The 55,500-nt window shown below is 67.7% G+C and carries 56 protein-coding genes and 4 tRNA genes (2 of these 60 only partly in view); 21 read left to right on the forward strand and 39 right to left on the reverse strand.

Annotation, left to right across the window (positions count from 1 at the left end; genetic code table 11):
• From MRBLWO12_RS06135 to MRBLWO12_RS06200, 14 genes are all read right to left on the reverse strand, one after another.
• Window positions 1–1,603, reverse strand: the 5' portion of a protein-coding gene (locus tag MRBLWO12_RS06135) for a DEAD/DEAH box helicase (protein WP_363553687.1). The gene continues 1,688 nt to the left of window position 1, outside the view; the window shows 1,603 of its 3,291 coding nt (coding positions 1–1,603); its start codon is at window positions 1,601–1,603; its stop codon lies off the left edge, out of view.
• A 55-nt stretch (window positions 1,604–1,658) separates the two neighbouring features.
• Window positions 1,659–2,069, reverse strand: coding sequence for a transcription antitermination factor NusB (gene nusB / locus MRBLWO12_RS06140; protein ID WP_141871983.1), 411 nt, complete (start codon window positions 2,067–2,069; stop codon window positions 1,659–1,661).
• Between the two features lie 3 nt (window positions 2,070–2,072).
• On the reverse strand, window positions 2,073–2,633 hold the full coding sequence (gene efp, locus MRBLWO12_RS06145) for an elongation factor P (protein WP_363553689.1): 561 nt from the start codon (window positions 2,631–2,633) through the stop codon (window positions 2,073–2,075).
• A gap of 74 nt (window positions 2,634–2,707) precedes the next feature.
• Window positions 2,708–3,145 (reverse strand): type II 3-dehydroquinate dehydratase, encoded by a 438-nt coding sequence (gene aroQ / locus MRBLWO12_RS06150; protein WP_363553691.1) that lies wholly within the window; start codon window positions 3,143–3,145, stop codon window positions 2,708–2,710.
• Window positions 3,142–4,230, reverse strand: coding sequence for a 3-dehydroquinate synthase (gene aroB, locus MRBLWO12_RS06155; protein WP_363553693.1), 1,089 nt, complete (start codon window positions 4,228–4,230; stop codon window positions 3,142–3,144). Before aroB ends, aroQ begins: the two co-directional genes overlap by 4 nt.
• Window positions 4,227–4,745 (reverse strand): shikimate kinase, encoded by a 519-nt coding sequence (locus MRBLWO12_RS06160; protein WP_363553695.1) that lies wholly within the window; start codon window positions 4,743–4,745, stop codon window positions 4,227–4,229. Before MRBLWO12_RS06160 ends, aroB begins: the two co-directional genes overlap by 4 nt.
• Window positions 4,729–5,958 (reverse strand): chorismate synthase, encoded by a 1,230-nt coding sequence (gene aroC, locus MRBLWO12_RS06165; RefSeq protein WP_363553697.1) that lies wholly within the window; start codon window positions 5,956–5,958, stop codon window positions 4,729–4,731. Before aroC ends, MRBLWO12_RS06160 begins: the two co-directional genes overlap by 17 nt.
• An 84-nt stretch (window positions 5,959–6,042) precedes the next feature.
• The gene (locus tag MRBLWO12_RS06170; protein ID WP_363553699.1) at window positions 6,043–6,855 is read right to left on the reverse strand and encodes a shikimate dehydrogenase; all 813 of its coding nucleotides are present in this window, start codon (window positions 6,853–6,855) and stop codon (window positions 6,043–6,045) included.
• 4 nt (window positions 6,856–6,859) lie between these two features.
• Window positions 6,860–8,371, reverse strand: coding sequence for an endolytic transglycosylase MltG (gene mltG / locus MRBLWO12_RS06175; RefSeq protein WP_363553701.1), 1,512 nt, complete (start codon window positions 8,369–8,371; stop codon window positions 6,860–6,862).
• A 2-nt stretch (window positions 8,372–8,373) separates the two neighbouring features.
• Window positions 8,374–8,847: a Holliday junction resolvase RuvX gene (gene ruvX, locus MRBLWO12_RS06180; RefSeq protein ID WP_363553703.1), complete on the reverse strand. Its 474-nt coding sequence runs from the start codon at window positions 8,845–8,847 to the stop codon at window positions 8,374–8,376.
• Entirely contained in the window at window positions 8,844–11,504 is a 2,661-nt protein-coding gene (gene alaS, locus MRBLWO12_RS06185) for an alanine--tRNA ligase (RefSeq protein ID WP_363553705.1), read from the reverse strand. The genes ruvX and alaS overlap by 4 nt, the downstream gene beginning before the upstream one ends.
• A 52-nt stretch (window positions 11,505–11,556) precedes the next feature.
• On the reverse strand, window positions 11,557–11,745 hold the full coding sequence (locus tag MRBLWO12_RS06190) for a hypothetical protein (protein WP_017830547.1): 189 nt from the start codon (window positions 11,743–11,745) through the stop codon (window positions 11,557–11,559).
• A 110-nt stretch (window positions 11,746–11,855) separates the two neighbouring features.
• Window positions 11,856–12,485, reverse strand: a complete 630-nt coding sequence (gene rpsD, locus MRBLWO12_RS06195; protein WP_052677824.1) for a 30S ribosomal protein S4 — start codon at window positions 12,483–12,485, stop codon at window positions 11,856–11,858.
• 171 nt (window positions 12,486–12,656) lie between these two features.
• Window positions 12,657–14,018, reverse strand: coding sequence for a replication-associated recombination protein A (locus MRBLWO12_RS06200; protein WP_363553708.1), 1,362 nt, complete (start codon window positions 14,016–14,018; stop codon window positions 12,657–12,659).
• Between the two features lie 87 nt (window positions 14,019–14,105).
• On the opposite strand from MRBLWO12_RS06200, the gene MRBLWO12_RS06205 reads away from it, so the two are divergent.
• Window positions 14,106–14,402, forward strand: coding sequence for a hypothetical protein (locus MRBLWO12_RS06205; RefSeq protein WP_363553710.1), 297 nt, complete (start codon window positions 14,106–14,108; stop codon window positions 14,400–14,402).
• 42 nt (window positions 14,403–14,444) lie between these two features.
• Here MRBLWO12_RS06205 and MRBLWO12_RS06210 read toward each other — a convergent pair whose 3' ends face one another.
• Together MRBLWO12_RS06210 and MRBLWO12_RS06215 are read right to left on the reverse strand one after the other, a co-directional pair.
• Window positions 14,445–15,140 (reverse strand): winged helix-turn-helix domain-containing protein, encoded by a 696-nt coding sequence (locus tag MRBLWO12_RS06210; protein WP_363553712.1) that lies wholly within the window; start codon window positions 15,138–15,140, stop codon window positions 14,445–14,447.
• Window positions 15,137–16,939: an FAD-dependent oxidoreductase gene (locus MRBLWO12_RS06215; RefSeq protein ID WP_363553714.1), complete on the reverse strand. Its 1,803-nt coding sequence runs from the start codon at window positions 16,937–16,939 to the stop codon at window positions 15,137–15,139. Before MRBLWO12_RS06215 ends, MRBLWO12_RS06210 begins: the two co-directional genes overlap by 4 nt.
• 215 nt (window positions 16,940–17,154) lie before the next feature.
• On the opposite strand from MRBLWO12_RS06215, the gene MRBLWO12_RS06220 reads away from it, so the two are divergent.
• Both MRBLWO12_RS06220 and MRBLWO12_RS06225 read left to right on the forward strand, forming a co-directional pair.
• Window positions 17,155–18,507: a DUF349 domain-containing protein gene (locus tag MRBLWO12_RS06220; RefSeq protein ID WP_363553716.1), complete on the forward strand. Its 1,353-nt coding sequence runs from the start codon at window positions 17,155–17,157 to the stop codon at window positions 18,505–18,507.
• A gap of 63 nt (window positions 18,508–18,570) precedes the next feature.
• Window positions 18,571–19,122 carry a hypothetical protein gene (locus MRBLWO12_RS06225; protein WP_363553718.1) on the forward strand — a complete coding sequence of 184 codons (552 nt, stop codon included), beginning with the start codon at window positions 18,571–18,573 and terminating at the stop codon, window positions 19,120–19,122.
• Here MRBLWO12_RS06225 and MRBLWO12_RS06230 read toward each other — a convergent pair.
• The 9 genes from MRBLWO12_RS06230 to MRBLWO12_RS06270 all read right to left on the reverse strand — a co-directional run bounded on the left by MRBLWO12_RS06230 (window position 19,109) and on the right by MRBLWO12_RS06270 (window position 28,443).
• A complete protein-coding gene (locus tag MRBLWO12_RS06230; protein WP_363553720.1) occupies window positions 19,109–21,361 on the reverse strand; it encodes a RelA/SpoT family protein in 2,253 nt (750 codons plus the stop codon). The genes MRBLWO12_RS06225 and MRBLWO12_RS06230 overlap by 14 nt on opposite strands.
• A 66-nt stretch (window positions 21,362–21,427) precedes the next feature.
• On the reverse strand, window positions 21,428–22,417 hold the full coding sequence (gene secF, locus MRBLWO12_RS06235) for a protein translocase subunit SecF (protein ID WP_363553722.1): 990 nt from the start codon (window positions 22,415–22,417) through the stop codon (window positions 21,428–21,430).
• On the reverse strand, window positions 22,417–24,168 hold the full coding sequence (gene secD, locus MRBLWO12_RS06240; RefSeq protein WP_363553724.1) for a protein translocase subunit SecD: 1,752 nt from the start codon (window positions 24,166–24,168) through the stop codon (window positions 22,417–22,419). Before secD ends, secF begins: the two co-directional genes overlap by 1 nt.
• Window positions 24,169–24,224: 56 nt before the next feature.
• Window positions 24,225–24,620 carry a preprotein translocase subunit YajC gene (locus MRBLWO12_RS06245; protein WP_414685449.1) on the reverse strand — a complete coding sequence of 132 codons (396 nt, stop codon included), beginning with the start codon at window positions 24,618–24,620 and terminating at the stop codon, window positions 24,225–24,227.
• Between the two features lie 72 nt (window positions 24,621–24,692).
• Window positions 24,693–25,718, reverse strand: a complete 1,026-nt coding sequence (gene ruvB / locus MRBLWO12_RS06250; protein WP_363553726.1) for a Holliday junction branch migration DNA helicase RuvB — start codon at window positions 25,716–25,718, stop codon at window positions 24,693–24,695.
• A complete protein-coding gene (ruvA, locus tag MRBLWO12_RS06255; protein WP_363553728.1) occupies window positions 25,711–26,331 on the reverse strand; it encodes a Holliday junction branch migration protein RuvA in 621 nt (206 codons plus the stop codon). Before ruvA ends, ruvB begins: the two co-directional genes overlap by 8 nt.
• Before the next feature lie 9 nt (window positions 26,332–26,340).
• Window positions 26,341–26,922: a crossover junction endodeoxyribonuclease RuvC gene (ruvC, locus tag MRBLWO12_RS06260; RefSeq protein ID WP_363553730.1), complete on the reverse strand. Its 582-nt coding sequence runs from the start codon at window positions 26,920–26,922 to the stop codon at window positions 26,341–26,343.
• 45 nt (window positions 26,923–26,967) lie between these two features.
• Entirely contained in the window at window positions 26,968–27,729 is a 762-nt protein-coding gene (locus MRBLWO12_RS06265) for a YebC/PmpR family DNA-binding transcriptional regulator (protein WP_363553732.1), read from the reverse strand.
• 111 nt (window positions 27,730–27,840) lie between these two features.
• Entirely contained in the window at window positions 27,841–28,443 is a 603-nt protein-coding gene (locus tag MRBLWO12_RS06270) for a hypothetical protein (protein WP_363553734.1), read from the reverse strand.
• Window positions 28,444–28,537: 94 nt separating this feature from the next.
• Between MRBLWO12_RS06270 and MRBLWO12_RS06275 the strand changes: the two genes are divergently transcribed.
• Window positions 28,538–29,917 carry a pyridoxal phosphate-dependent decarboxylase family protein gene (locus MRBLWO12_RS06275; protein ID WP_363553736.1) on the forward strand — a complete coding sequence of 460 codons (1,380 nt, stop codon included), beginning with the start codon at window positions 28,538–28,540 and terminating at the stop codon, window positions 29,915–29,917.
• On the opposite strand, the gene pdxT is transcribed toward MRBLWO12_RS06275, so the two are convergent.
• Together pdxT and pdxS are read right to left on the reverse strand one after the other, a co-directional pair.
• Window positions 29,914–30,522 (reverse strand): pyridoxal 5'-phosphate synthase glutaminase subunit PdxT, encoded by a 609-nt coding sequence (gene pdxT / locus MRBLWO12_RS06280; protein ID WP_363553738.1) that lies wholly within the window; start codon window positions 30,520–30,522, stop codon window positions 29,914–29,916. The two genes, MRBLWO12_RS06275 and pdxT, sit on opposite strands and share 4 nt — an antisense overlap.
• Window positions 30,512–31,411: a pyridoxal 5'-phosphate synthase lyase subunit PdxS gene (gene pdxS, locus MRBLWO12_RS06285; protein WP_363553740.1), complete on the reverse strand. Its 900-nt coding sequence runs from the start codon at window positions 31,409–31,411 to the stop codon at window positions 30,512–30,514. Before pdxS ends, pdxT begins: the two co-directional genes overlap by 11 nt.
• 116 nt (window positions 31,412–31,527) lie before the next feature.
• Between pdxS and MRBLWO12_RS06290 the strand changes: the two genes are divergently transcribed.
• Window positions 31,528–32,835: an aminotransferase class I/II-fold pyridoxal phosphate-dependent enzyme gene (locus MRBLWO12_RS06290; RefSeq protein WP_363553742.1), complete on the forward strand. Its 1,308-nt coding sequence runs from the start codon at window positions 31,528–31,530 to the stop codon at window positions 32,833–32,835.
• 46 nt (window positions 32,836–32,881) lie between these two features.
• Window positions 32,882–33,733, forward strand: a complete 852-nt coding sequence (gene pdxY / locus MRBLWO12_RS06295) for a pyridoxal kinase PdxY (protein ID WP_363553744.1) — start codon at window positions 32,882–32,884, stop codon at window positions 33,731–33,733.
• Here the strand turns inward: pdxY and MRBLWO12_RS06300 are convergent.
• The 4 genes from MRBLWO12_RS06300 to MRBLWO12_RS06315 all read right to left on the reverse strand — a co-directional run bounded on the left by MRBLWO12_RS06300 (window position 33,711) and on the right by MRBLWO12_RS06315 (window position 38,192).
• Complete coding sequence (locus tag MRBLWO12_RS06300) at window positions 33,711–34,274, reverse strand: HIT family protein (protein WP_363553746.1); 564 nt, start codon at window positions 34,272–34,274, stop codon at window positions 33,711–33,713. The two genes, pdxY and MRBLWO12_RS06300, sit on opposite strands and share 23 nt — an antisense overlap.
• Window positions 34,271–36,196 (reverse strand): threonine--tRNA ligase, encoded by a 1,926-nt coding sequence (gene thrS / locus MRBLWO12_RS06305; RefSeq protein WP_363558546.1) that lies wholly within the window; start codon window positions 36,194–36,196, stop codon window positions 34,271–34,273. The genes MRBLWO12_RS06300 and thrS overlap by 4 nt, the downstream gene beginning before the upstream one ends.
• A gap of 173 nt (window positions 36,197–36,369) precedes the next feature.
• Complete coding sequence (locus MRBLWO12_RS06310) at window positions 36,370–37,038, reverse strand: response regulator transcription factor (RefSeq protein WP_363553748.1); 669 nt, start codon at window positions 37,036–37,038, stop codon at window positions 36,370–36,372.
• Window positions 37,038–38,192 (reverse strand): sensor histidine kinase, encoded by a 1,155-nt coding sequence (locus MRBLWO12_RS06315; RefSeq protein WP_363553750.1) that lies wholly within the window; start codon window positions 38,190–38,192, stop codon window positions 37,038–37,040. The genes MRBLWO12_RS06310 and MRBLWO12_RS06315 overlap by 1 nt, the downstream gene beginning before the upstream one ends.
• Before the next feature lie 165 nt (window positions 38,193–38,357).
• Here MRBLWO12_RS06315 and MRBLWO12_RS06320 point away from each other — a divergent pair, with 165 nt between their 5' ends.
• From MRBLWO12_RS06320 to MRBLWO12_RS06330, 3 genes are all read left to right on the forward strand, one after another.
• The gene (locus tag MRBLWO12_RS06320) at window positions 38,358–39,308 is read left to right on the forward strand and encodes an alpha/beta hydrolase (protein ID WP_363553752.1); all 951 of its coding nucleotides are present in this window, start codon (window positions 38,358–38,360) and stop codon (window positions 39,306–39,308) included.
• 85 nt (window positions 39,309–39,393) lie between these two features.
• A complete protein-coding gene (locus MRBLWO12_RS06325) occupies window positions 39,394–39,804 on the forward strand; it encodes a DoxX family protein (RefSeq protein ID WP_363553754.1) in 411 nt (136 codons plus the stop codon).
• A 37-nt stretch (window positions 39,805–39,841) separates the two neighbouring features.
• Complete coding sequence (locus MRBLWO12_RS06330) at window positions 39,842–41,194, forward strand: cryptochrome/photolyase family protein (protein WP_363553756.1); 1,353 nt, start codon at window positions 39,842–39,844, stop codon at window positions 41,192–41,194.
• Window positions 41,195–41,231: 37 nt separating this feature from the next.
• On the opposite strand, the gene MRBLWO12_RS06335 is transcribed toward MRBLWO12_RS06330, so the two are convergent.
• The gene (locus MRBLWO12_RS06335; protein ID WP_363553758.1) at window positions 41,232–41,834 is read right to left on the reverse strand and encodes a hypothetical protein; all 603 of its coding nucleotides are present in this window, start codon (window positions 41,832–41,834) and stop codon (window positions 41,232–41,234) included.
• 41 nt (window positions 41,835–41,875) lie between these two features.
• Window positions 41,876–42,322: an SRPBCC family protein gene (locus tag MRBLWO12_RS06340; protein WP_363553760.1), complete on the reverse strand. Its 447-nt coding sequence runs from the start codon at window positions 42,320–42,322 to the stop codon at window positions 41,876–41,878.
• Window positions 42,323–42,635: 313 nt separating this feature from the next.
• On the opposite strand from MRBLWO12_RS06340, the gene MRBLWO12_RS06345 reads away from it, so the two are divergent.
• From MRBLWO12_RS06345 to MRBLWO12_RS06355, 3 genes are all read left to right on the forward strand, one after another.
• Window positions 42,636–42,962, forward strand: a complete 327-nt coding sequence (locus MRBLWO12_RS06345; RefSeq protein ID WP_363553762.1) for a hypothetical protein — start codon at window positions 42,636–42,638, stop codon at window positions 42,960–42,962.
• Window positions 42,963–43,013: 51 nt separating this feature from the next.
• The gene (locus tag MRBLWO12_RS06350; protein WP_363553764.1) at window positions 43,014–44,372 is read left to right on the forward strand and encodes a hypothetical protein; all 1,359 of its coding nucleotides are present in this window, start codon (window positions 43,014–43,016) and stop codon (window positions 44,370–44,372) included.
• Window positions 44,373–44,450: 78 nt separating this feature from the next.
• Window positions 44,451–44,747: a hypothetical protein gene (locus tag MRBLWO12_RS06355; protein ID WP_363553766.1), complete on the forward strand. Its 297-nt coding sequence runs from the start codon at window positions 44,451–44,453 to the stop codon at window positions 44,745–44,747.
• Window positions 44,748–44,816: 69 nt separating this feature from the next.
• Here the strand turns inward: MRBLWO12_RS06355 and MRBLWO12_RS06360 are convergent.
• From MRBLWO12_RS06360 to MRBLWO12_RS06370, 3 genes are all read right to left on the reverse strand, one after another.
• Window positions 44,817–44,888 (reverse strand) — tRNA-Val (locus MRBLWO12_RS06360).
• Between the two features lie 29 nt (window positions 44,889–44,917).
• Window positions 44,918–44,988: transfer RNA gene (locus tag MRBLWO12_RS06365), tRNA-Cys, on the reverse strand.
• A gap of 54 nt (window positions 44,989–45,042) precedes the next feature.
• Window positions 45,043–45,115 (reverse strand) — tRNA-Gly (locus tag MRBLWO12_RS06370).
• 152 nt (window positions 45,116–45,267) lie between these two features.
• Between MRBLWO12_RS06370 and MRBLWO12_RS06375 the strand changes: the two genes are divergently transcribed.
• Together MRBLWO12_RS06375 and MRBLWO12_RS06380 are read left to right on the forward strand one after the other, a co-directional pair.
• Window positions 45,268–45,340: transfer RNA gene (locus tag MRBLWO12_RS06375), tRNA-Val, on the forward strand.
• A gap of 73 nt (window positions 45,341–45,413) precedes the next feature.
• Entirely contained in the window at window positions 45,414–45,845 is a 432-nt protein-coding gene (locus MRBLWO12_RS06380; protein ID WP_363553768.1) for a GIY-YIG nuclease family protein, read from the forward strand.
• A 116-nt stretch (window positions 45,846–45,961) separates the two neighbouring features.
• Here the strand turns inward: MRBLWO12_RS06380 and MRBLWO12_RS06385 are convergent, their stop codons facing one another.
• The gene (locus MRBLWO12_RS06385; RefSeq protein WP_363553770.1) at window positions 45,962–46,348 is read right to left on the reverse strand and encodes an SPW repeat domain-containing protein; all 387 of its coding nucleotides are present in this window, start codon (window positions 46,346–46,348) and stop codon (window positions 45,962–45,964) included.
• A 227-nt stretch (window positions 46,349–46,575) separates the two neighbouring features.
• Here MRBLWO12_RS06385 and MRBLWO12_RS06390 point away from each other — a divergent pair, with 227 nt between their 5' ends.
• From MRBLWO12_RS06390 to MRBLWO12_RS06420, 7 genes are all read left to right on the forward strand, one after another.
• Window positions 46,576–47,634, forward strand: coding sequence for an ABC transporter substrate-binding protein (locus MRBLWO12_RS06390; RefSeq protein WP_363553772.1), 1,059 nt, complete (start codon window positions 46,576–46,578; stop codon window positions 47,632–47,634).
• Window positions 47,631–48,395 carry an ABC transporter ATP-binding protein gene (locus tag MRBLWO12_RS06395; protein WP_363553774.1) on the forward strand — a complete coding sequence of 255 codons (765 nt, stop codon included), beginning with the start codon at window positions 47,631–47,633 and terminating at the stop codon, window positions 48,393–48,395. Before MRBLWO12_RS06390 ends, MRBLWO12_RS06395 begins: the two co-directional genes overlap by 4 nt.
• Complete coding sequence (locus MRBLWO12_RS06400; RefSeq protein ID WP_363553776.1) at window positions 48,392–49,207, forward strand: ABC transporter permease; 816 nt, start codon at window positions 48,392–48,394, stop codon at window positions 49,205–49,207. The genes MRBLWO12_RS06395 and MRBLWO12_RS06400 overlap by 4 nt, the downstream gene beginning before the upstream one ends.
• Before the next feature lie 10 nt (window positions 49,208–49,217).
• Window positions 49,218–50,192, forward strand: coding sequence for an Ldh family oxidoreductase (locus tag MRBLWO12_RS06405; RefSeq protein ID WP_363553778.1), 975 nt, complete (start codon window positions 49,218–49,220; stop codon window positions 50,190–50,192).
• Window positions 50,189–51,571, forward strand: a complete 1,383-nt coding sequence (locus MRBLWO12_RS06410; RefSeq protein WP_363553780.1) for an acyl-CoA thioesterase/bile acid-CoA:amino acid N-acyltransferase family protein — start codon at window positions 50,189–50,191, stop codon at window positions 51,569–51,571. The genes MRBLWO12_RS06405 and MRBLWO12_RS06410 overlap by 4 nt, the downstream gene beginning before the upstream one ends.
• 2 nt (window positions 51,572–51,573) lie before the next feature.
• A complete protein-coding gene (locus tag MRBLWO12_RS06415) occupies window positions 51,574–52,449 on the forward strand; it encodes a DUF1684 domain-containing protein (protein WP_363553782.1) in 876 nt (291 codons plus the stop codon).
• 172 nt (window positions 52,450–52,621) lie between these two features.
• The gene (locus tag MRBLWO12_RS06420; RefSeq protein ID WP_363553784.1) at window positions 52,622–53,776 is read left to right on the forward strand and encodes a DUF1611 domain-containing protein; all 1,155 of its coding nucleotides are present in this window, start codon (window positions 52,622–52,624) and stop codon (window positions 53,774–53,776) included.
• Here MRBLWO12_RS06420 and MRBLWO12_RS06425 read toward each other — a convergent pair.
• Together MRBLWO12_RS06425 and MRBLWO12_RS06430 are read right to left on the reverse strand one after the other, a co-directional pair.
• Window positions 53,742–54,320: a type II toxin-antitoxin system PemK/MazF family toxin gene (locus MRBLWO12_RS06425; RefSeq protein ID WP_363553786.1), complete on the reverse strand. Its 579-nt coding sequence runs from the start codon at window positions 54,318–54,320 to the stop codon at window positions 53,742–53,744. The genes MRBLWO12_RS06420 and MRBLWO12_RS06425 overlap by 35 nt on opposite strands.
• Before the next feature lie 20 nt (window positions 54,321–54,340).
• Window positions 54,341–55,500: the 3' portion of an ammonium transporter gene (locus tag MRBLWO12_RS06430; protein WP_363553788.1), read on the reverse strand. It continues 79 nt past the right edge of the window; only the last 1,160 of its 1,239 coding nucleotides appear in the window; its start codon lies off the right edge, out of view; it ends in the stop codon at window positions 54,341–54,343.

Genomic DNA, 55,500 nt, shown 5'->3' on the forward strand with positions numbered 1-55,500 from the left:
CCTTGCTGAGCGCGGAGAACAGCGGGCCGAACGGAATGCTCCTTCCGTCGATCCTGACGATGATGCCGAGATCGAACCAGTCCGCGTCCGTTGTCTCAACCGTCGACACGGCCACCTCGGGCGTGCCGGTGAGTTCCCGATACTCCTTGCGCACGCCGGTCGTGACGACGGTGACTCCCACTCGTTCGAACGCAGGCACGACCTGGGCGATGAAGGCCGCGGCATCGATGTCGTGGAACGAACCGGCAGCCCGGAACCGAGTGGCCATGTGCTCCTGCCACACGCTTTCGAGCTCGGCACCACGCACCTCTTCGGCTTCCGGATCGCGCACCGCCGCGTGGCTGGACGCGAACGGCACGGTACCGAAGCCGCGATACGACCACACGAACGAATAGCTGACGACGTCCCCCCTCTCGAAGGCGACGTTCAGAACGGGTTCCGGCGGCGGGATCACCGGCAGCGCCACATCCCCGATCGCCTGCACGACGGTACGACGTGCGAGCAGCGGATAGGCCTCAGCGACGAAGGCCTCCTCCTCCTGCGTCGGCACGACGATCGGGCGCCGCGCCTCCAGCAGCGCACGCACCTGGGTGCTCAGGGGTGCCTCTGCAAGCGTGATCTGGATCCGACTGCCGAGCTGAGTGGCCGCGTACACTCCCGAGCGCCCGATGGGGTGGACGTCTGCGGCGGGGACATCCGTCCCGTCGATCATCACGGTGGGAGCGAGAGTCAGCGCCCTCTCGTCGTCCCTGCTGATGCGCGCGGAGATCTCCGCCGTGTCTGCCAGGCGCACGGTCGAGCTCTTCTGATTGGCCACCAGGGGAATGCCGAGAGCCGCTCCTGCGCGCAGATGGCCCCACAGGAGTCCGGACTCGATCTGGTCCAGCACCAGCCAGTCGCCGGCGTTGCCCGACAGCAGCGAGTCGCGCGAGATGCTGAGCAGGTCGCCGAACCAGCGGTTCTGCACGCGGCCGAACTGAGATGCGTCGCGTCGCACGATGTCCCACGTGGCGTGTCCTTGGATCCACGCTCCGCTCTGATGGCTGCGCATAAGCGGGCGGATCGCCAGGAGAAGCTCGCCCGTGCCTCTGGCGAGGTCTCGCGGAGTCGCCGGACGCACCGCCCGTGGACCCCAGTGGTTGTCGCCGCGCGGCTCGCGATGGCGCAGCTCGACGCCGAGGGCCAGCGGGCGCGTCTGTGCGGTGGCCGTCTGATCCACCAGCGCCCGCCATGACGGTGCCGCCGGTGGCGTAGCAGGTGGCGTCGACGCGGCGGGCTCTACCGTGATCGCTCCGCTCTGCTGCGAGTACTCATGCACGTTCGACGCGAGAAGCGCCGCGACCACATGCTTGCATCCGGAACGGACAGGGCATGAACACCGCGTCGAGCGCGCGTGACTCTTGCCGTTCGACGACACGAATCCGACCTCGACGAGGTACGTCGCGTCGCGGCTGCCCCTCACGTGGGCTTCGAGCTCGTGCCTGTCCTCGTCCCAGACGACGTCGAGGACGTTTCCCTCGCGGAAGTACGCCAGCCCGCGTGCGTAGCCACCGGCATCCGTGATCTGCATGAGATGACGGAGGTCGACGTGAGGTGCGGGCATGCCACCATCCTTCCCGCAGAGTCCGACATGGGCCCGACGGCCCGGACGAGAGGGGTCAGGCGGAGCGCGAGACGCGCGCGAGCACGCCGTGCACGAACGCACCGGAATCGTCGGTCGAGAACTCCTTGGCGAGCTCGACCGCCTCATCGATGGCTACGGCTGTCGGCACCTCGTCGTTGTAGAGGATCTCCCAGACGCCGATGCGCAGCAGAGCGCGGTCGACGGCGGGCATGCGCTCGAGCTTCCAATCACGACTGTGCGTCGTGATCTGCTCGTCGATCTCGTCGCGGTGATCGACGATGCCGTCGACGACCTCGCGGGCATACAGCCAGGAGGCCTCACGGGCGGGTTCGCTCGCGGCTCGCTTCGCCTCCGCGGCGAGGGCCACAGTGACCTCGTCACCACGGACGTCGGCGGAGAACAGGATGTCGAGAGCGCGCTTGCGCGCCTTCGTGCGGGCGCCCACGCCTTACTTCTCGCGGCCGAGGTAGCCACCCGTGCGCGTGTCGACCTTGACCTTGGTGCCGGCCTCGAGGAACAGCGGAACCTGCATCTCGTAGCCGGTCTCCAGAGTCGCGGGCTTCGTGCCTGCGGAGGAGCGGTCGCCCTGCAGGCCGGGCTCGGTGTAGGTCACCTCGAGCACGACGGAGGCCGGCAGGTCGATGTACAGCGGGTTGCCGTTGTTGAGCGCGATCGTGACCTGCTGGTTCTCCAGGAGGAAGTTCTTCGCATCTCCGACCGTGGCGGCGCCGACCGTGATCTGGTCGAAGTCGGTGGCGTCCATGAAGACGTAGCCGTCGCCATCGGTGTAGAGGTAGGTGTAGTCGCGGCGGTCGACGTTCTCGATGTCGATCTTCGCACCGGCGTTGTAGGTGCGGTCGACGACCTTGCCCGAGACGACGTTCTTGAGCTTCGTCCGCACGAACGCTCCGCCCTTGCCAGGCTTGACGTGCTGGAACTCGATGACGCTCCAGAGCTGACCGTCGATGCTGAGGACGACGCCGTTCTTGATGTCTGCGGTAGATGCCATGCGCTGCGGGTTCCGTTCGTGTGTGGTTTTTTCGGCCGCCCTTCCCCGAGGACAGGGTGGACCGACAGTCGATTCTACGGGATGAGCGCGAGCAGCTGCCGCACGGCGTTCGCGTAGCCGTCCACGCCCTCGCCGATCACCCGCACTGCGGCGACATCGTGCAGGTACGAATGGTGCCGGAACTCCTCGCGGGCGTAGACGTCGGAGATGTGCACCTCGGCGAACGGCAGGCTCACCCCGGTGAGCGCGTCACGCAGCACGACGGAGGTGTGCGTGAGCCCTCCGGGGTTGATCACGATGCCCTCGCAGTCCGCGCGGGCATCGTGGATCGCGTCGATCAGCACGCCCTCGTGGTTGCTCTGCACCGCGCGCACCTCGAACCCCGAGTCCGCCGCTGCAGCTCCGGCGATCGCCTCGACATCGGCAAGCGTCGCGGTGCCGTAGATGTCCGGCTCCCTGGAGCCGAGCAGATTGAGGTTCGGGCCGTTCACGAGCAGGAGACGGCGTGTCATGCGCCGACCTCCTGGTAGGCCGCGAACAACAGGGACTCGTCTGGCGCCTGCAGCACGGTCGGCTTGGCGATGTCATCGAGCAGGATGAAGCGCAGCATGCCGCCGCGGCTCTTCTTGTCGCGCTGCATCGTGGCGAGCAGCGCCGGCCATGCCCCCGCCCGGTACGAGGTGGGCAGTCCGAGCGACTCGAGGATGGTGCGGTGGCGGAGCGCCGCCGCATCGGGAAGCCGGCCGGCGAGACGTGAGAGTTCAGCGGCGAAGAGCATGCCCACCGAGATCGCCGCACCGTGACGCCACTTGTAGCGCTCGGAGTGCTCGATCGCGTGTCCGAGCGTGTGCCCGTAGTTGAGGATCTCGCGCTGACCCGCCTCGCGGAAGTCGTCGGACACGACCTTGGCCTTCATGTCGATCGCGAGCTCGACCGCGCGGCGGAACTCATCGGTCGTCGTGTCGATCGCCCGCGCCGGATCGGCCTCGATGATGTCGAGGATCTCCGGCGCCCAGATGAATCCGGCCTTGACCACTTCGGCGAAACCGGCGGTCGCCTCGTTCGGGCTCAGGCTGGCGAGCTCGTCGAGGTCGCCGATCACGGCACGCGGAGCCCAGAAGGCCCCGACCAGGTTCTTGCCCTCGGCGGTGTTCACACCGGTCTTGCCGCCGACGGAGGCGTCGACGAGCCCCAGCACGGTGGTGGGAACCTGCACGACTTCGATGCCGCGCAACCAGGTCGCGGCGACGAAACCGGCGAGATCGGTGACGGCGCCTCCGCCGTAGCCGATGACAGCGTCGGTGCGGGTGAAGTCGGCCTGGCCCATGACCTGCCAGCAGAAAGCGGCGACCTCGATGCGCTTGCCCTGCTCGGCATCGGGGATCTCGGCGAGCAGCACCTCGCGGGGGCCGTTGGCGGTGTCGGCGAGCAGCCGGTCGCGCAGCTCGCCGGCGCGTGCGGCCAGCGTCGGCGGGTGCACCACCAGGATCTTGCGCACAGCGGGCGAGAGCGCCGCCGAGACGCGGTCCAGGATGTCGCGTCCGATCGTGATGTCGTAGGGGTCGTTCCCGGTGACGCTGATTGTCGTCGTGCTCATCGCTGCTCTCTTCTCCATGCCACGATCTCGTCCGCGATCCTCTGCATCGGTCTGCGGGACGTGTCGAATGTCGTCGACGAGACCTCGTCGTACCAGCCGCGGCGCTCCTCGAAGATCGCTTCCCAGCGCGCCAGCGGGTCCTCTCCGGACAGGAGCGGTCGACTGCTCCCCCGGATCCGATCGGCGACCGCATCGGCAGAGACCGTGAGGAACACGACGGCGTGCTCACGCAGCAGTTCACGTGTGCCCGCGTCGGTCACGGCTCCGCCGCCGAGCGAGATCACGCCGCCCTCCGCGAGCGCGGCAGCAACAGCCGCACGCTCCAGATCGCGAAAATGCCCTTCACCGTGCTCGGCGAAGATCGCCGGGATCGGACCGTGCTCGGCGACGATGCGCTTGTCGGTGTCGATGAACGCCACGCGCAGTCGTCGAGCCACCCGGCGACCCACGCTGGTCTTGCCCGCGGCCATCGGGCCGACGAGGACCAGCGTGAGGGGCTCAGCCTCGCTCGTCATGCGCGATGAGCGCCGCCTCGGACGCCGGGGTCGTACGCAGCTCCTCCGGGATACCGGCGAGGTACCCCTCGAGGTTGCGCCGCGTCTCGCGGATGCTGTCGCCACCGAACTTCTCGAGCACGGCGCGTGCCAGCTCGACCGCGACCATGGCCTCGGCCACGACACCCGCCGCGGGGACAGCGCAGACGTCGGAACGCTGGTGGTGGGCGGTGGCTTCGTCGCCGGTGGCGATGTCGATCGTGCGCAGGGCGTGCGGCACCGTGGCGATCGGCTTCATGCCCGCGCGCACGCGCAGCACGGTGCCGGTCGACATGCCGCCCTCGGTGCCACCAGCGCGGTCGGAGCCGCGGGTGATGCCGTCGGCGGTGGCGAACAGCTCGTCGTGGGCTGCAGAGCCGCGACGGCGGGTGGTCTCGAATCCATCGCCGACCTCCACGCCCTTGATGGCCTGGATGCTCATGAGCGCCTGTGCGAGCCGCGCGTCCAGGCGACGGTCCCAGTGCACGTGCGAACCGAGTCCCGGCGGCAGACCGTAGGCGAGCACCTCGACGATGCCGCCGAGCGTGTCGCCGTCCTTCTTGGCATCGTCGACTTCGGCCACCATAAGCGCCGAGGTGGCGGGGTCGAAGCAGCGCAGCGGATCGGCGTCGAGCAGGTCGACATCGTCCGGCGTCGGGAGCACGGAGCCATCGGGCACACGGACGGGTCCGATCGACAACGTGTGGCTGACGAGGCGGATACCCAGCTCGCCGAGGAACGAGCGGGCGATCGCGCCGAGGGCGACGCGCGCGGCCGTCTCCCTGGCGCTGGCGCGCTCGAGGATGGGCCGCGCCTCGTCGAAGTCGTACTTCTGCATGCCGACCAGGTCGGCGTGGCCGGGGCGAGGGCGGGTCAGCGGAGCGCTGCGGCCTCGCGACTTGTCGGTGAGCTCGACGGGCTCGGGGTTCATGACCTCGATCCACTTCGGCCACTCGGTGTTCCCGATGCGCAGGGCGATCGGGCTGCCCAACGTCTTGCCGTGGCGCACGCCGCCGGAGATGCTGAGCTCGTCCTGCTCGAACTTCATCCGTGAGCCACGTCCATAGCCGAGCTTGCGGCGGGCGAGATCGGCCTGAATGGCCTCGGAGGACACCGGGACGCCTGAGGGCAGTCCTTCCATCACAGCGATGAGTTCTGGGCCGTGCGATTCGCCGGCAGTGAGCACGCGGAGCATTGCTCCAGTCTCCCATGGGTTGCGGTCCTTGACGCGCCGCGTGTCGCCGTGCCGCGATGTGGGCGTGAGCCCTCGGGTGCCGAATCAGAGCGCGGCGCGCATCGCGGCCAGCACTCGTCCCTCGTCAGGCAGCTCCACGAGAGGGTCGCCGTGACGGAAGACCCGGATCTGGCGCACGGCCTGATGCAGCAGCATCCCGAGGCCGGAGACCACGGGCCGCTCGCCCCATGCCGAGGCCAGGGCCGATGGCCAGGGCGCGTACGCGGCGTCGAAGAGCGCTCCCCCGTCGTCGGCCAGTCGAGCCGAGACGGACGCATCGAGGTCGGTCCCGCTGGGCAGAGTCGCGAGCGTGAGGTCCACCCGTGCGGCCGGCGCGTCGAATGTGTCGATCGTGACGCGCACGCCGAGCGACTCCCCCAGAGCCACGAGCCCTGCGGCCCTCTCCGGACGTCGTGCCCGCACGTCTGCCCTGGTCGCGCCGAGTTCGGCTGCCGCGAGCAGGGCGGATGCCGCTGTGGCTCCCGCACCGAGGATGCGCACGGTCTCGACGGCCATGATGCCGCTCTCGGCGAGGGCATCGACGATGCCACCCACATCCGTGTTGAAGCCCGCCGGCTCGGTGCCGAGCAGCAGCGTGTTCACGGCGCCGCTGAGTTCGGCATGGCGATCACGGGTCACCGCAGCGCGGAAGGCCTCCTCCTTGAGCGGCATCGTGAGCGACAGCCCACGCCAGGAGGAATCGAGGGAAGCCAACACCTCGCGGAACGAGGGCGCAGACACCTGACGGCGCCCGTACTCCCAGTCCAGACCGAGCACGTCGTACGCGGCTGCATGAAGAGCCGGCGACTTGGAATGCGCGATCGGATCGCCCCAGACCGCGAGACGTGACACGGTCACGATGTCAGCATCCGGCATCGGGGTTGTCCCGGCACCATGCCTGCCACTTCTCGATCCCCGCCTGGTGCTCCTCGTACGTCTCAGAGAACTGCGTCTCACCCGTCGCCAGGTTGATCGTCACGAAGTAGAGCCACGGTCCGTCCGCCGGATGCATCGCGGCATCGATGGCGGCGAAGCTCGGGCTCGCGATCGGCGTGGCCGGGAGACCGGTGATGACGTAGGTGTTCCAGTCGTTCTGGTCCGCGAGGGCCTCGGCCGAGCTGGACACCACGCCTTCGTGCAGCGAGCCGTAGCCGTACTGCGCGGTCGAGTCCATCTGCAGCTTCATGTCGATGTCGAGGCGGTTCTGGATGACCCTCGACACCTTGGCGAAATCGTCGGTGCGTCCCTCGCGCTGGATGATCGACGCGATCGTCAGGACGCGCTCTGCATCGGCATCAGGCACACCGGCCTCCGTCAGCGCCTGGCGGGTGCGATCCACCATCCTCTGGATGACCTGCACGGCTGTGACCTCGGGATCGAAGGTGTAGACGGCGGGGAACAGCCACCCCTCGAGGTTCTGTGCGTCGACGCCATAAGCCGACGGGTCCTTGACCGCAGCCTCGAAGTCGGCAAGCGGCAGTCCGAGGGACTCCGCCATCGCCGGCAGCGACGAGATGATCGTCCCGCCCTCGGACATGGAGACCGTGTTCTCCATCTTGTTGTCCGGGTTCTGCAGCGCCTCTGCGGCCGCTGCGGCCGTCATCTTCTTCTGCAGCTTGTAGACGCCGGGGTAGAACGTGAGGTCGGGTGCCTCGGCGACGAGGTAGTCGTAGAAGACGCCATCGGTCTTGGTGACTCCTGCTTCGAACAGCTTCGTGGACACCGGCGCACCGGTGTCGCCCTCGCTGATCGTCACGAGCGCCTCGCCGGTGGCGAGGCCCGCTTCCCAGTCCTTGGACTCGCCCCACCCCATGGCCTCGTTGATCTTGTCGCCATAGGTGTTCATGACCCAGACGCCGGTCGCCGCGATACCGCCGACGATCACGAGCACGATGATCAGCGCCACGAGGCATCCGGTCCGGCGCTTCTTCTTGGGTGCGCGCGAGCTCGAGTGCTCATCCTCATGCGGCGCGAAGAGGTCGTCGAGCCCTCCGCCCAATACCGGCTGCGGATCGCCAGAGCCCGGCGCAACCTGAGGAAGTGCGCGAGTGGGGGTGTCACCGGCCGCAGGGGCGTCGGCGGCATCAGCGGAATCACGGACCGGAGTCGCCGAGGGGACGCCGAGCCGCGCATCGTCCGCGGAGGCACGGACCGGTGCGGAGACGGGTTCGGACGGCACGGCAGGACCACTCGTAGGCGTCGCTCCCTGTCCGGGAGTGGAGGCGGCTTCCCGTGCGGCGCGACGGGAACCCGGTGCGGGAGCGCTGTTGTCCACCGTCGGGAGCTGTTGCGTCGGATCGGGAAGGTTCTCGAACAGGTCGCCCAACCGGGCGTCCGGATCGTGCTGGGGGGAAGCACTCTCTCGTTCGGACATGTTCAGGCGGGCTCCTCGTCAAGCGGAATCGTGGCACCGGCCGGGTTTCCGGTGCTCTTCTCCATATCGATCGCCTGCTGCAGAAGGACGACGGCGGCGATCTGATCCACAATGCTACGAGAGTTCTTCTGAGATCTCCCGGAAGAACGCAGGGCCGCGTGTGCCGTGACCGTGCTCAATCGTTCATCGACGAGCCGCACGGGCGTACCGGTGCGGACCTGCAGAGCAGCAGCGAACTCGCGGGCGTCGACGGTCGAGGCCGTGTCACTCCCCTGCATGTTGACAGGGAGACCGACCACGAACTCGAGCGGCTCGTACTCGCCTGCGAGCTCGGCGAGCCGGTCGATCGAGGCCTCCGAGCGGGCGACCGTTTCGACCGGCACAGCGAGCATCCCGTCGGGATCGCAGCGCGCGACCCCGATCCGGGCACGCCCGACATCGATCCCGAGCCGCACGCCGCGGCGGAACCCGCTCACGCTGCGTGCAGCTCCTGAGCGATGGCCTCCAGCGCCGCGGGCAGAGCCGCAGCATCCGTCCCCCCGCCCTGTGCGACGTCGTCGCGTCCGCCACCGCCACCGCCGAGCACCCCGGCGGCGCGCTTCGCGAGCGCTCCGGCCTTGGCTCCGGCCTGGCGTGCCGCGTCGTTGGTCGACACGACCACCACCGGACGGCCGTTCACGACGGCGCCGAGTGCGACGACCGCGGCCGCGGACCCGAGGCGCTCGCGCACGCCGAGGACGAGATCGCGGACGTCGTCAGCCGAAGCGACGTCTCCGAGCGACTGCGCGGCGACGAGGAACGCCCCGACGCGCACGGCAGCATCGGCGATCGCGGGCACCTGACCCGCCCGCTCCTTGGCCTCGAACTGGGCGATGCGCTTCTCGGCGGCCTTGAGGCTCGCAGCGAGGTCGGCGATGCGCTCGGGGAGCTGCTCCCTGGGCGTCTTGAGCGAGCTGGTGAGCTGCGACACGATCGCCCGCTCCGCAGCGAGCTCACGGAACGCGTCGACGCCGACGAGGGCTTCGATGCGCCGGTTCGACGCACCGACGGAGGACTCGCCCACGACGCTGACGAGACCGATCTCGGCGCTCGAGTTCACGTGCGTACCAGCGCAGAGCTCACGGGACCAGGGACCGCCGATGTCGACCATCCGCACGACGTCGCCGTACTTCTCGCCGAACAGAGCCATCGCTCCGGCTTCCTTGGCCTCGTCGAGAGAGATGACCCTCGTGGTGACCTCGAGTGCGTCCTGCACAGCGCGGTTGGTGATCTCCTCGATCTCCGAGCGCGTCTCTCCCGACAGCGCCTGCGACCAGGAGAAGTCGAAGCGCATGTAGCCGGCGCGGTTCAGCGAACCGGCCTGCGTTGCGGTCGGCCCCAGGGTGTCGCGCAACGCCGCGTGCACGAGGTGCGTCGCGGAGTGCGCCTGACGGGCCGCACGACGGTTGGCGGCGTCGACGACCGTGGTGGCAGCGTCATCGACCGCGACGCTGCCGCGGACGACCTCGACGGTGTGGCTGATGAGCCCCGGCACCGGACGCTGCACGTCGAGCACCTCGAGCTCGAAGCCCGGTCCGACGATCGTGCCCTTGTCGGCCACCTGGCCACCGGACTCCGCGTAGAGCGTGGTCTCGGCGAGGACGACCTCGGCGATCTGGCCTTCTGCGGCGCTGCGCACGGGCTGACCGTCGACGAGCAGTCCGAGGATGCGCGACTCGACCTCGAGCGCCGTGTACCCGTCGAAACCGGTCTCGCCGAGAGCGCGAAGATCGCGGTAGACCGAGACATCGGCGAGCTGGCGCTTGCGGTTGCGCGCATCGGCCTTGGCACGCTGACGCTGTTCCTGCATGAGCGTGTCGAAAGCCGCACGGTCGACGGAGAGCCCCGCCTCCTCTGCGACCTCGAGTGTGAGGTCGATCGGGAAGCCGTAGGTGTCGTGCAGCAGGAACGCCTCAGGACCGCTGAGCGTCGCTCCGCCGCCCTTCTTGGTCTCGTCGAGTGCGAGGTCGAGGATCGTCGACCCCGATGCGAGCGTGCGCCGGAAGGTCTCCTCCTCGGCGAAGGCAGAAGCCGACAGCGTTGCCCAGTCCTTCTCGAGTACCGGGTAGACGGCCTTCATCGCGTCACGCGAGGTGGCGAAGAGCTCGGGGAAGACCGGCTCGTCGACGCCGAGCAGTCGCATCGAACGGACCGTGCGACGCATCAGGCGGCGCAGGATGTAGCCGCGACCTTCATTCGACGGACGGACGCCGTCGGACAGGAGCATGAGCGAGGAGCGCACGTGGTCGGCGATCACCCGGAAGCGGACATCATCCTCGTGGGACGCGCCATAACGACGGCCGGAGAGCTCGACGGCGCGGTCCAGCACCGGGCGCACCTGGTCGGACTCGTACATGTTCTCGACGCCCTGCTTGAGGAACGCCACGCGCTCGAGCCCCATGCCGGTGTCGATGTTCTTCATCGGCAGCTCGCCGACGATGTCGAACTCCGTCTTGCCGCGGATGTTCTCGATGAAGTCCTGCATGAACACGAGGTTCCAGATCTCCAGGAACCGCGAGTCGTCGACGGCGGGACCGCCGTCCTTGCCGTAGGACGGACCGCGGTCGAAGAAGATCTCGGAGTCGGGGCCGCCGGGACCCGGCTGGCCCGTGTTCCAGTAGTTGTCCGCACGGCCGAGACGCTGGATGCGCTCGGGCTTCAACCCGATGATGTCCCGCCAGATGGCCTCGGCCTCGTCATCCGTCTCGTAGACGGTGACCCAGAGGTCCTTCTCGTCGAAGCCCAGACCGCCGTCGGATTCGGCGCTCGTGAGCAACTCCCAGGCGTAACGGATCGCGCCCTCTTTGAAGTAGTCGCCGAACGACCAGTTGCCCAGCATCTGGAAGAACGTCCCGTGACGGGCCGTGCGACCGACCTCTTCGATGTCGTTGGTGCGGATGCACTTCTGCAGATCCGCGATACGCGGATGCGGGGCGGGGACGACACCCGTCAGATACGGGATCATCGGCACCATTCCGGCGACCGTGAACAGCAGCGACGGGTCATCGCTGACCAGCGAGGCCGAAGGGACGATGAGGTGGTCGTTCTTCTCGAAGAAGTCGAGGTAACGCTGCGCGATCTCCGCAGTTTTCATAGGGTGCCGGGTGTCCTTGCGTGAAGATGCTGCGCCGAAGCGCGGCGATGGTTCAGTTCTTGCCCGGCTCCGTGAGCCGTGCCTCCTGCTCGCGGTAGGCGTCGCCGATGATCGCGGTGAACCCGTTGATGCGGGCGTCGACCTCGGCCAGGATGTCGTGGCCACGAGGGTCCTTGTTCATGAAGTGCGCGGCGACGAAGCCACCGATCACACCGATCAGGAACCACTGCATGCTCTTCATGACATCATCCTTGCCTTTTACCCGCGAAGGCGCGGTGTACCTATCGTAGGCGGAAACGACAAGAGGCGTCGGGAAACCCGACGCCTCTTGCCCAATGCTCGATCGCTGGATCAGCGAGCCGCGTAGTACTCGACCACGAGCTGCACTTCACAGGTCACGGGGACCTCGGCGCGCTTCGGGCGACGAACCAGGCGAGCCTGGAGCTTGTCGAGCTCGACCTCGAGGTAGCCCGGAACGGGAGGCAGGACCTCGGCGTGACCGCCGGCCGCTGCGACCTGGAAGGGCTCGGTGCCCTCGCTCTTGGCCTTGACGTGGATGAGCTGACCCGGCTTCACGCGGAACGACGGGCGGTCGACGAGCTGGCCGTCGACGAGGATGTGACGGTGCACGACGAGCTGGCGAGCCTGAGCCGTGGTGCGAGCGAAGCCCGAACGCACGACGAGAGCGTCGAGACGCATCTCGAGGAGCTCGACCAGGTTCTCACCGGTCAGGCCGTCCTGACGACGAGCCTCGTTGAACGTGTTGCGCATCTGCTTCTCGCGGATGCCGTACTGCTCACGCAGACGCTGCTTCTCACGCAGACGGACGGCGTAGTCGCTGTCAGCCTTGCGCTTGGTGCGACCGTGCTCACCCGGAGCGTAGGGACGCTTCTCGAGGTAGCGGGCGGCCTTCGGGGTGAGCGGGATGCCAAGGGCACGGCTCAGACGCACCTTGCGGCGGTCCTGGGACTTCGTGGTCACGAAGCTGTCCTTCCGATGACGTGGTCGCGTCTTTCACGACTCACGGACGTATCGTCCGCGTTCTGCCTGAGCAGCGCACGCCGGGGCGCTGGCAAAGGTGGGGTGTGAACGAGGAGATGCCCGAAAACTCGGTTTCGAGCCGGTCAAGTCTAACAGATCGCCCGGCGCTGCTCAGCGATCGCCGAGGATGCGGCGGATCCGCTCCAGGCGGGCGGAGATGTCGCGTTCAGAACCGAGCGCCTTCGGCTCGTAGTAGCGCCGACCGTCGAGCTCATCCGGGAGGTACTGCTGCGGCACGATGCCGTACTCCGCGTCATGCGGATAGACGTAGCCGCGGCCGTGCCCGAGTCGCTTGGCACCCGGGTAGTGCGCGTCGCGCAGATGCAGAGGCACACGACCGAAGCCGCCCTTGCGGATGTCGGCGATCGCCGCATCGATGCCCACGTACGCGGCGTTCGACTTCGCCGTGGTCGCCAGGTACACGGTAGCCTCGGCCAGCGGTATCCGCCCCTCGGGCATACCGATGAACGCAACGGCGTCGGCCGCCGCCACCGCGATCGTGAGGGCCTGGGGGTCGGCGAGCCCCACGTCTTCCGAGGCGGAGATGACCAGACGGCGTGCGATGAAGCGCGGGTCCTCCCCCGCCTCGATCATGCGGGCGAGATAGTGCAGCGCCGCATCGGGGTCGGAGCCGCGGATCGACTTGATGAACGCACTGATGACGTCGTAGTGCTCATCACCCTGACGGTCGTATCGGAGCAGTGCCTTGTCGACGGCCTGGGCGACGTCGTCGGCGGAGACCTCTGGCGTCTCAGGCGTCGCCTCCGCATCCTTCTCTTTGTCAGACGCGGAGGCGTGCGAGAGCGCGACAGCCGCACCGGCGTCGAGTCCCGTCAGCGCGCGGCGCGCATCGCCGGAGGCGAGACGGATCAACGACGAGCGCGCCTCATCGCTGAGGGTGACAGCGCCGTTGAGACCGCGCGCGTCGGTCACGGCACGATCCACCAGCAGTCCGATGTCGTCATCGGTGAGCGGCTGCAGCGTGAGGAGAAGAGAACGCGACAGCAGCGGAGAGATGACCGAGAACGACGGGTTCTCGGTGGTCGCCGCGATCAGGATCACCCAGCCGTTCTCCACACCGGGAAGCAGGGCATCCTGCTGCGCCTTCGTGAAGCGATGGATCTCATCGAGGAAGAGGATCGTCGTCTGCCCGTACAGATCGCGCTGCGTGATCGCCTCCTGCATGACCTCGCGCACGTCCTTGACGCCGGCGGTGATCGCCGAGAGCTCGACGAACCGGCGACCGGACGAACGGGCGATCGCTTGAGCCAACGTCGTCTTGCCGGTACCGGGAGGTCCCCACAGGATGATCGACACCGCACCAGGGGACGCGGAATCTGGATCTGCGAGCGCCACGATCGGAGAACCGGATCGCAGGAGGTGCTTCTGTCCGGCCACCTCGGCGAGCGAGATCGGGCGCATGCGCACGGCGAGGGGCGTCTGCCCGGAGAGCAGCGCGGCAGGAGACGTCATGCTCCCAGGCTAATGCGGGGTCACGACGTTCACGACGGTAGGCTCTCAGGCGACATCGAGCACCGATGTCGGTGAAGGGAGCAGGGCATGGCGGCACGCGGTTCCAAGAGCGCGCAGGAGCGCACCCAGGCAGAGCGCGCGCGACTGCACGCAGCCCGGAGCGACTGGCACCGGGGACAGATCCGCCGCCGCATCCGCGACAACACGATCGCCGGCATCATCGGCGGCCTGCTGGTCGCCGCGGCGATCACGAGCCAGGTGGTGCACGCCCAGGTGACCGCGCCGGAACCGACGCCCACACCCACCGTCGAGCCGTCCACGACGCCCACGCCGAGCGACAGCCCGACCGAGGTGCCCACGCCGTCGGAGACTCCCGCGGAGTGATCGCCCGCTCGGGCATATGGTCGGCGCCAGGCGGAGCCGAGGTCACACGCCGGTGACAGCGAGACGGTACCCACGCTTCACGACGGTCTGAACCAGGTCCGCGCCGGCGAGCGACTCGCGAAGACGAGCGACGGCCGCTTCCACCGCGTGGCCGTTGCGCGACGGGCCAGGCAGTGCACGAGCGATCTCGACCCTGGACAGTACCCGCCCTCTCGCCATGAAGAGGGTCTCCAACAATGAGGCCGAGGTCCGTGACAGCGGCACGAACCCCCCGTCGATCAGTGCGCCTCCGCTGCGCACCTCGAGCCGGCCGGCATCCGTACGCAGCGACGGCGCCCCCTCGCCACCGAAGTGCGCGACCACGCATCGAGCGAGCGATCCTCCTGCTCCGCTCTCGGCGACCACATTGTGCAGTTTTTCCGCGCGAAGCGGCCCGGCCACGATCGGGCTCGACGCGGCGAGGAGCAGCCTCCCCGTCGCCGCCCGACGCCGAATATCCTCGAGCGCACCCGTCGTCGCGGCGACAGCGACCCAGGACGCTGCGCCGTCCGCCGATGCGAAGAGCACGGCGTCGACTTCGCCGGCACCTGCCTGAACCGCTGCTTTTTGCACACCTGCCTGGCCCGGTGGAGCGCTGCGCACGGCGGCTCCCTGTCGCTCCAGGACCGCGGCGACGTCGACCGATCGATGATCGGCTGCGACGACCACGGAACAGCCGACCAATGCCGTCGCGCTCACCGTGATGCCTGTCGGACGCGCCCTGCGATCGGCGCGGAATCCGCATCGCCCTCCTTCACGATCGCCGGGCGGAGCGGTCCGTGCTCCGCGAAACCATGAGGCGACGACAAGGACGACCGTTCCGCGACGAACCCCGCCTCCAGGAGACGCGCCCTGATCAGCGGGAGCTGTTCTCGATGAACGCCGATCATTCCGATTCCCTGCGCGGCGATGATCTTGGTCCGCAGAGCGAACTCCTTGGCGATCAGTCCCACGGCGATCAGCCCATCCGGAGTGACGTCCCCGCCGGGCACACGCGCGAGGAGAGAGATCCCCTCGTGCATCTCCGACATCACGGGATCGGACGGGGTGAGGGCGACGGTCCCGGACTGCCGAGGGACGGCGAGAACGGTGAGGATGCGGGCGACCTCGCGTGTGCAGATCTCGCAGCTTCCACCGACCCCGAAGTGATCGAAGATAGCGCTGAACGTCGTCAGCGCGGCGAGACGCACGGAATCGAGGAGCTGGTCATGTGACATATCGAAGTGCTCACAGCGCGCGATGGCGCCGCCGCTGTCCCCTCCCGCTCCGGGGGTCTCGAGATACGCCGAAGGGTCAGCGCCGAGCCGTGTGCCGACGAGCGGACGAAGCGCCTCGTATGCGGACGCGTCTCCGATGAGAATGCCCCCGAGCAGCATCTGCGCGTCGTCCGACAGCACGAGCTTCCGGTACACGCCGGTATCGGCGTCGGTGCAGGTCACCTCGACCGCGTGGGGCGTACGTGCCAGCGCGTCGCCGAAGCTCGCCACCTCGACGCCGGAGAGCGTGAGGTTAACCGAGTGATCGTGGCCGGAGAGCCGCGCGTCCCCTCCGAGTATCCGGTCGGCGACGACCTCCGCCATGGCATGCCCCGGCGCGACCAGCCCCGCGATGCGATCGCGGAAGTTCGCCACCTCTCCGATGGCCAGGATCCGCGGGTCGGACGTCGCGCATCGGTCGTCGATGATGACGCCGCCACCGGGGTGGACCTCCAATCCCGCGTTCCTCGCGAGCTCGTCACGGGGGTGCACGCCCATGGCGAACACCACGACGTCGACGCGCCGGAACGAGCCGTCCTCGAAGTCCATCGCGGTCACAGCGCCTGACTCATCGGGATCCAGATGCGCGATCTGTGACTCCGTACGGAAGGCGATGCCTCGCGCCTCCAGATGCGGGAGCAGCATCCCGCCGGCCGCCGTGTCGAGTTCTGCGGGCATCAACCGGTCGGAGTCCTCGACCACCAGCGTGTCGACGTCCATGCCCTGCAGTGCCTCTGCCGCTCCAAGACCCAGCCATCCTCCGCCGATCACAGCGCCCCGCAGCGACCGCCCGAGTTCCTTCGATCGCTGTGGCACGAACTCCCGTAGCGACTCGAGATCATCCCAGGTCCGGTACACGAAGCATCCGGGAAGACGCGCCCCGTCGACTGCAGCGCGAGCAGCGTACGAACCGGTCGCGAGTATGAGCGTGTCGTAGTCGATCCTGCGTCGTGACCGGGTGGTCACGCTTCGTGCACTCCGATCGATGCGCAGCACCCGATCGTTCGGGACCAACTCCACCCGCTCATCCGCGAACACCGAAGGATCAAGGGTGAGGTCATCGGCCGTCGCGCCGGAGAAGAGACCCGTCAGCCCCGCCCGATCGTAGGGAGCGCGGTCCTCGTCGCCGACGACGGTCACCCGAACACCCGTCCCTCCGCGCCGCAGGAGGCTCTCCACGAAGCGATGCGCCACCATCCCCGCGCCGACGACCAGAATCTCGTGGGGCGGCTCGTGGTTCATGGGACTCCTGTCGACAGCAGACGTAGCGTGCTGGCGACGATAGGAGCGACGTGTTACCCGGACGTCACGTTGCATGTTTCCGCCGTCGAACTTTCTGCTCACAGATCGATAACGACCGTGCGAACTCTGTCGTCCCCACCAGGAGGGTGCGGTCGTACTAGGCTGAACCTCGTCCCTTCCGCCTCCCGCGGCCCTTCCGCGCAAGGAGAATCACTGTGTCTGCCACCGAATCCTCGAAGCCGACTCCGCCCGTTCCCGCTCCCCCGGCTGTGCCGCTGCCGCGCAAGGTCCCCAAGCCTGCCGCCGTCGCACCCGTCGCCGCAGCGGCACCGACGAAGTCCGACGCCGCCGAATGGGGTCGCGTCGCCGATGACGGCACGGTCGAGGTCCGCGAGGGCGACGCCTGGCGCGTCGTCGGCCAGTACCCCGACGGCACTCCCGATGAGGCTCTCGCCTACTTCGTGCGCAAGTTCGACGACATCGCCTTCAAGGTGCATGCGCTCGAGGCGCGTCATCAGGCCGGTGGCGCCGCTGCGAGCGACCTGGTCAAGCAGGCAGGGCACGTCCTCGAAGAGGCGACGGATGCGGCCGCGGTCGGCGATCTCGCCGGACTCCGCGAGCGGTTGAACGCTCTCACCTCGTCGCTGTCCGAGGCCACCGCGCAGGAGGCGCAGCAGGCGAAGGAACTGGTCGACCAGGCCATCGCCGAGCGTACGCTGCTGGTCGAGCGCGCAGAGGCGATCGCCGCGCGTGATCTCAGCAAGGTGCAGTGGAAGCAGGTCACCGCCGAGCTCGGCGAGCTGTTCGACGCCTGGCAGGCCCAGCAGCAGAACGGCCCGCGTCTGTCGAAGGGCATCTCGCAGCAGCTCTGGAAGCGCTTCCGCGATGCACGCGCCGTGGTCGACAAGCACCGCCGAGCCTTCTACTCCGAGCTCGACGACACGCACAAGTCCGCCCGAGACGCCAAGACGCGTCTCGTGGAGCGGGCAGAGGCACTCGCACCGCGCGGCACCGACGGTATCCCCGCATACCGCAACCTTCTCGACGAATGGAAGGCTGCGGGGCGCGCGGGTCGCAAGGCCGACGACGCGCTGTGGGCACGGTTCAAGGCTGCAGGCGACGCCCTCTACGCCGCACGCGCCGAACAGTCCGCCGCGGAGGAAGCCGAATCGGCTCCCAAGATCGAGGCACGCCAGGCACTTCTCGAAGAGGCCAAGGCCGTCGCCGACGAGCCCAACATCAAGCGTGCGCGCTCGCTGCTGACCAACATCCAGCGGCAGTGGGACGAGCAGGGCCGTATCTTCCCGCGTGAGAAGGAGCGTGCCCTCGACGATCGTCTCCGCGTCATCGAGAACGCGCTGAAGGCGCGCGAAGAGGTCGACTGGAAGAAGAACAACCCCGAGACCAAGGCTCGTGCGAACGACATGAGCTCGCAACTGCTCGAGGCCATCGAGAAGCTCGAGGCCGAGCTCGCCGCCGCCGAGAAGGCCGGCGACAAGAAGGCGGCGAAGACCGCAGCGGATGCTCTCGAGGCACGTCGCACCTGGCTCAACGCCCTCGGCGGCTGAACCTCTCTCCACAGGTCTCTCGACAACTCCCGAGCGCGGGGTGCACTACGCCACACTGGCGTGATGCACCCCGCGCTTCTGTATGTCCCCGGTCGACGGCTCAGCCTCTCGGAGCTGAGCGCGGCTCGGCTCGACGGAGATGTCGTGGAGATCGGCGATGCGTACATCCCCGCGGATCTCGTCGAAAGCCCGGATGTGCGTGCCAGTTCGGTCGCGGAATTGGTCCGCCCCGGCACCGCAGCCGCGGGCCCGACCGCAGCCTGGATCCACGGTGCTGGTGCCGCACCACCAGCTGTGCATCACATTCGTCGGTCGGTCCCACGCCGAGTGCGACCGTACCTCAGCGGCCGTCTGATCTTCCATGACGGAGCGCTGGTCGAGAGTGAGATCGAACACATCGGAGGTATCGACGTGTCGACGCCGCTGCGCACCATGCTCGACCTCGCGACCGGACTGCACCGGGATGCGCGACTGCGCGAATGGATCGAACGTCTCGCTCGCGCCGACCCCGCCCTCGTCGCCGAGAGCCTCGACGCCATGACGCAGTGGAACCGGGTGCCCGGCAGCCGCATCGGCCGGTCGGTGTTGGAACGGGTCGCTCTCAGGACGTGGTGACGCGGTACACGTCGTAGACCGCGTCGATACGGCGCACCGCGTTGAGCACGCGATCCAGGTGCACCGCATCGCCCATCTCGAAGACGAAGCGACTGAGCGCCAGACGCTCATCGTTCGTGTTGACCGTCGCCGAGAGGATGTTGACGTGATGCTCGCTCAGCACCCGCGTGACATCCGACAGCAGACCCGAGCGGTCCAGCGCCTCGACCTGGATCTGCACCCGGAACACACTCTTGGTCGTGGGCGCCCACGACACTTCGACGAAGCGGTCCTGCTCGGCGCTGAGAGCCTTGACGTTGACGCAGTCGGCGCGATGCACCGAGACGCCGCTCCCCCGTGTCACGAACCCGACGATCGCGTCGCCGGGAACCGGCGTGCAGCACTTCGCGAGTTTCACGAGGATGTCGGAGGCGCCGCGCACCAGCACACCCGAGTCACCGGCGCGTGGCTCCCTCGTCGGCATGCTGCCTGGCAGGTCGATGGCGCCGGTCTGCGGGTCGTTCGCCGTGATCAGCGCGGTGACCTTCTCCAGCACGGACTGCGTGGAGACGTGTCCCTCGCCGACTGCCGCGTAGAGCGCGGAGACATCCTCGTAGCGGAGCTGCTGCGCGACCTCGGCGAACGAGTCCTGGCTCATCAGCTTCTGCAGCGGCAGGTTCTGGCGCCGCATCGCGCGGGCGATGGCTTCCTTGCCCTGCTCGATGGCCTCTTCGCGACGCTCCTTGGTGAACCATCCGCGGATCTTGTTGCGCGCGCGGGTGCTGGCGACGAACCCGAGCCAGTCCTGGCTCGGTCCGGCATCAGGGTTCTTCGAGGTGAAGACCTCGACCACGTCGCCGCTCTTCAGCTGCGACTCCAAGGGCACGAGACGTCCGTTGACCTTCGCACCCATCGTGCGGTGGCCGATCTCGGTGTGCACCGCGTAGGCGAAGTCGACGGGAGTCGCACCAGCGGGAAGACCGATCACACGCCCCTTAGGGGTGAAGACGTAGACCTCTTTCGCACCGATCTCGAAACGGAGGGAATCCAGGAACTCACCTGGATCAGCCGTCTCGGCCTGCCAGTCGGAGATGTGCGCCAGCCACGCCATGTCGTTGTCGGACGCGCGCAGCTCCGTCTTGCCGCCGCCGTTCATCCGCTCCTTGTACATCCAGTGCGCGGCGACACCGTACTCCGCCTGCTGGTGCATCTCATGCGTGCGGATCTGGATCTCGACCGTGCGCCCCGCCGGTCCGATGACCGTGGTGTGGAGTGACTGGTACAGGTTGAACTTCGGGGTGGCGATGTAGTCCTTGAACCGGCCCGGCAGCGGGGTCCAGCGCGCGTGGATGGCGCCGAGCACCGCGTAGCAGTCACGAACGGATGCGACCAGCACGCGGATGCCGATGAGGTCGTAGATGTCGTCGAACTCACGGCCTCTGATGACCATCTTCTGGTACACCGAGTACAGCTGCTTCGGGCGCCCGACGACCTTGCCGCGGATGCGGAGATCGCGGAGGTCCTCGTCGATCTCCTCGACGACCTGGGTCAGGTACTTCTCGCGCTGCGGGGTGCGCTGGGCGATCAGGCTGTGGATCTCGTTGTAGATCTTCGGGTGGAGTACCGCGAAGGAGAGGTCCTCGAGTTCGGACTTGATCGCCTGGATACCGAGTCGATTCGCCAGCGGCGCATAGATCTCGAGCGTCTCCTTGGCCTTCTTCGCGGCCTTCTCCGGAGGCACGAAGCCCCACGTGCGCGCGTTGTGCAGCCGGTCGGCGAGCTTGATGAGGAGCACGCGGATGTCCTTGGACATCGCGACGATCATCTTGCGGACGGTCTCTGCCTGCGCGCTCTCGCCGTACTTGACCTTGTCGAGCTTCGTGACGCCGTCGACCAGCATCGCGACCTCGTCGCCGAACTCTGCCGTCAGATCGGTGAGGGCGTACCCCGTGTCCTCGACCGTGTCATGCAGCAGTGCGGCGGCGATCGCTCGGGGTCCGAGACCCATCTCGGCGAGGATCTGCGCCACCGCGAGCGGATGCGTGATGTACGGCTCGCCGCTCTGACGCTGCTGTCCGGTGTGCTTCTCCTTGGCGACGGCGTAAGCACGCTCGATGACCGAGAAGTCGCCGCGCGGGTGATTGGCGCGGACCGTCCGGATCAGATTGTCGAGGTCGTTGACCCTGGACGCGCGCGAGAAGATGCGGGGAACCAGACGTCGCAGGCTGGATCCCTGCGAAGACGACTGCGTATCCGCCATCCACTCACCTCCGAACTACATCATCTTACGCGTGTCTGCGGGGCATCAGCCCCGCCGGAGGAAGGCTCAGGCCTCGACCGACGCCTTGCTGCGCGCCTCGCGGATGCGCGCGTCGCGCTCCTTCAGCTGCGGCTCGTTCTCGCGGAAGAGCGAGTACAGCGGCGCGGCCACGAACAGCGTCGAGTACGTCGCGACCAGGATGCCGACGAAGATCGACAGCGAGATGTCGGTGAGCGACTCCGCACCGAGCCAGAAGGCGCCGATGAAGAGGACAGCGCCCACGGGCAGCGCCGCGACGACGGAGGTGTTGATCGACCGGATCAGAGTCTGATTCACCGCGAGGTTGACCGATTCGCCGAAGAGGCGCGCGGATTTCTCCCCGTCCTCCGTGGTGTTCTCTCGAATCTTGTCGAAGACGACCGTGGTGTCGTACAGCGAGTAGGCGAGGATCGTCAGGAAGCCGATGACGGCCGCCGGAGAGATCTCGAAACCCGCCAGCGCGTAGACGCCGACCGTGATCACGAGCACGTCGAGCAGACCGATGATCGCTGCCGCCGACATCTTCCAGGTACGGAAGTAGATCGCGAGGATGAGGAAGGTCAGGGCGAGGAAGATCGCAAGGCCCCAGAGGGACTGGCGCGTGACGTTCTCACCCCAGGCCGGTCCGATGAACGACGACGTGACGGCGTCGGGTTCGACGTCGTAGGCCTTGGCGAGGGCGTTCGCGACCTGCTGCGTTTCGGCGGCGCTCATCTGGTCGGTCTGGACCCGCACGTCCTTGTCGCTCACGATGACGACCTTGGTCGCCGCACCGGGCACGACGGATCGCACGGCGTCAGAGGCGATGTCCTGATCGCGGCTGTCCGGTGCCTGCACCGTGAACTGCGACCCGCCGGTGAACTCGATCGAGAACTGGATCGGGCGGATCAACGGCACGAGGGCCGAGCCCACCACGAGGATGATCGCGATGATGAACCACAGACGACGCTTGCCGACGAACGGGAACGAGGTCTTCCCGCTGTAGAGGTTGTTGCCGAACTCATTCATGGAAGGCATCAGACGTCTCCCTCACTTCCGGCTGTGGTCGATCTGTCTTTCGAGGAGAGTGCTTCCGCGCGTTTGCGCTCGGCGATGGTCTGTCGACGCTCCGCCTCACCCCGTGAACGGGCGGTCTTCGCACCGCGGCCCACCGAGCTGGTCGCGACCTCGCGGTACGCGGATCGGCTGCGGTAGACCGCACCCAGCGCCTCGGGGTCGAGTCCGGAGAGCTTGTGTCCGCCCCCGAAGAAGCGCGTGCGGGCGAGCAGCTGCATGACCGGGTGCGTGAAGATCACGAAGATGAACACGTCGATCAGCGTCGTGAGACCCAGAGTGAACGCGAAGCCCTTCACCGTGGCGTCGGCCAGGATGTACAGCACGAGCGCGGCGAGGATGTTGATCGACTTCGAGATGTAGATGGTGCGCTTCGCACGGCCCCAGCCGTCTTCGACCGCCGCCGTGATCGACTTGCCATCGCGCAGCTCGTCTCGGATTCTCTCGAAGTACACGATGAACGAATCAGCCGTGAATCCGATCGAGACGATGAGACCTGCGACACCCGCGAGCGAGAGGCGGAAGCCGATGCGCCACGCGAGGATGCAGATGATGATGTAGGTCAGGACCGCCATCACCGCGATGGACGCGATGATCACCGACCCGAGTGCTCGATAGACGATCAGCGAGTAGATGGCGACCAGCGCAAGGCCGATCAGACCCGCGATCAGTCCGATCTGCAGCTGCTGGGTACCCAGTGTCGCCGAGATCGTGTCGGAGCTCTGCACCGTGAAGCTCAGGGGCAGCGCACCGAACTTCAGCTGGTCGGCCAGGGTCGTCGCGGACTCCTGCGTGAACGAGCCGGAGATGCTGGGGCGACCATCGAGGATCACGCCGTTCATCCGCGGCGCCGAGATCACGCTGCCGTCGAGCACGAACGCGAACTGGTCGCGCGGCGCCAGGCCGTCGATGCGGTTCTGGTTCAGACGCGTGCTGACCTTGCCGAAGGCGTCGGCACCGTCTCCGTTCATCGTCAGCTGCACGATCCACGCGCCCGACTTCGGGTCGCGACCGCTGGTCGCGTCTTCGATCGCCGTTCCGGTGAGCTCGGTCGGTCCGAGCAGGAACTTGGTCTGACCGCTGGGGTCGCACGCGATCAGCGGCTGATCCTGCGGTGCGTTCGACGCGTCGTTCGCCGGGTCGCTGCAGTCATAGGCGAGGAACTCCGCCTGCAACTTCGGCGTGGCCCACGCCAGGTCGCTGCCGTCCGTCGGCTCGGGGGACGGGGTCGACTCGAGCGTGGGATCCGGGCTCGGGTACGGCGTCGCGTTGCCGTCCTCGCCCGTGAACTCGGTGGCTGCGCCCGTCGTGGCCAGCACCGCGCGGAACTCGAGCTGAGCGCTCGACTGGATCCGCTCACGGGTCTGCTCATCGGCCGGCCCCGGGATCTGGACGACGATGTTGCGTCCACCCTCGGTGGTGATGTCGGCCTCCGCGACGCCTGAGGCATCGACGCGCTGACGGATGATCGCCGCGGCCTGGTCGAGCTGCTCGGCCGAGGGGTCGGCGCCGTCTTCTGTCTCGGCGCTCAGCACGATCTGCGTGCCGCCCTGGAGGTCGAGTGCGAGTTCAGGCGCCCAGGAGCTCGCAGGATCGCCGTTGCTGTCCGTGAAGACGTAGACGCCGAGTGAGTTGATGCCGAACAGCACGCCCGTCACGAGGAGCAGGCCGAGGAGGACCCGCCAGGCGTGACGGACCGGAGAGGATGAAGCCACGTGTGTTCAGCTTTCTGAGATGCCGGAGTTCCGAGGTACCGCGCGGAGGCGGAGGATTACTTGTCGTCTGCGTCGCGCTCGAGACGCGCACGCGTCTCTTCCGGCGTCTCGACGTCGACGGCCGGAGCGGCCGTGGCAGCGGCGTCATCGGCCACGACCTCGTCGACGACGACATCCTTGGGCTCCACGATGCGCAGGATCGCCTGGCTGTGCACCTCGATGATCGTTCCGGGAGCGATCTCGACGAGCGCGGGCGAGTCGAGGTCCTCGGGGTCGTACGCCACGATCGTGCCGTAGATGCCGCCCTGGAGGAGCACCTTCACACCGGGGACGGTCTTGGTCGCCTTCTCCTCCTGCTCCGCCTTCATCGCCTTCGTACGCTTACGCGTGTTGAAGATCATGAAGACGAGGAGGACGGCGAGAAGACCGAAGAGGAGGAATTCCATGGGCATGGGTGCAGCGCCTTTCTCAGGTGCGCACTCCAGCCATTGGGCGCGCAGAGGTATCCGGGAAGTCTTCAGCGATTATAGGTCATCAAGGCGAAGCGTCCCGTCGGGATGGGGTACCCCGAGGTGCGCATACGCCTCCGGCATCGCCACACGACCGCGCGGCGTACGCCCGAGGAAACCGATCCGCACGAGGTACGGTTCCACGACGCTCTCGACCGTCTCGCCCTCTTCGCCGACCGCGACGGCGAGCGTGCTGAGTCCGACCGGACCGCCGCGGAACCGCCGCACGAGTGCTTCCAGCACGGCACGGTCGAGCCTGTCGAGACCGATCGAGTCGACGTCGTACAGCTCGAGAGCCGCGCGCACATCGGCGATCGTGGCGTCTCCCCCGTTGTGCACCAACGCGTAGTCGCGCACACGGCGCAGCAGTCTGTTCGCGATTCGCGGAGTTCCCCGAGATCGACGCGCGATCTCCGACAGCGCATCCGTCGGGACGTCCACGCCGAGGACGGTCGCGGAACGGGCGATGACCTCTTCGAGCTCGAACTCCTCGTAGAACTCGAGATGCCCGGTGAAGCCGAAGCGGTCGCGCAGCGGGTTCGGCAGGAGGCCGGAGCGGGTGGTCGCTCCGACGAGCGTGAACGGTGCCAGCTCGAGCGGGATGCTCGTGGCGCCCGCGCCCTTGCCCACCATGATGTCGATGCGGTAGTCCTCCATCGCGAGGTACAGCATCTCCTCGGCCGAGCGCGCCATCCGGTGGATCTCGTCGATGAAGAGCACCTCACCGGGAACCAGGCTGGACAGCAGGGCCGCGAGGTCTCCGGCGTGCTGGATCGCCGGACCGCTCGACATGCGCAGCGGCCGGTCGCTCTCGTGCGCGACGATCATCGCGAGCGTGGTCTTGCCGAGCCCAGGAGGGCCGGCGAGCAGGATGTGATCCGCGGGGCGACTCTGGATGCGCGCCGCCTCGAGCAGGAGCTGCAGCTGTCCGCGCACCTTCTGCTGACCGACGAACTCGCCGAGACTCGACGGCCGCAGAGCGCCCTCGATCGCGAGCTCGGTCTCATCGACCGGCTCGGTGGCGTCCAGAGCGTCAGGCACGCGTCTGGCCGCCCTGCGCGGGGCCGAGAAGCGCGAGCGTACGGCGCAGCAGTGCCGCGACCGAACCGCGCTCGGCATCCGTCGCCTCTGCAGCGGTCTGCGCGGCCGCTTCCGTCGCGACCCTGTCGGACCAGCCGAGTCCGACCAGAGCGGCGGCGACCTGAGACACCACGTCGGTCGAACCGGCACGTGACGGCTTCGAGCTCGGCGCGACCGGCTGCACCTTGCCCGCCAGCTGCAGCACGATGAGCTTCGCCGTTTTCGGGCCGATGCCAGAGACACGTCGGAACGGGGCATCGTCCTCCGCGGTGACCGCCTCGGCGATCTGGTCCACCGTCATGTGCGAGAGCACACCGAGCGCGGACTTGGGCCCGACTCCGGTGACGCTGATCAGCAGGCCGAAGATCTCCAGCTCGCTCCGATCCGCGAACCCGTAGAGCGAGAGCGCATCTTCGCGGACGATCAGGCTGGTGTGCAGGAGCAGGCGCTCTCCGACGGTCGCGGTGTGCGGGATGTCGGCGGGCACGGCGACCGAGAACCCGACGCCGCCCACTTCGATGACGACCTGGTCGGCCGTCGTGTGCAGGACGACGCCGTGCAGGGAGGAGATCATCCCCTCAGCCTACGACCCTGATCGTAGGTATGTTCGAGCGACACGCTCCGCGTCGGCCCACGCGCGCTGGGCCGGCGTCAGCGCCGACTGACCGGGGACACCGGCGCTCCCCCGCCGCCAGGCATGGCACAGCGCGATCGCGAGGGCGTCGGCCGCGTCCGCGGGTTGTGGCGGGGCGTCCAGTCGCAGGATGCGGGCGATCATCGCCTGCACCTGGCGCTTGTCCGCGGCGCCGTAGCCGGTGACGGCGGCCTTGACCTCGCTCGGTGTGTGGGTCGCGGCGGGAAGGCCCGCCTCCGCGGCGATCAGCAGGGCGACACCACTCGCCTGCGCCGTGCCCATCACCGTGTGCGTGTTCTGCTGCGCGAACACCCGCTCCACCGCGACGGCGTCCGGGCGATGCTCGGCGATCGCCTCGCGGATGCCCGCAGCGACGATCGCGAGACGGTCGCCGATGTCGGCATCCGGCGACGAGCGGATGACTCCCACGTGCACCAGGGTCCCGCGACGGGTGCGGTCGACGTCGACGATGCCGACACCGCAGCGGGTGAGGCCGGGGTCGATCCCGAGGACGCGCAGAGAAGAGGTCACTCCCCCAGGCTAGGCCGGAGGGAGGACACGAGCCGTTCGGCGCGCCTAGCCCTCGTCGTTCTCCAGCTCGGCCTGCACCTCGGGCGTGAGGTCGAAGTTGGTGAACACGTTCTGCACGTCTTCGCTGTCTTCGAGTGCGTCGATCAGGCGGAAGATCTTGCGCGCCGTGTCGGCGTCGATCTCGACCTTGAGGTTCGGAACGAACTCGACGTCGGCCGATTCGTAGTCGATGCCGGCGTCCTGCAGCGCGCTGCGCACCGTGACCAGGTCGCTCGCCTCTGTGACGATCTCGAAGCCCTCGGCGTGCGGCTCGATCTCCTCGGCGCCGGCCTCGAGCGCCGCCATCATGACATCATCCTCGGTCGTGCCCTCGGAGCCGACGACGATGACGCCCTTGCGGCTGAAGTTGTATGCGACGCTGCCCGGGTCGGCGAGAGTGCCGCCGTTGCGGCTGAGAGCCGTGCGCACCTCGGCGGCAGCGCGGTTCTTGTTGTCGGTCAGACACTCGATCATGAGAGCGACGCCGTTGGGTCCGTAGCCCTCGTACATGATCGAGAGGTACTCGACGGCCTCGCCGCCGATACCCGCACCACGCTTCACCGCGCGGTCGATGTTGTCCTTGGGGACAGAGGTCTTCTTCGCCTTCTGCACCGCGTCGAACAGCGTCGGGTTGCCCTGCAGATCAGGTCCGCCGAGCTTCGCCGCGACCTCGATGTTCTTGATGAGCTTGGCCCAGGACTTGGCGCGCCTGGAGTCGATGATGGCCTTCTTGTGCTTCGTGGTCGCCCACTTGGAATGCCCGGACATAAGTCTCCGCTCGTCGTATCCGCCCAGGAGCTCGCACCCAGGGCATCGTCTATTCTAACGAATACCCGGGCCCGGCCGATCAGATCCGTGCTGCAGATGACCGTGTCGAAGTCATTCCCTCGGGTCTCGCCCCTGCAGCATCAGCGGGATCGCGCCGACCTGCAGCGTGACCCGCGATTCGTCGTGGACGGTGACCTTGACGTGCTCGCGGATGTACCCCTTGACGTCATCGTCGGGCTCGCCCTCGGCACTGGTGCCGACGGCCGCGTTCGCCTGCCGGACCAGTGCCATCATGCGCGGTGCGTACTGCAGGAGGCGATCCGCTTCCTCCGCCTTGCCCACCGACTCGGCGATCAGCCGCTCTCCCTTGGTCTGGTAGTCCGAGGCGATGACATGCGCGGCACCGAACGCCGCCTGTTCGCGCAGCGGTGCCTCGCCGTCGTGCGCTGCGTAATAACGCGCGACCTCGTCCCGCAGCCACGGCGCGAGCGGCAGCAGGGTCTCCTGGGTGGCGGCGTCGAGGTCCCTTCCGTCCAGCGTCGAGGCGAAGGCCGGGGTGACCGTGTCGATCCAGCCGTGCAGCGCCGTCTTCCGCGCCTCGTCTTCCGACCTGCCGGCGATCAGCGCCGACGCACGGTCCCACGCGTGCAGACGTTGCAGGTTCGAGTGGATCGTGTTGAGGCCGATCAGCTGCCATTCTCGTGCACTCGTCATCCATCGACCCTATCGACCGTTCGCGGAGCACGCATCAGGCGGCCGGTGGATTGTCCCCCTGGCGCGACGTTCCGCGCGGGTGTAGGCCTGAGGCATGAAAGAGCACGCCTCAGACGCCCGGGCGCGCGCACTGGACAGCGCGCATCGGGCCGCCCTCGGCTTCCTGGAATCGGTGTCCGAGCGTCCGGTGTGGCCGCGGGCATCCCTCGATCAGATGCTCGAGGCTTTCGGCGGCCCCCTCCCGGAGGCCGGGGTCGACCCCGTGAAGGTGATCGACGAGATCGCTGAGCGCGCCGAGCCCGGTCTCGTCGCCATCCCCGGCGGCCGCTTCTTCGGTTTCGTGATCGGAGGGACACTGCCCGCCGCGCTCGCCGCGGACTGGCTCGTCTCGGCGTGGGACCAGAACTCCGGCTCGTCGACGCTGACCCCTGCCACAGTCGCGATGGAACGGGTGGCCGGGCAGTGGATGCTCGACCTCTTCGGTCTTCCCTCGACGGCCAGCGTCGGATTCGTCACCGGAGGGCAGCTCGCGAACTTCACCTGCCTCGCCGCAGCGCGTCATGCCGTGCTGTCCCGCGTCGGCTGGGACCTGGCGGAACGCGGATTCGGCGCGGCGCCGGCGATCCGCTTCGTCGTGGGCGCCGACCGTCACGGGTCGATCGATCGCGCTGCCCGGTTTCTCGGGATAGGCCGGGCCGAGCTGATCGTCGTCGACTCCGACGATCAGGGCCGGATGCGCCCTGATGCCTTGGAGCACGTGCTCGCGGGCGGCACAGGACCACTCATCGTGTGTCTTCAGGCAGGTGAGGTGCACACCGGCGCATTCGACGACTTCTCCACCTTGATCCCGATCGCGCGGCGTCAGGGCGCATGGGTGCATGTCGACGGCGCGTTCGGGTTGTGGGCGGCAGCATCCCCTGCGCTGCGCCACCTGACGGCGGGAGTCGAGGACGCGGACTCCTGGGCGACAGATGCGCACAAGACGTTGAACGTCCCCTACGACTGCGGAATGTCGATCGTGCGGGATCCCGCCGACTCCATCTCCGCATTCCGCACCGGCGGCGACTACCTCATCTACTCCGGACTCGACCCCTGGGATCTGACCCCCGAGCTCTCCCGGAGGGCACGGGGGGTTCCCGCCTGGGCCGCGCTGCGCAGTCTCGGTCGCTCGGGCGTCGCCGCGCTGATCGACCGCCTGCACACGAATGCCGTGACCATGTCCACCGGGCTCGCGGCGATCGAGGGAGTGGAGGTCGTCAACGACGTCGACTACACCCAGGTGATGTTCCGTGCAGATTCGGATGACGCCACGCGCGCGCTGGGCGCCGCGATCCTCGACGAGGGCACTGCCGCGGTCACCGGGGCAGAGTGGCGCGGCCGGGCCGCTCTGCGCTGCTCGATGTCGTCCTGGGCGACGACAGCGGACGACATCGACCTCACGGTGCAGGCGATCCGCGCCCTGATGAAGAACTAGCCGCGTGTCTCCGCGTACGATCGCGCACTCTCGAGGAAGCGCTCGTGGAAGCGCGTCTCGACGTCGACTTCCGGGTGGAAACTGGTGCCGAGGAGAGCGCCCTGCTGGACCGCGACGATCGTGCCGTCCGCCAGCGATGCCAGGACGTCGACCCGCGCGCCCACCCGCTCGACGATCGGCGCCCGGATGAATGTCGCACGCACGGGCTGCTCACCCAGCACCGGGACGTCGAGTTCCGTCTCGAACGACTCGGTCTGACGTCCGAACGCGTTGCGGCGCACCTCGATGTCCATCCCGCCGAAGGACTCCTGCCCGTCGATGCCGTCGAGCACGGTGTCGGCGAGAAGGATCAAGCCCGCGCACGTGCCATAGACCGGCAGCCCCGCCGCGATGCTCTCGCGGATCGGCGTCTGCATGCCGAAGGCTCGGGACAGCTTGTCGATCACACTCGACTCTCCGCCGGGGATGACGAGCCCGTTGACGGATGACAGCTCCTCGGGGCGGCGCACCAGGATGACGTCGGCCCCGAGCCCCGCGAGCAGGGCGGCGTGCTCACGCACGTCGCCCTGCAGAGCGAGGACTCCGACGCGGGTGTTACCAGCCACGCTCAGCCAGGCGGTGCGGCGCGGGCAGGTCAGACACGTTGATGCCGACCATCGCCTCGCCGAGGCCGCGCGAGACCTCTGCGATGACCTTGGCGTCGTCGTAGAACGTGGTGGCCTTGACGATCGCCTTGGCGCGCTCGACCGGATTTCCCGACTTGAAGATGCCCGAGCCGACGAACACGCCGTCGGCGCCGAGCTGCATCATCATCGCCGCATCAGCGGGCGTCGCGACGCCGCCGGCCACGAACAGCACGACGGGGAGCTTGCCGGTCTCCGCGATCTCGGCGACGAGCTCGTAGGGTGCCTGCAGCTCCTTCGCCGCCACGAACAGCTCGTCCTTCGGGAGCGCGGTCAGTGCGGCGATCTCGCCCCGGATCTTGCGGATGTGCTTCATCGCCTCCGAGACGTCGCCCGTTCCGGCCTCACCCTTGGAGCGGATCATCGCCGCACCTTCGTTGATACGGCGCAGTGCCTCACCCAGATTGGTGGCACCGCAGACGAAAGGCACGGTGAAACCGTACTTGTCGATGTGGTTGACGTAGTCGGCCGGAGAGAGGACCTCGGACTCATCGATGTAGTCGACACCGAGTTCCTGCAGCACCTGAGCCTCGACGAAGTGGCCGATGCGCGCCTTCGCCATCACGGGGATCGAGACCGCGTCGATGATGCTGTCGATCATGTCGGGGTCGCTCATCCGCGAGACACCGCCCTGTGCACGGATGTCGGCGGGCACCCGCTCGAGCGCCATCACGGCGACGGCTCCGGCATCTTCCGCGATCTTCGCCTGATCTGCGGTGACGACGTCCATGATGACGCCGCCCTTGAGCATCTCCGCGAGTCCGCGCTTCACGCGCGCGGATCCGGTGGGGGCCTGTTCGGTGCTGGACATGACGTTCCTCTCGGGTGGACTGATCGACGCGATCCTTTGCGTGATCCGATGTCGACTTTGATCTATGTCAAAAGATAGCATCGTCCGGCACGACCTAGAATCGGTTCTGAGGACACATGAGCGACGACATTCGAGGGACCACCGCAGCCGACATCGCCGACAGCGTGCGCGCCCTTCGCGAACGCGGTGTGCTGCAGCCTGGAAGCCTCCTCCCTCCCGTCCGCGAACTGGCGGCCACCCTCGGGGTGAACAGGAACACCGCGGTGGCGGCGTACCGCCAACTCGCCCAGGCAGGACTCGTCGTCTCACGAGGACGTGCCGGGACCGTGATCGCCGGCGTGGATGTTGTCGCACAAGAGGGTTACGCCTCCGACACGGTTCTGCGCGACGTGGCGACCGGGAACCCCGATCCCGCGCTGATCCCCGATCCCTTCCCTGCGCTGGCCACCGTCGCCGGCCGACCCGTGCTCTACGGCGAACCCGTGATCGACCGCGGGCTCGACGCCTGGGCCCGCAACTGGGTCTCCCCCGATCTCCCCCACGCCGACTTCCGGATCACCGTCACCAGCGGCGCGGTCGACGCGGTCGAACGGCTCCTCGCTCAGGCCCTGACCCGCGACGACGCGGTCGCACTGGAAGACCCGTGCTTCCTCGCCAGCATCCACACCGTGCGACTCGGCGGGTACCGTGCGGTCCCCGTCCCCGTCGACGCGGAGGGGATGACCGTCGAAGGTCTGCGCGCCGCGCTCGCTGCGGGAGTCCGCGCCGTCATCTGCACGCCACGCGCGCAGAACCCCACCGGAGCCAGCATGTCGGCGCGTCGTGCCGCGGAACTGCGCGCGGTGCTGGTCGATCACCCCTACGTGCTCCTGATCGAGGACGACCACTTCTCGATGCTGTCCCAGCATCCCTATGAGTCGCTCATCGGACCGGAGCATCGTCGATACGCACTGGTGCGGTCGGTGTCGAAGTTCCTCGGCCCCGACATGTGCCTCGCGATCGCTGCGACGGATCCCGACACCGCGGACCGGCTCGCCATGCGCCTGAGCCCCGGCACGACCTGGGTGAGCCATCTGCTGCAGCGCCTCACGCTGGCGCAGCTGACCGATGACGATGTGTCCGCCCGCGTCGCTGCCGCCGGTGTCCACTACGCCGCACGCAATGCCGCGTTCACCGCGCGCCTACGCGAGCACGGCATCGACGCGCCCGTCACCGACGGCCTCAGCCTTTGGATCGAGCTCCCGCGCCCTGCACGGCTCGTCGTGGAACGCCTGATGCGCCGCGGGTGGCTCGCCCGTACCGGAGACGAGTTCGCGCTCGGCGACCGGGCAGAGCCCTCCCACCACCTGCGCCTCACCGTGCACGATCTCTCCGACGACGATGCGGCCACGCTCGTCACCGACCTCGTCGCGGCAGTGCGATGATCCCCCGTCGCGCACAGCAGTGCGCCCTGAATGAAAGGATCGGGAGATGAAGATCCTCTCCATCCAGTCCGCCGTCGCATACGGCCACGTCGGGAACTCGGCAGCGGTCTTCCCGCTGCAGCGCATCGGAGTGGAGGTGCTCCCGGTCTACACCGTGAACTTCTCCAACCACACCGGCTACGGGGCGTGGCGCGGCCCGCTGATCTCTCCCGACGACGTGCGCGAGGTCATCACCGGGATCGAGGATCGCGGTGTCTTCAGCCAGATCGACGCGATCCTCAGCGGGTACCAGGGCGGCGAGGGCATCGGTGATGTGATCATCGACGCCGTGGCCCGCGTGAAGGCGGCGAACCCCGCGGCGATCTACGCCTGCGACCCGGTGATGGGCAACGCCAAGTCGGGCTGCTTCGTCGCACCCGCGATCCCGGTGCTGCTGCGCGAGAAGGTCGTGCCGGTGGCCGACATCATCACCCCGAACCAGTTCGAGCTCGGATTCCTCACGGGCACCGAGCCGGACACCCTCGAATCCACACTCGCCTCTGTCGACCTCGCGCACGCCATGGGCCCGCGCACGGTCCTCGTGACGAGCGTCGAGCGGCCCGACCGCGAAGATGGCACCATCGAGATGCTCGCAGCCGACGAACACGGCGCGTGGATCGTGCAGACACCTCATCTGCCGATGAAGGCGAACGGCTCAGGCGATGTGACCGCCGCTCTCTTCACGGCTCACTACGTCGAGACGGGCAGCGCGAAGACCGCACTCGAGCGCACCGCGTCCAGCGTGTACGACCTGCTCAAGGCCACGCTCGAATCCGGAGAACGCGAACTGCTCCTCGTCGAGGCGCAGGAGTTCTACGCGAACCCGCAGATGCAGTTCACCGCGCGTCAGGTCCGCTAGGCCACGCGTTCGCCACGGCCTCCCGCACCTCACCGAGGAGCTGCGGGAGCGCCTTGGTCTTGGCGATGATCGGGAAGAAGTTCGCGTCCGAGGTCCAGCGTGGCACGATGTGCTGGTGCAGGTGCCCGTCGACACCGGCGCCGGCCACGGCACCCTGGTTCATGCCCAGGTTGAATCCGTCGCAGTGCGACACCTCGCGCAGCACGCGCATGCCGATCTGGGTGAGCGCGCCGATCTCGGCGACCTCCTCCGCCGTCGCTTGGTCGTAGGTGGCGATGTGCCGGTACGGGCACACCAGCAGGTGACCCGAGTTGTACGGGAACAGGTTCAACAGCACATACGCCGTCTCGCCGCGCGCGACGATCAGACGCTCGGCGTCCGGATGCTTCGGCGCCTCGCAGAACGGGCACTCCTCGCGCAGCGGCTCGGGCCCCGCCTGGATGTACGCCATCCGATGCGGGGTCCACAGCCGCTGGAACTCGTCGGGCACGCCGGCCAGATGGCCGGCATCTTCGACGGGGTGCTGCGGGGAGTCGGTCACACCAGATCCCCTGCTGTCTGCACGAGCGCATGCGTGTCGATCGCCGCACGGATGCGGGCCACGGCGTCCGCGATCGGGACGCCGTTCTCCTGCGTGCCGTCGCGGTAGCGGAACGAGACGGTACCGGCCTCGCGGTCCTTCTCTCCCGCGATCAGCAGCAGCGGGACCTTGCCGGTCGTGTGCGTACGGATCTTCTTCTGCATGCGATCGTCCGAGGAGTCGAGCTCGGCGCGCACGCCGGAGTCCCGCAGCGTGCGGACCACGTCGCCGAGGTAGTCGGCGAACTCATCCGCGACCGGGATTCCGACGACCTGCACGGGCGACAGCCACACCGGGAAGTCGCCGGCGTAGTGCTCGAGCAGGATCGCGAAGAAGCGCTCGATCGAGCCGAACAGCGCGCGATGGATCATGATCGGTCGCTTCTTCTGCCCGTCCTTGTCCATGAACTCGAGATCGAAGCGCTCTGGCAGGTTGGGGTCGACCTGCACGGTCGACAGCTGCCAGGTGCGGCCGATCGCATCGCGCGTCTTCAGGTCGATCTTGGGACCGTAGAACGCGGCCTCGCCAGGCACCTCGGTGAGCTTCAGTCCGGAGGCGACGGCGACCCGGCGCAGGGCGTCGGTCGAGGACTCCCAGAACTCGTCGGATCCGATCCACTTCGACTTCTCATCGTCCTTCATAGACAGTTCGAGTTCGAAGTCGGTGAGACCGAAGTCGCGGAGCATCGAGAGGATGAACTCCAGGACCTTGGCTACCTCCGCCTCGAGCTGGTCGGGCGTGACGAACAGGTGCGAGTCGTCCTGGGTGAAGCCGCGCACACGGGTCAGTCCGTGCAGCGCGCCGGAGAGCTCGTTGCGGTAGACCGTGCCGTTCTCGGCGAAGCGCAGAGGCAGATCCCGGTAGCTGCGCGCACGCTCTTTGTAGATCAGGATGTGCATCGGGCAGTTCATGGGCTTCAGGTAGTAGTCCTGACCCTGCTTGGTGATGTTGCCCTCGTCGTCGCGCTCCTCGTCCATGACGATCGGCGGGAACATCCCGTCCTTGTAGGTGACGAGGTGGTTCGAGGTGAGGAAGAGGTCCTCCTTCGAGATGTGCGGCGTGTACACGTAGGTGTAGCCGCCCTCGATGTGGCGCTTGCGCGCGTGCTGCTCCATCTCGCCGCGGATCATGCCACCGCGAGGGTGCCACACCGAAAGACCGGAACCGATCTCCTCGGGGAACGAGAACAGGTCGAGTTCCTTGCCGAGGCGACGGTGATCGCGTTTGGCGGCCTCCTCGAGCCGGTGCTGATAGGCGCGCAGCTCGTCCTTCGATGGCCAGGCAGTGCCGTAGATGCGCTGCAGCTGCGGGTTCTTCTCGCTGCCGCGCCAGTAGGCGGCGGCGATACGGGTCAGGTCCCAGCCGTTGCCGATCATGCGCGTGTTGGGCAGGTGCGGTCCGCGGCAGAGGTCCTTCCAGACGACCTCGCCATCACGGGTGGTGTTGTCGTAGATCGTCAGCTCGCCCTCGCCGACCTCGACGGATGCGCCCTCGGCGGCTTCCTTCCCACCCTTGAGGCCGATCAGCTCGAGCTTGAACGGCTCATCGGCGAGCTCGACGCGCGCCTCCTCATCCGAGACGACACGGCGCACGAAGCGCTGCCCCTCGCGGACGATGCGCTGCATCTCCTTGGTGATCGCCTTGAGGTCCTCCGGCGTGAACGGCGATTCGACACCGAAGTCGTAGTAGAAGCCGTCGGTGATGGGCGGACCGATGCCGAGGTTCGCCTGCGGGTTGATGCGCTGCACCGCCTGCGCCAACACATGCGCCGTCGAGTGGCGCAGAATGTTCAGTCCGTCGGGGCTGTCGATCGTGACCGCCTCGACCTCGTCGGCATCGGTCACTGTGGTCGCGAGGTCCTTGAGGATGCCGTTGACGCGCATGGCGACGACGGATCGGTCAGAGAACAGGGCGAAGCCGTCTGTCGGCTGGGCGTTTTCAGGCACTGATCACTCCATCTGGGTCTGGATCTAGGCTACTCGCATGCCCGGGGCCTCCCGACCGCTGCGGCACCGTCACCGGCGGCGGCATGTTGCTGCGCCGCCCGCAGGATCTCTCACGTCCCGGCGATGACCAGCCCGGATTCGTAGGCGAGGATCACGAGCTGAGCCCGGTCGCGCGCATCCACCTTCGACATGATCCGGTTCACGTGCGTCTTGGCCGTGTGCGGCGAGATCGAGAGCTCGGCGGCGATCTCCTGATTCGTGCGTCCTCCCGCGACGTGGATGAGCACTTCCCGCTCTCGGACGGTCAGCCGCGCGAGGATCTCGCTCTGCACCTGAGAAAGCATCGGCGCAGCGCCGTACACCGACCGCTCGATGAGCGCACGCGTCGCGACGGACGACAGCAGCGACTCCCCCGCATGGATCGTCCGCACCGCATGCACGATCTCCTCCGGCTCCGCGCCCTTGCCGATGAAGCCGCTCGCGCCCGCCCGCAAGGCCGCCACCACGTAGTCGTCCTCCTCGAAGGTCGTCAGGATGAGCACGCGCACCTCACCGTCGCGGTGCTCCGAACAGATCGTCTCGGTTGCGGCGATGCCGTCCAGCTCCGGCATCCGGATATCCATCAGCACGACATCCGGCGCGTGATCCGTGACCATGCGCACCGCCTCCCGCCCGTTCGATGCCTCGCCGACCACCCGGATGCCGCCATCGGTCAGGATGTCGCGCACGGCTTGCCGTACCAGCGGCTGGTCATCGACGACGAGGACGGAGATGGCCATCACGTGCTGCTTCCGGTGGTGGGGATCCGCACGGAGAGGACGTAGCGACCGTCCGTGTCATCCGTGGAGACGTGCCCTCGCACCGCGGCGACTCGTTCGCGGAGCCCGCGGAGCCCATGACCGCTGAGCGTCGAGTCGGAGGGTGCCGGGCGCCGCGCATTGGTCAGAGTGAGCACGAGAGAATCGTGATCGGTACGGATGGACACGGCGACAGCCCCGTCGGCGCCGTGCTTGTGCGCGTTCGTCAGCCCCTCCAGGAGCGCCAGGTAGGCGACGTGATCGCTCGCGGGCGAGAGAACGGACGTGGTCTCCGCTCGATCCAGATCGATCTGCAGCCCGACCTCGGAGAACCGGTCGACGAGTGCATCCAGTTCGGCCAAGCCGCTCTGCGGGTGCAGAGATCGCATGTCATCCGCATCATCCGCGCGAAGAAGGGCCATGAGGCCCCCGATATCGGCGAGAACGGTACGGGACGCGCTGCGTATGGTCGTCAGCGCCTCCCGCGCTCGTTCGGGCCTCGTCTCCAGTGCCGAAGAGGCCACCCCGGCGTTGAGGCTGATCACGGAGATCTGATGCGCGACGACGTCGTGCAGATCGCGGGCGATGCGCACCCGCTCGTCGGCGACGCGGTGGCGCGCCTCCTCTTCCCGCCCCTGCTCCGCCCGTTCCGCGCGTTCGGTCATGGCCACGGCGAACTCGCGACGTGAGCGCGCCGCGTCTCCCAGGGCGCCCGCGAGCAGGACGAACAGCACGAACTGCAACGCGGTCGACTCGAACAGTTCTCCGTCGAGGGCGATGCCGTTCGAGAAGAACACCACGACGGCCGCTGCCGTCACGCTCACTGTTCCGATCAGGCGCCCGTGGCGATCCATCACCGAGTAACAGCTGATGGCTGCGGCGAGCAGAGCGCTGGGTGCCACGATGCCGGCTGCCGCCAGCCCGACTGCGCAGAGCAGGCTCACACCGAGCGCGGCGAGAGGCAGGCGCCGTCGAAAGGGCATCGCCGCCGCGGGGATCAGCGCGGGGACGAGGAGCAGACCACCCGCACGATAGATCTCGTCAGGGAACGGCAGCACCGCGAAGACCACGACGACCGCGACAGCGATGACGTCGCTCAACGGCGCAGCGATTCCCGGTGGGCGGAGCGACGTCATGAGACCAGTATTCCGCCGCCGGCATCGCCGCGAATCCCCCGCCGGGATGAGACGGCTGTACCGCGATCGCAGTACGTAGGTGTCTGCGCAGGGCTGATGTGCACCCAACGGCTCCACGAGACGCTGGAGTACGGGAGCGCACCGCGCGCTCCGGGAGAGGGATCGATGAACAAGTTCGCCAAGAGAGCGCTCATCACCGCGGGCGCGATCGGCACGGTGCTGGCGGTGGGTCTTGCCACCACGACCGTCGTGAACGCCGTGGCGAGCAGCGTGGAGCAGGATCGCATCGAACCGTACGGCGAGACCGTGACGGTGGACGGCCATGAGATGAACGTCTATATCGCGGGCGACGGCCCGGAGGACATCGTGCTGCTCCCCGGCTTCGGAACCGCCTCTCCGGTGTGGGACTTCGCGCCGCTCGTCGACGATCTCGCGGAGGACCACCGTGTGATCGTGGTCGAGCCGTTCGGCTACGGGCTCAGCGACGGCACGGATGTCGAACGCACCACCGAGAACATCGTGAGCGAGGTGCACGATGCGCTGGAGGCGCTGGACGTCGACCAGTACGTGTTGATGGGGCACTCGATCGCGGGGATCTACGGCATCGAGTTCGCTCAGCGCTACCCCGATGAGGTGACCGCTTTCGTCGGCATCGACACCAGCGCACCGGGGCAGCCGAACATGGACACCGAGTTTCCGATCGGGCTCATGGCCGCCGCGAAGAACCTCGGACTCGTGCGCGTGCTCACCGCGATCGGCGGGGTCGGCTACGAGGGGCCCGTGTACTCCGATGAGGCGCGCGAGCAGATCGGCCTGATCAGCAACCGCAACTCGTTCAGCCCCACCTACCTCGACGAGATGGCGCACATCCGCACGAACTTCGCCGACGCAATCGGCACCGGGTTCCCGGCAGAGCTGCCCCTCCTCCTGTTCGTGGTCGCGGACAATCCCAAGAACCCTGATTGGCTCCCGCTGCACGAACGTCAGGCTGCGGCCGCCGCCGACGGCACAGTCGTGGCGCTGGACGGCGAGCACTACCTGCACCACACCCACGCCCCCGAGATCGCCGACGGATTCCGTGCTTGGGAGCAGACGCGCACCGTCTCGGCCGACTAGCCGAACCCACCGCGCGCGCCCACGGGCTTTCGATCGCACCGGGGTGCGCGCCGTGGTTCCCGACCACGCGGAGTAGCGTGAGCGGATGAGCAGAGCAATCGCACGATGGGTCCTCGCCCTCGCTCTCGGCGCGATCGGTGTTCTCCACTTCGTCGGCACGCGCGGGTTCAGGGTGGTGGTGCCCGATTGGGCGACACGGGTCACGCGACTCGACAAGAACGACATCGTGATCGCGTCCGGTGCGGCAGAAATCGCGCTCGCCGCAGGACTCCTCACCCTTCCGAAGGAACGGCAGCGGGTCGGATGGGCGACCGCCGCGTTCTTCGTCGCCGTACTGCCCGGCAACATCCACCAGTGGCGCATGCGTCGCTCCACACCAGGACTCGACACCGACGCTCGGCGGTTCGGACGGTTGTTCCTGCAGCCCGTGCTGGTCGCCTGGGCCCTCTGGTGCACCCGCGAGCCGGCTCGAACGAACACCCGCCGTCGGCGCTGATCGGCACGACGTCGGTCCCTTCCACGAGAATGGTGCCATGTCCTCCCCCACGATCGTCTGGTTCCGCGACGACCTTCGCATCGCCGACAATCCGGCGCTGAGGGCAGCGATCGATCGAGGTGAACCCGTCGTCGCGCTCTTCGTGCTCGACGAGGAGTCCGCCGGGATCCGACCGCACGGGGGCGCCGCACGGTGGTGGCTGCATCATTCGCTCGCCTCGCTGAGCGAGCGACTGCGCGAACGCGGTGCGACCCTGGTGCTCCGCCGCGGTCCGGCCGGAAGAGTCGTGCGCGAGGCGGTGCAGGAGCTCGACGCCGGCGCGGTGTTCTGGAACCGCCGCTACGGCGGCGCCGAGCGTGAGATCGACGCGGACCTGAAGACCGCGCTGCGTGCGGACGGCCGCGAGGTCAGCTCGTTCGCCGGCTCCCTTCTGCACGAGCCCTGGACCGTCACCACCGGCAGCGGCACGCATTACTCGGTCTTCACGCCGTTCTGGCGCGCGTGCCTCGCTCTGCCGGCACCACGGGCACCGCTGCCGGAGCCGCAGACGATCGACGGAGTCCGCACAGCCCCGGCATCCGACGACCTCGACGACTGGGGCCTGCTGCCCACGCGTCCGGACTGGGCAGCGGGCCTGCGCGAGACCTGGGAACCCGGAGAGCCCGCGGCCCGTCGCCGTCTGAAGGCCTTCCTCGACGAGGATCTGCCGGCATACGACCGCGCGCGCGACGAGCCGTCGGCCGGGGCGACCTCGCTGCTCTCGCCACGACTCCGCTGGGGCGAGCTCAGCCCGTTCACGGTGTGGGCCGCGGCCGTCGACACCGAGGGCGCTGGCGGCTTCCTGTCGGAGATCGGGTGGCGGGAGTTCGCGTGGCACACGCTCTTCCACTTCCCCGACCTCGCGACGAAGAATCTTCGACGCGAGTTCGACGCGTTCCCCTGGCCCCGCGTGAAACCGAGCCACCTGGAGGCATGGCAGCGCGGCGATACCGGCGTGCGACTCGTGGATGCCGGGATGCGCGAGCTCTGGCACACCGGGTTCATGCACAATCGTGTGCGGATGGTCACGGCGTCGTTCCTGATCAAGAACCTGATGATCGATTGGCGCCGTGGTGAGGAGTGGTTCTGGGACACGCTCGTCGACGCCGATGGGGCGAGCAACCCGTTCAACTGGCAGTGGGTCGCCGGCTCCGGTGCAGACGCCGCCCCGTACTTCCGCATCTTCAATCCCGAGCTGCAGGCGAAGAAGTTCGACCCGCAGGGGCTGTACGTGGCCCAGTGGACCGGGGACACGCTGGCTCAGGAACCGATCGTCGACCTCGGCGAGACGCGTAAGGCCGCGCTCGCCGCCTACGACGTGGTCAAGAGGACGCCGCGCGGCCAGGAGTGAGCCGAGGCGCGTCGGTGGAGACCGAGTGGACGCTCGTTCAGCCGACGGGACCGGACTCCTCGACACCAGCGCGCATCCCCAGCCTCACATGGCCCATCCAGTCCCGCCCGACGATGCGGAGTTGCGGGAACTGCGCCATGTAGTGTGCGGCGACCCGCGTGTTCTGCGCACGAAGGTCCAGACGGCCTCCGTCGACATCACGGAGCCACGTTGCCACGGCCTGCCTGAGCGAGGATGCGCTGCTCGCGCCGAACGCGCGGCAGTGATTGGCCAACGTGATGCGTCCGTTCCGGTGGAAGATCGCGTCCAGGCAGGCACCGTTGTCCCTTGCCAGGAGCACGATGCGCCCACGATCGAGGACGCGCCAGATGTTGTGTGCCGCCAGCACCAGCACGGACGCGACGATCAAGATCAGGATGAACAGGACGAGCAGGAGGGCGAGCTCCCCCGCCCCGATCAGCGCGAAGACCGTGACCTCGAGCAGAATCAAGCCCGCGACGACAAGTAGCATCCACCGCCACGGGCGAAAGCGCCAGGTGATCAACGCGGTCCCGGAAAGGCTGAGGAGGAGCAGCGCGACCGAATCGGACAGCCGTGCCTCCCGGCAGCCGGTGGGTCGGGAATCGGGAATACGGCTCACAACTTCACTCTATGGCCGGGGCCCTCCGGCGCGCCCGACGGTCACCACGTCGGTCCGCGTCGCCCTTCAGCGAGGTACGCCAGACGGCGCAGCGTCTCCGCGTTGCGCCCCCGGAGCAGCGGCGTCGCGAGGAAGCGTGGGATGAGGCGCGCAGGCCCGCTAGACGGTTCCTCATCGATCCGGACGACGCATCCACGGCCCTCGGTACGCACGCGGATCGTGACCTCGGCCTCACCGAGCGGCCACCCCCGCGCGATCATCTTCATGCGCCCTGGAGGCGCCCAGTCCGCACTGCGCGTCGTGTCGTCGAGGACGAACGGCCAGACGCCAACTGAGTGATGAAGCTCGGAGCCCAGACTCGGCCAGTTCGCGTCGACCTCGCGCATCCGCGTGGCGCCGACCACCCAGCACGGGTAGAGCCAGCCGTCCTCGAGCACCGCGAAGACATCGGCGGGGGTGCAGTCGAGGCGCCGCACGTTCGTCGCCATCAGACGCACGTCCCCGACGTCGCCTCATGCCCCGACGGTCGCATCGATGTCGACGATCCCGCCGGCGCGTGCTCCCTGAGGAACTCGTGGACCTGGACATGCATGACGCGCCTCCGCTGGCTGGGTGTGGTGGGTGTCCGCACATACTGTTCCCGTGCACGAGTATCCGTACGCCCCTCGACCTTCGGGCGCAGCGGACGTACTATGACGCGCGACGACCGCAACGAATTCCGTGGCTTCAGGCATGGTGTCTGTCCCGCGGAGACGGCGGAGCGGTCATCCGAGCGTCGCGGAGGACACTATGGTTACGCGTATGGGCACATTGAATTACGGCGTCGGCACTGAGCCCATTCACATCGAAGATCGCGCACTCGCACATCTGAAGATCGTCATCGCGACGAAGCTGCGCAGGAACGAGAGCTTCACACTGTCGTGGAAGCATCCCGAAGCCGACGCCCCTGGTCGTTCGACGATCTGGGTGCATCCGTCGATTCCTCTGCGCTTCACCTTCGACGACCCGGAGCCGCCGGAGATCAACGTGAAGTGGGTCGAGGAGCTGATGCACTCGGCGAACTCCACAGGCGGCATCCTCCTGGTGGATGAAGTGATCGATCTCCCCGCAGAGGCCGCAGCCGTCTAGGCCTGTTCACCCGCATTCGAAACGACATCGGCCTGCCCCTAGGGTGGGCGTATGGACGAACTCGACAGTCGCGAGGTACCCGCCCGAGACCATGATCTGCGCGACGAGCGACTGTACGAGATGTCCCCCGGCGTCGAGTATTTCGCCCTCGTGGACGCCGTCGCCTCCGACGCCGTCATGCTCGATGTCATCGACTCGCGCGACAGCAGGCTTGTCAACTCCGCCGCTGCGCGTCAGACGTCGGGATGGTTCCGGGAACGCTGGCGTACTGCCTTCGAGGCCCCCGAGGTAGCAACGGAAGTCCTCGCAGCGCTGGAGTCGTTCGAGGGTGGGCTCGCGATCGTGCCTCTCGCCGAAGGGACGGGCGATTGGGAGGATTGGCACCGGCAGGGCACCTGGTTGCGGGTGACCTCCACCGGGGAAGCCGCAGGGCGCATCGACGCTGCCGCCGTGGAACCGGACGAGGGACGCCGCCTCCACAGGATCTTCGGCATGACCCTCTGGCCGAGTGCCGAAGCGCGTGTGGTGAGCGACGCGTTCTCTGACGTCCGTGCGCTCGCACAGACGATCGCCCTCGATATCGGACAGGGGTCAGCGAACATGCTCGTCGACCAGCAGGGCCAGGCCCGCTTGTACTTCGATGTCGGGGCCGCGGATGGCCGGAACGCGAGGACTCGGCCCGCGAACCTGCCTTTCTGCGTCTGCAACGCTCCACCTGTGATCCTGTCGCACTGGGATACCGACCACTGGGCAGGCGCGAAACACGAGACCGGGCTGCTCTCATTGACCTGGATCGCCCCGCGCCAGATGATCGGTCCCACGCACGCGACGCATGGAGCCCGCATCCTGCAGGCAGGCGGCCGGCTGTTGATCGTGAAGCGGTCGAGCCACCCCCGCGTGCGTGTCCAGCTGGCATCCCAGGACATCGATCTGGCGTACTGCTCAGGAGCTTTCCACGCGAACCGCAAGAGCAACCGCAACGACAACGGCCTGGCTCTGTCGATCAGACGTCAGGCCGACGATCTGTGTTGGATCTATCCGGGAGACGCCGACTATTCCGTGATGCCTTCCTTCGGTGGCTCCCCGGTCGTCCTCATCGCCTCACATCATGGTGCCAAGCAGAAGCTCCGGGGCACCCCTCCTCAGCGCGGGCGCCGCCCGTACGCGCGGTTGCTCTACTCCTTCGGGCCGAACAACTCGTACGGTCACCCGCACCCAGGTACGACCGCCTCACACCACAACCAGGGCTGGCTACACGCGGGTACCGGGGCTCAGGGTCCCGACGTGCTGGCCACATCGCGATCGGCCGGCTCGAGCAGCACGAGAGGACCTGTTGCCGCGGGATGGACCGCACGCCCCGCTGCGCAGCCTCATCTGCAGCGCGCGCACGGGATCATTCCCACGACATAGCAGCGGCTGCCTAGGCAAGCACGCGCGTTCCCGTCAAGCCCCTGTCCACTCACCACAAGGTCTTCTAGTGTCCTGACCATGGGAACACTCGAATACAACAGCTCTCGGCCGCCGATCGAGATCGATGACGAGACTCTCGCACACCTGAAGATCATCATCGCGACGAAACTGCGCCGGCAGGAGAGCTTCATGATGACGTGGCTTCCCGACGATAAGAACCCCGTGGGTCGGCTCACCGCGTGGGTTCATCCGAGCATCCCTATGGTTTTCGCCTTCGACGCCCCCAAGGTGCCCAAGATCGACGCGGCGCGGATCGCCCGCATGATGGAGAGCCTGAACGCCCACGGCGAGCTGCTGATCGATCAGATGGGGTGAGGTGGGGGCCGCGATCACGCAGCACTCCCCCGGACACGAAAAACCCCCGGATAACCGGGGGTTTCAGTGTGCGCGATACTGGGATCGAACCAGTGACCTCTTCCGTGTCAGGGAAGCGCGCTACCGCTGCGCCAATCGCGCCTAAAAAGGCTGTTCAGTTGTGTGTGACGAGGTGGCGACGGGATTCGAACCCGTGTAAACGGCTTTGCAGGCCGGTGCCTAGCCGCTCGGCCACGCCACCGTGTGGATTGACCCCACGCGTAAAGAGCCTTCCGAAGAAGACCCTCTACACTCGAGCGGATGACGAGACTCGAACTCGCGACCCCAACCTTGGCAAGGTTGTGCGCTACCAACTGCGCTACATCCGCATTTCGTTCCCGGTTGTCCCGGGCACTCATGAAACATTAGCCGATGATTCGCTGGTGTCCAAACCCGAAGCGAATCTCGCGCGTGTCTCCCAGGATGGTCATCCGGGCGACTTCGGGTCGGGTAGTATCGGTTGTCGAGCCTCACAGCTCATGGGCGATTGGCGCAGTTGGTAGCGCGCTTCCTTCACACGGAAGAGGTCATCGGTTCGAGTCCGGTATCGCCCACAGATCAGAAGCCCTCGATTCGTCGGGGGCTTCTTGTGTTTCCGATGTCCGTGGCGGCGCGTAGGTTCGCGCTGTGCCCACGATCGACGCCCTCCCCGGCCCCTGCCACCTGTGCGGCGGCTCGACCGGCACCCGGATCGAGCATGCCTGGGTGTGCACGGTCTGCGGGTGGCGGTATGGCGACGTGCCCGACTCGGGCCTGCCCCTTCCTCGAGTGGATGTCGTCTACTACCTGCGCTTCGATCGCCGGGTGAAGATCGGCACCAGCAGACGGCCTCGCCAGCGTCTCGCCAGCATCCGCCACGACGAGTTACTTGCCTTCGAACGCGGAGACAGAGTCGTCGAGCACCGTCGGCACCTCGAGTTCGCCGCCCTGCGAGAAGGGGGCGAGTGGTTCACCCTGACGTCCGCGTTGGATGAGCACATCGCGACCGTCCGCGCCGCGGGCGAACCCTGGCATCTCTATGCACGATGGTTCAGCGAGGCGCTCCAGCGCAACGGATGACGAGCGACCGGCACACATGAGTCGGGCCGCTGCTCCCGAGGAGAACAGCGGCCCGACTCATGTCATCACAGGATCAGAGGCAGCTCACGAGACAGCGGGAGCGGCCGGGGTGCAGGTCACGCGGTGGCGACCCTGTTTCGCGACGGTGCCGGCTGCGGCTGCGAGAACAGCACGACGACGATTACGGCGGCGCCGACGACGACGTGCGGCAGCCAGACGTTCACTGCCTCACCGGAGAAGCCGAAGATCCACGGCGACAACGCCAGGAACAGGCTCGCGACGATGTCGAACACGAGGTGGACGGGCATCGGGATGAAGCCGAAGGGTCCCCATTCGTACCTCGTGAACAGGCTGTAGACGATGAGCCCGACGCCCAGGACGATCGGGATCACCACGGCCGGGCCACCCATGGCGGCGAAGCCGAAGAGCCACGGTGCGGCGATGAGCGCGATACCCACGATGTAGTCGAGTGCACCGTGGACCTTGGTGGGGATGAAACGCATGATTCCTCCTTGTGCTTCGCCGCGGTTGCGGCTCAACGATGGTTCGGCACCCACCCCGAAACGGATTGTCGGAACTCAGTGCACGCGCCCATCGGGAAGCCGCAAGCCCCCTTCTCCTCACAGTCGTGTCACAGTGTGACGCCGCGGTATCCCAAAATATCGGCGGATCGATAGGTTCGAGATACCCGTGCTTACCCGCGCACGACACCCGACCTCAGGAGCAAGACATGTCCTCTCGCCGCCGTGCCCTCGCGGGCGCATCCCTCCTTCTCGCCAGCACCCTGCTGGTCTCGGCCTGCACCTCGACCGGAGCCGGAGAGGCCACGGACTCCGCCGAAGACGCGCCGCCCATCACGTTCCTGTACTCGCCCTACGCGGACTACGCGCCGTTCTTCCTCGCCGAGGAAAAGGGCTACTTCGAAGACGCCGGCGTCGACGTCGAGCTCGTCGCCAAGGGTGGGAGCTCGGGCGAGACCTACCAGCAGGTGAGCACGGGCAACATCACCGCCGGCGGCGCGACCTGGGGCGCCGGCCTGTTCAACGCCACCAAGTCAGGCGCTTCGATCTCCGTCATCGCCAGCGTCTCCCGCATCCCCGAGTCGGGCCCCAACCCCTCTCCCCTGCTCGCCTCCGATGCCTCGGGCATCACCGATGCCGCCGACCTCAAGGGCAAGAAGATCGGCATCCCCGGTGACGGCGGCTTCGGCATCTACTCCGTCGCGCTGGCACTGGAATCCGTCGGTCTCTCGGTCGCAGACGTCGAGCTGGTGAACCTCAGCCCCGGCGACATCCCCGCCGCGCTCGCGAACGGGTCCGTCGAGGCCAGCTGGTCCATCGAGCCCATCTCGTCTGCCGTCATCGCCCAGGGCATCGGACACGAGCTGCTCGACATCGACTACCAGGCCGGCGTCGAGCTCGGCGCGATGGTCTTCAATACCGAGTACGTCGACAAGCACCCGGCCGCCGTCACCGCCTTCACCGCGGCCTACCTCAAGGCTGTGAAGGAGCTCGAGGACGGCGGATGGCAGGACCCGGCCACGCAGAAGATCATCGCCGAGTACACCGACCTCCCCGTCGAGACCCTGACCTCCATCGCGCTCACCACGCAGGACCCGAGCGGCGCGATCGACTGGGAGGACGTCGCCCGCCAGGAGCAGTTCTTCCGTGATCGCGACGCTCTCGAGTTCGACGGCGACTCCGGCATCCAGGACATCTACCGCGACGACATCCTGAGCGACGCGATCGCTCTCGTCGAGAGCGGCGACCTGGCACCCGCCGGGAAATGAGCGGCCTCAGCGTCAAGGGGCTCTGGAAGGCGTATCCGAACGCGGATCGCAAGGATGAGCTCCTGGTGGCCCTCGAGGACATCGATCTGGAGATCGCGGACAACGAGTTCGTCTGCGTCCTCGGCCCCTCGGGCTGTGGCAAGAGCACTCTGCTCCGCATCGCCGCCGGCCTCGAGAAGCCGAGCCTCGGGACGATCGAGACCTCCAGCCGTCCCTCCGTGGTGTTCCAGGAGCACGGCGTCTTCCCCTGGCTGACCGTCGCGCAGAACATCGGCTATCCGCTCAAGCTGCGAGGCCTGTCGCGCGCGCAGCGGAACGAGCGCGTGGAGCAGCTCCTCGACCTCGTGGGACTGTCGGAGTTCGGCGGCTACTTCCCCGCACAGATCTCCGGCGGCATGCGCCAGCGCACCTCGGTGGCGCGTGCACTCGCGGACGACGGCGATCTGCTGCTCATGGACGAGCCCTTCGGCGCTCTCGACGAGCAGACACGGGTGGCACTTCAGCAGGAGCTCCTGCAGATCTGGGAACGCACCTCGAAGGCGGTCATGTTCATCACCCACAGCGTCGACGAAGCCCTCATGCTCGCCGACCGCGTCGTCGTGATGTCGCACCGTCCCGGTCGCATCATCGACGACATCGAGGTGCCGTTCGGGCGGCCGCGCGATATCGCCGGGCTCCGGAAGGACCCGCGCTACGGCGAGATCACGGAACGGCTGTGGACTCTGCTGGAACACGGAACGGAACAGGAGGTGGCGTCGTGAGCGCGATCGCCGATCCGGCCATCGAACGGCAGCTCAAGGACGCGGTCAAGGCTGAACGCGGCTCGGTGTGGGTCCGTCGTCTCGGGCCGTACACGCCGCTGCTCATCCTGCTGGTCTGGGAGATCTGCAGCCGGACGGGCGTTCTCGATGCACGCTTCTTCCCCGCACCGAGCTCGATCGTGGAGACCTTCTTCGAGCTGCTGGCTTCGGGAGTACTGCTCGAGAACATCAGCATCACGCTGTCGCGCATCGCGATCGGATTCGTGATGGGAGCGATTCCCGGGATCATCCTGGGTGTCCTGCTCGGATCTGTGCGCACCCTGCGCCTGCTGCTGGACCCGATCTTCTCGAGCCTGCTGCCCGTGCCGAAGGTCGCGATCTTCCCGCTGCTCCTGCTGATCTTCGGACTGGGAGAGACGAGCAAGTACGTCATCGTCGCGATCGGCGTGTTCTTCTATCTCCTGTTCAACACGCTCAGCGGAGTCATGCAGACGCCTCCACTGCTCAACGACGTCGCGAACGCGAACGGCGCCACCCGTCTGCAGCGCTGGATGACCGTGTCCTTCCCCTATGCGCTGCCCTCCATCTTCACCGGCATCAAGCTGGCGACCGGAGGAGCGTTCGTCATCATCGCAGCGTCGGAGTTCGTCGGCGCGAACAGCGGCCTCGGCTACATGATCTGGAGCTCATGGGGCACCTTCGCCGTCTCGAAGATGTATGTCGGCATCGTCACGATCTCGGTGCTCGGCTACGCGGCGACCTGGCTGTGGGCGCTCCTCGAGCGTCGTGTCGTGCCCTGGGTGAAGTACTGAACGGAGCGACATGAGGGTCATCACTGCGCATCTCCTCGCCGATCTCCGCCAGACGCTGGGCGCGGCGGCGCCTGCGGCGGATCCCGCAGACGTCGCGCGTGCGGCATTCTGGCTCGTGCAGGCGGAACAGCTCGGTCTCGGCGAGTTCGGGATCCGGATGCTGGTCCGTGAACTCGAACGGCTCGAGGAGGACGACGCGACGGCCGCGGCGAACGTCGGGGACGGTGCCGCGATCGGCTCGATCGACGCGACAGCAGTCCCTGGTGTGGTCGCGCTGGCGTCCGCGGTGCGGCGTGCCTCGGAAGCCGTCGCTGCACATGGACTGGCTCTCGTGGGAATCCGCGGAGCCGGTGCGCTCGGCATCCTGGGTCTCGCCGCGCGATCGCTCGCGTCGCAGGGCACCGTCGCCTTCATCGCGGCACAGTCCCCCGCAGCCGTCGCGCCGTGGGGGGCACGGGCCGCCGCTATCGGCACGAATCCGCTCGCGATCGCCGTTCCACGCACCGAGGCTCCTCCCCTGGTCGTCGACTACGCGACGTCGTCGCTCACCCTGGCCGCCGTGCATGAGGCGCGCCGCTCCGGTGCGCTGCTCCCCGAGGGCATCGCGCTGGACGCGGCCGGCGAGCCGACCGTCGATCCTGCCGCCGTGGCCGCCGTGCTCCCTGCGGGGCTCGCAGGCTCACTGACCGGGCTGGTCGTCGAACTGCTGGCCGGCGTCGCGGTGGGAGGACGGGTCACCGATCCGGAGGCACGGATGAGCCGGGGCGCCGTGATCGTGGCGTTCGATCCTGCCCGCGCCGGTGGCACCGACGCGGCCGCGGCTGCGTCCACACTCGACCGCGACTGGCGCGCCGCAGGAGGACACCTGCCCGCGCGCTTCGACGCGCTCGGAGACCGGCCGGAAGACCTCCCCGACGCCCTCGAGATCGAAGAGTCCGCGGTCGCCTGGTTGTCCGACAGAGTCGCCGGAAGCTCGCCCGCATGAGCAGCTCCCCTCGATCCTTCACTCTCGACGTCTCGCCTGCGGTCGGGCCCCTGTGGGAGCGCCGCGCCCTCAGCGTGAGCGGCGCCTCTCCCGGGTCTCTGGTCACCGTGCGTGCCGTCACACGGCGCGACGGCGGCGAGTGGGCTGCCCAGGCGACCTTCCTCGCGGATGCCGAGGGACGCGTAGATGCCGCCACCGAGGCACCCGTCTCCGGCGACTACCGCGTCGCCGACGCGATGGGGCTGTTCTGGTCGCAGAGGCGAGAACCCGGCACGACCGGCTCCGCGGAGCCGTCGAGAGTCGACACTCCCGTCGTCACCACCGTCACCGCATGGAATGAGCCAGGAACCGGCCACCTCGATGTCGCCGGCGAAGGCGCACGCGCGTCTCGCGACACGGTCGAGGTCGTGCAATGGCTCCGCGGCGAGGGAGTCTCTCGCACGGAGATCCGCGACGACGGACTCGTCGGAACCCTCTTCCGCCCCGCGCTGCCCGGCCCGTTGCCCACCGTCATCGTGCTGAACGGCTCGGGTGGCGGCATCAACGAGGCTCGCGCCGCACAGTATGCGTCTCGCGGCATACAGGCGCTGGCGCTCGGATACTTCCGCGCACCGGGGCTGTCGGACCACATCTCCCGCACTCCGCTCGAGTACTTCGAACGCGCGTTGATCTACGTCGCAACCGAGCTCGACCCCGCGGGCGGGCGCGCAATCGTGAGCGGGCAGTCGCGCGGCGGCGAGCTGTCGCTGCTGCTCGCCGCGACCTACCCCGAGCTGGTGCTCGCGAGTGTGCCGTTCGTACCTGGCGCATTCGTCTTCGGCGCTCAGGGCGCGGCTGATCCCGCCGAGGGCTGGAGCGGACCGACCTGGACCCGTGCGGGCGAACCCCTGGAGCACCTCTGGCACGACAACTCCGGAGTGACCTGGCAGCCGTGGAACGACGAGCCACCGCCCACGCGTCATCGCGATGTCTACGTCGACGGTCTGCATGATCGCGAGCTGGCGCGCGCGTCGCGCATCCCGATCGAGAACTTCACCGGGCCGGTGCTCTGCATCTCCGGACTCGACGATCGTGCCTGGCCGTCCAGCATGGCGTCCCGCCTCGTCATCGACACGCTGGCGCGGCACGGCCACGCTGCGGAGCGCCTCCACCTCGACTACGAAGACGCCGGCCACGGCATCGCGCTCCCCCACCTGCCCAGCACCGACATCGAGCGCACGCATCCGGTCTCCGGTGTGCGCTACTCGAACGGTGGCACTCCGAGGGGCATCGCCGCCGCCAGCGCCGACTCGTTCGAGCAGGTCTGCGCTTTCATCCACCGCTCGGCCGCCCAGGCATCCGCCGTCGGCCGCACTACACCGAGAAACGAAGGACGGTAGTCATGCCCGCGAAGGAGCACCTCGAAGGCCAGTGGCGGGAGTGGCGTCACGCCAGGGTCGCGGAACTCACACGCCCCTACGGGTGGACCGCGCTCGTCGCCCAGCACTGGCTCCGCGACGGCGACACCGGGCTCGAGCTCGAGGGTCTGCCCGGCACGTGGGGCGTGGAGGACGGGAAGGTCCTGTACACACCGCCCACCGAGGGGCCGAACCTCGTCGTCGACGGGGAATACGCCACGGCGACGGTCGAGGTCGTCCCCGGTCGCAATCAGACCTACGGACACGGGAGCAGCGTGCCCGTCTACTTCGGGCTGAGCGAGGTCGAGACGATCCCCCGCACGACCGATGACGGCGACCGTATCTTCGCCGTCCGCGTGCGCGACCCCCGCGAGTCCGCCCGCAAGGACTTCTCGGGTCTCACCGCGTACGAGTACGACCCGTCCTGGCGCATCCCCGCGCGCTTCACCCCGGCCGTCCGCGAGGACGTGGAGCAGGTCACGGTCGAGACCGGCGTGCGCGAGACGACCGCGCGCATCGGGACGCTCGCCTTCGAGCACGCCGGGCGCACGTACGAGCTCGCACTGATCGGCAAGGACGCGGCCTACGGCGTGCAGCCGGTGGCGCACATCCGCGACCTCACGAGCGCGAAGACCACCTACGGCGCGGGGCGCGTCGTCGAGCTGCAGTTCAGCGACGAGTCCGGTGAGCGCATCGATCACATCGACTTCAACTACCTGACCGCCCTGCCCTGCGCGTTCACGAACTTCGTGACATGCCCGCTTCCACCGAGCCAGAACCACCTCGACTTCGAGGTGCTCGCCGGAGAGAAGAAGCCTGACGTCGTGATCGACCGAGTGCTGACCTTCCAGAGCAGCTGAGTCGGCCGGGGACTGCGCCGTACGACTCGCGGCGCCGTCCCAGGCGGCACTGGTACGGTGGGCAGGTCGGCAGCTTGCCGACGTCAGGGAAGACTTCTTGTCGACCAACGGGCCTCTCGGCCATTTCGTTCTCCGTCGCCTCCTCTGTGCGAGTGCGAGGAGCGTCCTGCCCGTGTCATCCCTACCCCGTTCGATCAACCCTGCCGCCCGCGAGTGGGCTGCGCCGATCGCACTTCCGCTCGGCACGACGGCCGTCGTCTACTGCGAAGGCCAGTTCGGCGAGCAGGACGGCAAGACCGCCAACGGCCTGGTCCGGCACTCGGAGAAGTACGAGATCCTCAGCGTCATCGACACGACGCATGCCGGCGCGGATGCCGGGATGCTGCTCGACGGCACCGCTAAGAGCATCCCGATCCTCGACGGGCTCGCATCGGCGATCGCGCACGCCGGGCACGTCCCCGACTACCTGATCTGCGGTGTCGCCCCCGCCGACGGAATGCTCTCCGAGGATCAGCGCACGGTGCTGCTCGATGGCATCTCGCGAGGGATGCACATCATCAACGGCCTCCACGAGTTCCTGACCGATGATGCGGAGTTCGTCGCGGCGAGCCTTCTCGCCGGTGTCACGATCACCGATGTCCGTCGCCCCAAGGAGAAGAAGGACCTGCATCTGTTCTCCGGTCGGATCTTCGACGTCACCTGCCCGCGCATCACGGTTCTCGGTACCGACGGCGCGATCGGCAAGCGCACCACGTCGACTCTGCTCGTCCGTGCGCTCAACGAGCGGGGCATCCATGCCGTGATGGTCGGCACCGGACAGACCACGATCATCCAGGGCGGCAAGTACGGTGTGGCGCTCGACGCCCTCGTCCCGCAGTTCTGCTCCGGCGAGGTCGAGAACCAGGTCGTCGCCGCTTTCGAGGGCGAGGACCCCGATGTGATCATCGTCGAGGGCCAGGGGGCGCTCAGCCACCCCGCGTACATCACGTCCGCTCACATCCTCCGCGGAAGCCAGCCGGCTGGCGTCATCGTGCAGCACGCACCCGGCCGCAAGGTGCTCGGAGACTTCCCGATGGTCGACATGCCGACCGTCACGAGCGAGATCGCGCTGATCGAAGCCTTCTCCGACACCCGAGTGATCGGGGTCACCGTGAACCACGAGAACCTGTCGGCGCAGGAGCTGGCAGACGCGATCGATGAGATCGAGTTGGACACAGGGCTCCCGGCCACAGATCCTCTGACGCGGCCGTTGTCCGACCTCGTCGACATGGTGCTTCAGGCGTTCCCGGCGCTCACTCCGCTGCCCGCCACCCGTAGCGCCGCGTGAGCGCAGCCCCGACGCGGTCGTAGCGTCGGCGATCGAGGACCGCGGCCTCGCGCCGGAGTCCTCGATCGTGCACGCTGTACAGCTGTTCGATGTCGACCCACGATTCACGCCCCTGCGAGTCCCAGGTGCCGGTTCCGATCGAGAGGTAATCCCGCTCGCCGTCGTGCGGCTTACTGGTCATCCGCACCGCGTAGACACGATCAGCGGACTCCCGGCCGATCACCAGGACGGGCCGGTCTTTGCCGCGACCGTCGTTCTCCTCGTACGGCACCCAGGTCCAGATGATCTCCCCGGCGTCCGGGGCTCCGTCGCGGTCGGGCGCGTAGTCGATCCGCAGCGATCCGATCCGGTCGGGATCGACGCGGATGGTGGCCTTTCCCGCAGCGCTCCCGGCGTCGGTCCCGGTGCGTGATTCCTCACGCGGTTCTGTGCGCAGACGCGCAGTCGGGCGCCTCGGAGCTGATGTCCGAGACGCCCGATTCGATCCCAGTGCGTTGCGCAGGATCTCCGCGAGAGTGGAGAGGATGCCGTTGGAAGAACTCACACGGTCACCCTAACCGCCCCTCATGCATCTGCGAGTGCGTATCCCTCTTCACCGTGGACGACCTGGTCGACACCGGCGATCTCGTCCTCGTTCGTGATGCGGAAGCCGATCGTCTTCTCGATCGCGAAGCCGATGATGAAGGCGACCACGAAGGAGTAGATCAGCACACCGAGCGCGGCGATCACCTGGACGGCGAGCTGGCGAGCGTCGCCACCCACGAACAGGCCGGTTTCGGTGGCGAAGAAGCCGAGGTACAGCGTTCCGATCAGACCACCGACGAGGTGGATGCCGACCACATCGAGAGAGTCGTCGAAGCCGAGGCGGAACTTCAGCTCCACCGCGAGAGCGCAGACGATACCGGCGACAGCGCCGAGCAGCAGAGACCAGCCGGGCGTCAGGTTGGCGCAGGCCGGCGTGATGGCGACCAGACCGGCAACCGCACCGGATGCGGCGCCGACCGACGTGGCCTTGCCGTCCTTGATGCGCTCGATCAGGATCCAGCCGAGGATCGCGGCCGCCGTGGCGCCGAGAGTGTTCAGGCCGATGAGTCCGACGCCGCCCATGTCCTCTGCGAGCCACTCAGCGCCTGCGTTGAAGCCGAACCAGCCGAACCACAGCAGCGCGGCGCCCAGGAGCGTCAGCGGCACGTTGTGCGGCTTGAGGATGCCCTTCTGGAAGCCGATGCGCTTGCCGAGGACGAGGGCCAGGGCGAGAGCTGCGGCACCCGCGTTGATGTGGACCGCGGTACCACCGGCGTAGTCGATGACGCCGATCCCGCTGTCCTCACCGAAGAGCGTGGTGCCGAGGTTCATGATCCAGCCGCCACCCCAGACCCAGGCGGCGACCGGGAAGTAGCCGACCGTGGCGAAGACACCGGCGAAGATCAGCCAGCTGCCGAACTTCGCGCGGTCGGCGATGGCACCGGAGATCAGCGCGACGGTGATGATGGCGAAGGTCGCACCGTAGGCGACGCCGAGCAGCGCCACGTTGGAGCCTTCACCGGCGGCGAGGTTCGCCAGTCCGAAGTCGGCGAACGGGTTGCCTGCGAAGGCGGTCGGGCTGTCGACGGCGCTCATCGAGAAGCCGAAGAGAATCCACAGCACGGCGACAAGTCCGATCGAGCCGAAACTCATCATCATCATGCTGACGACGCTCTTCGCCTTGACGAGACCGCCGTAGA

The organism is Microbacterium sp. LWO12-1.2 (assembly GCF_040675875.1).
Lineage (GTDB): Bacteria > Actinomycetota > Actinomycetes > Actinomycetales > Microbacteriaceae > Microbacterium.

What these genes read in the sequence shown, in the direction of transcription:
- efp (WP_363553689.1), bottom strand. Translation starts at nt 2,633, where the DNA reads ATGGCATCTACCGCAGACATCAAGAACGGCGTCGTCCTCAGCATCGAC.
- aroQ (WP_363553691.1), bottom strand. Translation starts at nt 3,145, where the DNA reads ATGACACGCCGTCTCCTGCTCGTGAACGGCCCGAACCTCAATCTGCTC.
- aroB (WP_363553693.1), bottom strand. Translation starts at nt 4,230, where the DNA reads ATGAGCACGACGACAATCAGCGTCACCGGGAACGACCCCTACGACATC.
- MRBLWO12_RS06160 (WP_363553695.1), bottom strand. Translation starts at nt 4,745, where the DNA reads ATGACGAGCGAGGCTGAGCCCCTCACGCTGGTCCTCGTCGGCCCGATG.
- aroC (WP_363553697.1), bottom strand. Translation starts at nt 5,958, where the DNA reads ATGCTCCGCGTGCTCACTGCCGGCGAATCGCACGGCCCAGAACTCATC.
- mltG (WP_363553701.1), bottom strand. Translation starts at nt 8,371, where the DNA reads ATGTCCGAACGAGAGAGTGCTTCCCCCCAGCACGATCCGGACGCCCGG.
- alaS (WP_363553705.1), bottom strand. Translation starts at nt 11,504, where the DNA reads ATGAAAACTGCGGAGATCGCGCAGCGTTACCTCGACTTCTTCGAGAAG.
- MRBLWO12_RS06190 (WP_017830547.1), bottom strand. Translation starts at nt 11,745, where the DNA reads ATGAAGAGCATGCAGTGGTTCCTGATCGGTGTGATCGGTGGCTTCGTC.
- MRBLWO12_RS06200 (WP_363553708.1), bottom strand. Translation starts at nt 14,018, where the DNA reads ATGACGTCTCCTGCCGCGCTGCTCTCCGGGCAGACGCCCCTCGCCGTG.
- MRBLWO12_RS06205 (WP_363553710.1), top strand. Translation starts at nt 14,106, where the DNA reads ATGGCGGCACGCGGTTCCAAGAGCGCGCAGGAGCGCACCCAGGCAGAG.
- MRBLWO12_RS06215 (WP_363553714.1), bottom strand. Translation starts at nt 16,939, where the DNA reads ATGAACCACGAGCCGCCCCACGAGATTCTGGTCGTCGGCGCGGGGATG.
- MRBLWO12_RS06225 (WP_363553718.1), top strand. Translation starts at nt 18,571, where the DNA reads ATGCACCCCGCGCTTCTGTATGTCCCCGGTCGACGGCTCAGCCTCTCG.
- MRBLWO12_RS06230 (WP_363553720.1), bottom strand. Translation starts at nt 21,361, where the DNA reads ATGGCGGATACGCAGTCGTCTTCGCAGGGATCCAGCCTGCGACGTCTG.
- secF (WP_363553722.1), bottom strand. Translation starts at nt 22,417, where the DNA reads ATGCCTTCCATGAATGAGTTCGGCAACAACCTCTACAGCGGGAAGACC.
- MRBLWO12_RS06245 (WP_414685449.1), bottom strand. Translation starts at nt 24,620, where the DNA reads ATGCCCATGGAATTCCTCCTCTTCGGTCTTCTCGCCGTCCTCCTCGTC.
- ruvA (WP_363553728.1), bottom strand. Translation starts at nt 26,331, where the DNA reads ATGATCTCCTCCCTGCACGGCGTCGTCCTGCACACGACGGCCGACCAG.
- MRBLWO12_RS06265 (WP_363553732.1), bottom strand. Translation starts at nt 27,729, where the DNA reads ATGTCCGGGCATTCCAAGTGGGCGACCACGAAGCACAAGAAGGCCATC.
- MRBLWO12_RS06270 (WP_363553734.1), bottom strand. Translation starts at nt 28,443, where the DNA reads ATGACGAGTGCACGAGAATGGCAGCTGATCGGCCTCAACACGATCCAC.
- MRBLWO12_RS06275 (WP_363553736.1), top strand. Translation starts at nt 28,538, where the DNA reads ATGAAAGAGCACGCCTCAGACGCCCGGGCGCGCGCACTGGACAGCGCG.
- pdxS (WP_363553740.1), bottom strand. Translation starts at nt 31,411, where the DNA reads ATGTCCAGCACCGAACAGGCCCCCACCGGATCCGCGCGCGTGAAGCGC.
- MRBLWO12_RS06290 (WP_363553742.1), top strand. Translation starts at nt 31,528, where the DNA reads ATGAGCGACGACATTCGAGGGACCACCGCAGCCGACATCGCCGACAGC.
- pdxY (WP_363553744.1), top strand. Translation starts at nt 32,882, where the DNA reads ATGAAGATCCTCTCCATCCAGTCCGCCGTCGCATACGGCCACGTCGGG.
- thrS (WP_363558546.1), bottom strand. Translation starts at nt 36,196, where the DNA reads ATGCGCGTCAACGGCATCCTCAAGGACCTCGCGACCACAGTGACCGAT.
- MRBLWO12_RS06310 (WP_363553748.1), bottom strand. Translation starts at nt 37,038, where the DNA reads ATGGCCATCTCCGTCCTCGTCGTCGATGACCAGCCGCTGGTACGGCAA.
- MRBLWO12_RS06315 (WP_363553750.1), bottom strand. Translation starts at nt 38,192, where the DNA reads ATGACGTCGCTCCGCCCACCGGGAATCGCTGCGCCGTTGAGCGACGTC.
- MRBLWO12_RS06320 (WP_363553752.1), top strand. Translation starts at nt 38,358, where the DNA reads ATGAACAAGTTCGCCAAGAGAGCGCTCATCACCGCGGGCGCGATCGGC.
- MRBLWO12_RS06325 (WP_363553754.1), top strand. Translation starts at nt 39,394, where the DNA reads ATGAGCAGAGCAATCGCACGATGGGTCCTCGCCCTCGCTCTCGGCGCG.
- MRBLWO12_RS06330 (WP_363553756.1), top strand. Translation starts at nt 39,842, where the DNA reads ATGTCCTCCCCCACGATCGTCTGGTTCCGCGACGACCTTCGCATCGCC.
- MRBLWO12_RS06340 (WP_363553760.1), bottom strand. Translation starts at nt 42,322, where the DNA reads ATGGCGACGAACGTGCGGCGCCTCGACTGCACCCCCGCCGATGTCTTC.
- MRBLWO12_RS06345 (WP_363553762.1), top strand. Translation starts at nt 42,636, where the DNA reads ATGGGCACATTGAATTACGGCGTCGGCACTGAGCCCATTCACATCGAA.
- MRBLWO12_RS06350 (WP_363553764.1), top strand. Translation starts at nt 43,014, where the DNA reads ATGGACGAACTCGACAGTCGCGAGGTACCCGCCCGAGACCATGATCTG.
- MRBLWO12_RS06355 (WP_363553766.1), top strand. Translation starts at nt 44,451, where the DNA reads ATGGGAACACTCGAATACAACAGCTCTCGGCCGCCGATCGAGATCGAT.
- MRBLWO12_RS06385 (WP_363553770.1), bottom strand. Translation starts at nt 46,348, where the DNA reads ATGCGTTTCATCCCCACCAAGGTCCACGGTGCACTCGACTACATCGTG.
- MRBLWO12_RS06390 (WP_363553772.1), top strand. Translation starts at nt 46,576, where the DNA reads ATGTCCTCTCGCCGCCGTGCCCTCGCGGGCGCATCCCTCCTTCTCGCC.
- MRBLWO12_RS06395 (WP_363553774.1), top strand. Translation starts at nt 47,631, where the DNA reads ATGAGCGGCCTCAGCGTCAAGGGGCTCTGGAAGGCGTATCCGAACGCG.
- MRBLWO12_RS06405 (WP_363553778.1), top strand. Translation starts at nt 49,218, where the DNA reads ATGAGGGTCATCACTGCGCATCTCCTCGCCGATCTCCGCCAGACGCTG.
- MRBLWO12_RS06410 (WP_363553780.1), top strand. Translation starts at nt 50,189, where the DNA reads ATGAGCAGCTCCCCTCGATCCTTCACTCTCGACGTCTCGCCTGCGGTC.
- MRBLWO12_RS06415 (WP_363553782.1), top strand. Translation starts at nt 51,574, where the DNA reads ATGCCCGCGAAGGAGCACCTCGAAGGCCAGTGGCGGGAGTGGCGTCAC.